The organism is Xanthobacter agilis (assembly GCF_021730435.1).
Lineage (GTDB): Bacteria > Pseudomonadota > Alphaproteobacteria > Rhizobiales > Xanthobacteraceae > Xanthobacter > Xanthobacter agilis.
The window spans coordinates 1-41,782 of sequence record NZ_JABWGX010000035.1; the positions used below are offsets into that span (position 1 = coordinate 1).

The window sequence follows — 41,782 nt, forward strand, 5'->3', positions numbered from 1 at the left end:
AGAATTTACGGCGTCCGGGGAGATGTAGGACTCAACGTTCGGCGCCGACCAGTCGATGCTACTCGTCACATCCCCACCCCAGGAGGATGTGAAGGTGAGTTCAACGGCGTTGGTGTCGGCGCGGGCTGCCACTTCAAACGCGAGAGAAGGAAATTGGTTGGACGGTGATATACCTGAAACCACAACGTCTTCTGAATAGTTTGCGCTAACGGCTCCTGAAAAGGCATCGCCGCCCATCTCTTGAGCCGCCATCGCGGATAGGAGATTTGGGTAAGCGCCCTGTTCCGCGCGGAGCATTCTGATCGCTTCATCCTCACCGACGTTAAGTGGGCTGGGATTAAGCAAAAGATCAGCAGCAACGGAGCCTGTTCGCGTACCCAAAAAGGCCAGAGCACCTAATCCAAGTGTCGCCAATCCGGAGATGATACCAGACCGACCTGGGGCATAAGATAGAGCCCGAATCGCTTCGTCGGAATATGAATACAATATCCTATTATAATATTTTACTGATACAGACACAAGACCATTATCGGCAACATATTGAAATGATCTTGAAATCATATCAATATTATCAATTGTAAACCACTTTAGCTTTCCAATAGAAACGCCATCGAATGACGTAACATTGTTATTCGCAATGATTGCAGGTGCTTTAACTAAAGCAAACACACGATCCCTTCGGACGGTTGCGGCTGAAGCAATAATATTAATTTATCATGATACAGATTCCGCAAATTCTCTAGACGAAAACCCCCACAGAGATCTGGATATCGACCCATATTCAGATGAAGCAATTTTTTTAGAACCAAATATAATTTTTCTGCAAAATCAAATGCACTAATAGAATCGAGACCATGTGATCTATATATATTGTATGCAGATCATTTTATCTGCATATCCACGTCTTCATTAGCTAAAAACACACCGCGCGCAGTTTTGTCTATGATTCCAACTTCAATTCCTTTCATTTTATAAGAATCATACAATGACAGCGCCAAGTGATGGGCCGACATCCTGTTTACTTTACACGAATATAGTATGGCGCCGGCACCATTTGAATTTGCAGAAAACCGACTTACGATAGACACTATATCTTCCAGAGTATTTGCCGATTTCAATTGCGCCAATTCGAGTGCGTACGTAGCCATGCTGACCCCCACTGAATTTACAAGTTATAACTATATGGTCCTTATCCATCCAGACGAATATCTTATATCTCCATCAAATTTTATATCGTCCAAATTAAATGGGAATATCTTCTCTCTTTCATAGGCAGCTTTAAACAATTTAGATATTATTTTTCTTATGGCATCCTCATCAGATCTGCTTATAACAAATCTCGCATCAATATGATAATTATCTACATTGAATTTATTGTCATACCCAAATGAAATAATATCTATACTAAATGTTCCATTGTTTCTTACAATCGCCTTCCAGCGACCATACATTATAATTTTTCCGTTTAAATTAATTTCTATTACATCTGCTCCTCCACTATCTACTCTAACCGCTCCAATTAAAGTTCCTACACCTTCAGCAGATGTGATTGAACGAGATGGGTCCATGATTCGCTCCAAATCTATAAATAGTTATATTTTGTCGGTCCCATAGGCTTGTTGATTCTAACAAAGTGCCTGTCACCTCTCCCTTCCCCCCTCGTGAGCATATCTGAGGAGGGGTGAGAGGAGGAAGTCGAGGATGCGGCGGCGGCCGGTCTTGATCTCGGCGGTCACGGACATGCCGGCTTCCAGGGGGCGGAAGCCCTGTTCGGTCTCAAGGCCGCTCTCCCGCACCGAGAGCCGCGCCACATAAGTGGGCTGGCGCGCCTGGCGGGCCGTCTCGTCGGCGGCGGCCACGCCCGGGCGTGGCGCCGACCCGCCCGTCACCGCGTCCCGGCTCACGCTCTCCACAACGCGATGCAGAAGCCCGTAGCGGGTGTAGGCGAAAGCCCCCACCTTCATTTCCGCCTCCTGCCCCGCGTGCACAAATCCCACGTCCCGGTTCATCTGCGGAGCGGTCGCCGATTCCGTGAAATGGGGAAATGCCCTATTCTTCGGAAAGGTTATCGTAGAGCTGCGCCAGGGTGGCGTTGAGGCGCGAGATCTGGAGCGGCGTGAGCTGGCGGAAGCTGCGGGCGAACAGCCGCTCGGTGGCCTCCTGGATCTGGACGATCAGCTTTTGTCCCGCCTCGGTGACGCTCACCTCGGTTACCCGACCATCCTCGGCATGGGTGTTCGTTTCCACGAGGCCTTCGGCCTTCATGCGCTGCACAATGCGCGTCAGGGTGGACAGCTTCAGCACCGCGTGGGTGGCGATTTCGCTCATGGTGCTCTTGCCGTGCACCTTGAGAATGAAAAGGACACGCCAGGTAGGTATATCGGTGCCGATGCGTTTGAGTGCCCGCTCCATTTGCTGTTGGTAGAGCCCTTGGACCCGTGCCAGCCAGTAATAGGGGAAGTCCTGGTAATAGAAGTCGCCGCTTGACGGAATGTAGCGGCGAAGCTGCTTGGCAATGACCATGGATCGGAGCCTGGGTCTCGGACGGGAAGCTGGTCGGATGACGGCCTTGGAGGGCGGACCGGCAACCCGATCGCCCTTTCTGCCATACCGGGATGCCCGGTCAAGCGTCCGGCCCGCCGGCCTCTCGGCGAAGTGCGAGGGCGCGGCGGATTTCCGTCACCAGGGGGTGCCGCGCTCGGCCCGCATCTTCCGCACCATGCCTTCGAAGAACTTGTCGGCGAAGCCGTCCTCGCGGTTCAGCATGGCGGTGAGGTCGGCGCATTTCTGGCGGATGGGGTCGGGAATCCGCGTGTCCTCGCCGCGCATGGAATCGGCGAGGCACTGGATTTCGGCCGCGCGCTGCACGGTCCACAGCAGAAAGAAGGTCGCGGCGATGGAGTGCTCGCCGACGGCGATGCCGTGGTTGCGCAGCACCAGGATGTGATGATTACCGAGGCTCTCCAGCATGCGGGCCTTCTCATCGGCGAACAGCGTGATGCCCTCGAACGAGTGGTAGCCCACGCGGCCGAACAGCTGGGCGCCATAGAAGTCGTTGTGGGAGAAGCCGTCTTTCTTTTGGGCGATAGCCGAGACTTGGGTGGTGTGCGTGTGGATGACGCAATGAATGTCCGCGCGCGCACCGTGAATGGCGCTGTGCAGCGCGAAACCGGCCGGGTTCGCATCGAAATTGGAGGGTTCGAGCTTGTTGCCCTCCAGGTCCACCTTCAGCAGGTTGGCGGGGGTGACCTCGGTGTAGAGCAGGCCGAACGGGTTCACCAGGTAATGGTGGGCCGGGCCTGGCAGGCGGGCGGAGATGTGATTGAAGATGGTCTCCGTCCAGCCCATGTAGTCGATGAGGTGATAGCAGGCGGCAAGGTCGCAGCGCAGCGCCCATTCCTCGTCGCTCACATGGGCGGGCTTGAGCATGGCGTGGGCGACGGGACGCTGCGGGTTGGCGGTCATGGTCATGGGGGGAAAGCGCTCCTCTCGGCGGGACAGCAAGGCCTGGGCTTCGCCGTGGATCGGGGGATGGGCGGGGCCGAAGCTCACGCGGCCCGGATGCCGTTGCGGCCGGGAAATTCCGGCGCCAGCGGGCGCGCGTTGGGCATCTTGACCCACAGCCGCAGCAGGCGGCGGCGGCGCTCCATCTCCGGGAAGTCCTCGAACTCGGTGCGGGAGTGCATCACCGCATAATTGTTCGCGAGCTGGATGTCGCCGGGCTCCAGCATCATGTCGAGGCGCAGCCGGGAATCCTGGATCACGCTGTCGAAGATGTCGAGCGCCTCCTTCTCCACCTGCGACAGCGGGATGCCGCGCAGCTCGTGGCCGAGCTCCAGGTATTGGCGCAGGTATCGGCAGCTCAGCTTGCCATTGAAGTAGCTGAAGATGGGCGTCAGCCCCGGCACGTCTTCACCGAGATGGGAGCAGTGCATGGGGCGGTAGTAGAGCCCCATATATTGCGGATAGGTGGCGAGGATCTCGTTGAACACGGTGGCGGCGCTGACGAGGCTCGAGAGCCCTCCCTGCTTCGCCTTGCGCACCGAGAGGAGCCCCACCATGTCGGACAGGTCCGTGTGGTAGGGCAGGTAGCGGTTGGTCTCGTAGACGCGCGTGGTCTTGTCGGACAGATCGCCGACATTCTGCACCACGCCCAGCATCTCGCCCTTGCGGTTCTGGCTGACCGGCAGGCCCAGATGCAGGCCGATGCCGTAGAAGAGGATGCTCAGGTCCTCGTCGGTGTAGCGCGCGACCGGCAGGCCCCGCAGCAGGAAGAATCCCTTTCCGTTCTCCAGCTCGTCGGAGATGGCGGCCAGGTGGGCCTTGAACGCATCGGTGAGCGGGAAATCGGCGGCGGAAAATCCGGGAAATGCGAGGCCGCGGGCCTTCACCCCGTTCAGGCCCCCCTCCAGGGCGTCAATGTCCGCATCGCTGAGGTGGTGGCGCCACGACATGTCGTTGAGCAGGTCGGGTCCCTTCCAGGCCACGGCGCCTTCGATGGGGCGGTTCAGCAGAACACTCATGCAATGACACTCCTGTCTGTGGTTGACGCAAAACGGCACGGTCAGCGATCGTTTGGGGATCGAGGTGGGAACGCTGTCATTCAGGGCTGGGGAAGGGGCGGCGGATTCCCGGCGAGGGCCTGGGCCTTGGCCATCCTGAAGCGGGCCAGGGCGAGGATGTCGCAGGTGTGGGCCATGCCCATTCCCTTGTGCCGGGCGAGCTCCACCACCGCGTCGCCGATGGCGGCAAGCTCCAGCGGGCGGCCCCTCTCATAGTCCTGGAGCATGGAGGTGCGGACATCGCCGAGCTTCACGACCTCGTCGGCATCCATCGAAACGGTGGCGCCGTAGGCTGCCGCGACGGCGCGGGCTTCCTCGATGGTGGCACGGGCGAGCGGCGCCAGCAGCGGGTCCGCGAAGATCTCCCGCAAGGTCGCGCCGGCCACCACGGAAAGCGGATTGGTGGAGAGATTGCGGATGACCTTGGCCCACACCGCTGTGCGGATATCATCCACGAGCTGGGTCGCAATGCCGGCGGACTGGAGCAGCCCCGCCACCCGCGCCGCGCCCGACCGAGCGGCGGGGGTGACAGGTCCCACCGTCATGCGGAGCGGGTTGAAAGTGAGCGCCGCATTGGGGGCGGTGCGCTCGGAGGTGATGTAGGTGGCGGTGCCCACCAGCTGCGCGGCGGGCAACAGGGCCTGTAGCCGCCCGCCGGGATCCACTGCCTCGATGACGCGGCCGTCGTCCGCACCGCCCGTGCCCTCGAAATACCACCAGGGAATACCGTTGACCGCCGGCACCACCATCGTGGCGGGGCCGATGGCCGGGCGCGCCAGCGCCGCGATGGCTGGAAGATCCTGCGCCTTTGCCGCGAGGATCACCACATCCTGCGGCTGCCATTCTGGTTTTGATGCCGCTAGGACAGGCACCAGCCGAGACCCCTCGCGATCACCCAGCACGATGCCTTCCGCCCTTAGAGCCGCGAGCGTGGAGCCGCGGGCAACGACGGTGACGGCGTTGCCAGCCATGGCGAGGCGCGCGGCCAGCACCAGGCCAATGGCGCCGGCGCCCGCCACGCAGATGCGGGCGGGCGAGGGGTCGCGTTGCGCTACGCCCGTCATATGGCCAGCCGCTCTTGGTGCTTGCTGTTGATGCCGAGATAGGCGGCGATCACGCGCGGATCGTGGGCCAGCTCGGCCGCCGGCCCCTCCGCCGCGACCCGCCCGAGTTCCAGCACGTAAGCGTAGTCCGCCACCTTGAGGGCGGCCCGCGCATTCTGCTCCACCAGCAGGATCGACACGCCGCGGTTGCGCAGATCGGCGATGATGCGGAAGACGTCGCGCACGATGAGGGGGGCGAGGCCGAGGCTCGGCTCGTCCAGCATCAGCAGGCGGGGCCGGCCCATCAGCGCACGGGCCAAGGCGAGCATCTGCCGTTCCCCACCCGACAGCGTGCCGGCGAGCTGGGCGCGCCGCTCCTTGAGCCGGGGGAAGAGCGCGAACATCTCCTCCATGGCCGCCGCGCGCTCGCGCGCGGGCCGCGCCCGGAAGCGGAAGGCGCCGAGCTCCAGATTGTTCTCCACCGTCATGGTCGAGAACAGAGCGCGGGTCTCCGGCACCAAGGCGAGGCCGCGATCGATGCGGCTCTTGATGGAGGTTCCGGCAGTGTCCTCGCCGTCGAAGCGCACGGTGCCGCGCGCCGGCAGCAGGCCCATGAGGGCCGACAGGAGCGTGGTCTTGCCGGCCCCGTTGGGGCCGATGACGGTGACGATCTTGCCCTCGCCCACGGTCATGTCCACACCGCTCACGGCCTCAATCTTGCCGTAGGACACATGCAGGCCGCTCACCTGGAGCAGGGCGATAACCTCGGACGCGGAAGGAGTGCGGGCGGTCATTCGGCGCCTCCAAGATAGGCTTCGAGAACCAGCGGGTTGGCTTGCACCTGCTCGGGCAGGCCCTCGGCGATCTTCTCGCCGAAATCCATCACCATGACCCGGTCGGCGAGGCCCATGACGAAGTCCATGTCATGCTCCACCAGGACCACGGCGATCCCCTCCGCGCGGAGCTTCGAGAGCAGGTCGGCGAGGTTCTCCTTCTCCTTCAGCCGAAGCCCGGCGGCGGGCTCGTCGAGAAGCAGAAGGCAGGGGTCCGCGCAGAGGGCGCGGGCGATCTCGAGCACCCGCTGCTGGCCGAGCGCTAGGCTGCCCGCTTCCGCGTGCAGGTGCGCGCCGAGGCCGACCCGCACCAGCTGGGTCTCGGCCTCCTTCAGCAGTTGCGCCTCCTCCCGGCGGTCGAGGCGCAGGATGGAGGAGAACACCCCCTTGCCACCGCGCAGGTGCGCGCCGATGGCGGCATTCTCCAGCACGCTCATGGTGGGCAGCAGCTTGACATGCTGGAAGGTGCGGGCGAGCCCGGCCGCCGCCATGTCGCGGGCGCTGCGGCCGTTGACGGTCCGACCGCGAAAGAAGATCTGCCCGGCGGTGGGCGTGTCCACGCAAGAGAGCTGGTTGAAGAGCGTGCTCTTGCCGGCGCCATTGGGGCCGATCACGGCGAGGATCTGGCCGGCCTGCACCGAAAAGGACAGGTCGTGATTGGCCACCAGCCCACCGAACCGGCGGGTGAGCCCGCGCACCTCCAGGATGGATTCCGCCGGGGCCGGGCGCGGCCGGCGCGGTAGGGGCGGCGCCGCGGTGATCCAGGGGGCCGCGCCGGACGGCGCGGGGCGGCGCGCGTGGAGCAGAGGCTTGAGGCGGCGGGCAGCGGTGTCGGTGATGCCGAGCGGCATCTTCTGCATAAGCACGATCACCAGGAGGCCGAACACCATGGTCTCGTAATTGCCGCCCTTGCCGAGAAGGAGCGGCAGCACGTCCTGGAGCAGCTCTTTCAGATACACCACCGCGCCGGCGCCGATGATGGCGCCCCAGACGAAGCCGGCGCCGCCGATGAGCGCCATGAACATGTATTCGATGCCCGCCTGGAGGCTGAACGGGGTCGGTGCGACAAAGCGCTGGGTATAGGCATAGAGCCAGCCGGCGAAGGCGGCGAGGCCGGCGGCCAGAAGGAAGGTCACCATCTTGGTGCGGAAGGTGTCGATCCCCATGGACTCGGCCATGATCTGCCCGCCATTCAGGGTGCGGATGGCGCGGCCGGCGCGGGAATCGAGCAGGTTCAAGGTGGCGAGGAGACTCACCAGCACCACCACCCAGATCAGAACGAACAAGGATTCGCTGCTCTCGAAGCCGATGCCGAACAGGCGCAGCGGCGGCACCCCTGTGATGCCGGCAAAGCCGCCAAGGATATCCAGTGTACCAAACAGGTAATAGAGCGAGATGCCCCACGCGATGGTGCCGAGCGGCAGGTAATGCCCCGACAAACGCAGGGTTACGCCGCCCAGGATGGCAGCCACCAGAAGAGTGAGAGCAAGGCCGGCGGCGAGCGCGCCCCAGGGCGAGCCCCCGAGCCAGGCCAGCCAGGGTGGCAGATCGGCCATGGTGGCGAGGCAGGCCGTGGCATAGGCGCTGATGCCGACGAACGCCGCCTGCCCGAAGCTGGTCAGCCCGCCGATGCCGGTGAGAAGGACGATGCCGAGCGTCACCAGGGCGAAGATGCCGACATTGTTGAGAACGACCACCTGATAGGGGGCGAGCAGATGCGGCGCCACCAGCACCACGACGATAGCGGCCAGAGCCAGGAGGGCGGTTCGGAAACGCAGGATGGGGCTCATTGCTCGTCCTTCACACCTTTCTGGGCCACGGAGCGCCACAGCAGCACGGGAAGGAGCAGCGTGAAGACGATCACTTCCTTGTAGCTGCTGGCGTAAAAGGTGGAGAAGGCTTCCACGAGGCCGAGCGCCACAGCGCCGGCGGCGGCCACCGGGTAACTCGCGAGGCCACCGATGATGGCGCCCACGAAGCCCTTGAGGCTGATGACGAAGCCGGAATCGAAATAGATGGTGGTGATGGGCGCGATCAGCACTCCCGACAGGCCGGAGATGAACGCGGCCAGGGCGAAGCTGGCCTTGCCCGCGAGCGCCGGCGAGATGCCCACCAGTTGGGCCCCCAGTCGGTCCACCGCCGTCGCCCGGAGCGCCTTGCCATAAAGGTTCTTCTCGAAGAATGCGTACAGCAGCGCGATGAGAATGAAGGACAGTGCGATCACCCACAGGGTTTGGCTGTTGATGATGGCATCGCCGATGGTGAAGGTGGCGTCGGAGAAGGGTTCCGTGCGCGAGCCCTCGGGGCCGAAGATGAGCAGGCCGGCGCTGGTGAGCGCCACATGGGCGGCGATGGCGACGATGAGCAGTACCAGCCCGTTCGCCGACGCGATCGGCAGGAACAGCACCCGGTAGAGCAGCGGGCCCAGCGGCACCACCAGCGCCACGGTGAGTGCCCCCTGAAAGGCCATTCCGATATGCTCCAGAGGCAGGGTCACGCTGAGGCCGGTGACGGCGGCGACATAGGCGGGCATGAGCAGCTTGCTGGCGCGAAAGCGCAGTCGCCGGCCCGCGCGGAGGGCGTCGCGCGCGTCCATGAGGAGGCCGATGAGGCACAGGGCGACGAGCATGGCGCCGAGCATGACCGGCTTGCCGGCCTGCATGCTGGCCATGGTGAGGGCCGCGTAGGAGACGAACTCCCCGAGCGGGATCAGCAGGATTCGCGTGACGGAGAAGACCAGGAGGATGGACAGGGCCAGCAGCGCGTATATGGCGCCGTTGATGAAGCCATCCTGTCCCAGGAGAAGCGCGATCTGGGCGTTCATGCCGAAGCTGCCTCCCCGCGCCACGGCTTGGCGGGGCCATCCCGCTCGAAATCAATCATGTTGCCTGCTCCTTCGGGGCCTGGGCCGGGTCCGCTTGCGACCGGCGCTGACAGGCCTGCCATGCCACTCATCCTGCGTGCGGGGCGCTGGAGGCGGGGCCGCGCGGCCCCGCCTCGTCGGGCTTATTTCAGGGGAGCCCACTGCCCGTTCTTGACCGTCACCAATTCGATGCCGCGCTCATCGAAACCGCTGTGGTCGGTGGGCGAGAGGTTGTAGATGCCCTGGGCGCCGGGCAGTTCTTTCACCTGCTCCAGGGCATCGCGCAACGCGCTGCGGAAGGCCGGAGTGCCGGGGGCGCCGGCCTTCAGGGCAACGGGAATGGCCTGTTCCAGCAGCAGGCCGGCGTCATAGACATTGGCGCCGAAGGTGGCGGGCTTGACGCCATACTTCTTCTGGTAGGCGTCCATGTAAGCGGCGGCGACCTGCTTGGAGGGGTTGGAATCCTGGGCCTGATCCAGCACCAGCATGATGGAGCCGGCCACGGTCGTGCCTTCGACCTTCTTGCCGCCGAGCTGCAGATAGCCGGACAGCGCGGCGCCGTGGGACTGATAGTATTTGCCACGATAGCCGAGGTCATAAAGCGTGGTCTGGGGCATGACTGCGGAGCTGCCAGGCGCGGCGATCATGACCGCGTCGGGCTTGGCGGAGATGATCTTCAGACCCTGTGCGGTGAACGATGTGTCCTGCCGCTGGAAGCGCTCCGTATCCACCAGCTTGATGCCCGCTTTCTGGGCGTCGGCGGAGAACACCTTCAGCCAGTTGTCGCCATAGGGGTCGGTGGGGCTGACGAAGGCGACGGTCTTCACACCGTCCTTCACCATCTGCTTCGCCAGTGCAGTCGAGACGATCTCGTCATTCTGGGTGGTCTTGAACACCCACTTCTTCTTGTCGTCCATGGGCAGGATCACGGCGGTGCTGCCGACCGGCGCCAGCATGGGCACGCCCGCCTCCGCCGCGAAGCCGAGCGCGGCCACCGCCGAGGCCGTGCCCGAGGGGCCGATGATGGCATCCACCTTCTCTTCGTTGATCAGCTTGCGGAAAGCGGAAACCGCCGCGCTAGGATCACTTCCATCATCGAGCGCTATATATTCGATCGTCTGATCGCCGGCCTTGGCGGGTAGGAATGGAACCGTGTTCTTCTGTGGGATGCCGACCAGCGCCACAGGGCCCGAGGAGGATGTGACGACGCCAACCTTCACCTGGGCGTAGGCCGGGGAAAGGTAGAGCGCGCCGAATATCATCGACACCATCAACCGCTTCGCAGACAATTTCATTCTCCTTGACCGAGGACTGTGAGGACGGAGACCAAAGGGAAGAACACCGGCGCCAACGCCCCTCTCGCGTTCGCGGGAACGGGCAACCTTGGACACGGATCCACGGCGGACTCGCTCGCCCGCCTCGAAGTTGGCGCCCCTGGAAGATCTGAGAGAGCTCATTCCGGCCGGAAGGCGGATGCGTATTCCGATCTTGCGGCCCGCGCCCCGCTCATCTGCGCGGCGCGTGTCGGTGAACCGAATGCGGACGTCCGTCTTTCCAACTCTGTACTTAAGCCAGATCATTAACACCCATTCGGCGCATGGCGGCAACGGCTTCGCCACATTTCGCGTGCGCATTTTATAGATATGAGGCGCCTCCAATTTGATCGTCAGCTTGTGTTTTAGCCGCGCGCCCCGCACTCTCCGCGCGGCCGGTGGGCGATGTCGAAATCTTATAAACTATTATAAAATTTACACAAAAATTGGATCGAGGAGGCGCTGCAGCGCCCCATCGCGGATTTGATTTTGATCAAATCCTGCCGAGAATTGATGCAGAATGGCCCTCAAATAACTTCCGTAATCATTTGACTCTAAAAATATCTATGCCTAGCTTTGGGGCGTGAACAGGGTGGTTCGACGCGAGCGATCGCGTCGCTGCCGCCCGTCGGAACATCCCAAAGGCATGCTTTCGGAAGTGCTACGGACGCGAATTGCGCGAACCCTTGCGCATACGTGGTCGTCTGTACTGCCGATGGAGGCGCGCCCGAAGCACGGGACGATCCGAAACGGGCCGGTTGGCGGGGCCGGATCGCGCCAAGCCTCCCGCGGTGGGCAAGCGGTGGAGTTCTCTGCATGGTGACCAAGTTCATGCTTCAGAAAACGGTGTCGGATGAGGCTGCAACTCCGGATTGGCCGGGGTTCCTGGCGGATATTCGTGCGCGCCGGAAGGAATTTGAACAGCAGAAATTCATCTCCCAGGATGTCATAGAGGGCTTTCGCCAGCGGGGAATCTACCGTGCCCTGGTGGCACGCCGGTTCGGCGGGGACGAATTGTCTCCTGCTGCGTTCTGCGAGCAGATCGAGATGATTGCGCGCGCGGATGGTTCGGCCGCGTGGGTGGCGAGCTTCGGCATTGGCGGGGTATATCTGTCCGCGCTGCCGCTGGCGACGCTCCAGGCGCTTTATGGCCGCGGCCCGGATTTGGTTTTTGCCGGCGGCATCTTCCCGCCCCGCCCCGCCGCCCGTGTGGCGGGTGGCCTCGCCGTTTCGGGCCGGTGGAGCTTCGCCAGCGGCTGCATGGGCGCAGACGTGCTCGGCGTCGGCATTCTCCCGAGCTCGGGCGACAGCCGGGAACTGCCACGCATGGCTGTGATGGACCGCTCCAAGGCCCGCATCGAGCCCAATTGGGATGTGGCTGGCCTCGCCGGCACGGGCAGTCATGATGTCATCGTCGAGAATGTCGTCGTGCCCGAGGCCTGGACTTTCGTTCGTGGCGGAAAGTCTTCCCTGGACGAGAAGTTGTATCGCTATCCTGCGCTGTCGTTCGCGGCGCAGGTGCTCTCGGTGGTCGGGCTTGGCGTGGCGCGCGCGAGCCTCGACGAGGTGGTCGCGCTCGCCCAAGGGCGCGCCTCCGTCACCGGTGCGCCGAGCCTCGGCGAGCGCGCTTATGTGCAGCTTGAGATGGCGAAGGCTGAAGCGGACCTGCGCGCTGCCCGCTGTTGGTTCTATGAGGCCATTGAAGAGGCGTGGGACGCGCTGGACCATGCGGAGGAGGCAAGTGGCGAGCAGATCAGCATGTTGCGTCTGTCTTCCACCCACGCCACCCGCGTTGCTGCTGACGTGGCGCGCCGCGCACAGATGGTGGCGGGCATGAGCGGTATGTATGAGAGCAGCCCGATCGCCATGCACGTGCGCGATGCGCAAATGGTCACCCAGCATGCCTTCATGGGCGAGATTACCTATCAAAGTGCCGGGGCCATGCTGTTCGGCCACGCCCCGTTGCCGGGCTACCGTTGATTCCAAGGGCTCGCGCAGGTGACGTACGGCGCTGTGGCCGCGCGCGGGGTCTGGGCGAACGGCGCCGGTCGAAGACCGGGGTCGATGGCGTGATTTTCATCCATGGAGACTGTGATGAGTGAGAAGAAGCCCCTGCGAACTATGTTCTGCTTTGGGATCTCCCAGAATTTCTTCGATGCGGATACCGAAGAGGCGAAGCAGGTGTGGCGCGCCTTCAGCGAGATGTGGAACGGCATCGCCGCCATTCCGGGCGCCGCGATGCTGGCCAATCTCGATGATGACCAGACCATGGTCGGCCCCTCCGAATCCTGGCCCTGGACCACGTATCTGATGGCCGACATGCCGGATTACGAAGCGGTGGTGGCGGCCTGCAACCTCGTACGCACAACGCCCGTTGGAGATGGCACGCATAAGTTGTGGAAGTATTGCCGCGTGCAGGCCCGCATCGGGCGTGCACTGGTGGTGCCGGCCTGATCCAGGCGGCCTGCCTGCCCACCAGCCGCCGTAGGCCGGGCTGGTTGGGTCAGAGGCGGGCCGCGCGCGCCGATATCAATGCGCAGAATTTATAGTTGGAATGAAATCAATGAATTTGCCTCATTCACATGAATCCTGCTTTGATCCATCTCAAGCGCGAGCGGCAACCTCTAATGCAAGTCGGGAAGAATAAGAAGCAAATTTCATTTCATGACGTGTATTCGGTCTTTCTTTCGGTGCCGATGCATGTGTTTTCTCGAGGAGCGGATGATGAGGCAGGTTGCGTTGGTCACGGGTGCCGCGCAGGGGCTCGGTCGGGTCATCGCGGAAAAGCTGCACGCGGCGGGATATGCGGTGGCGGTGACCGACGTGGTGGAGGACGAGGTGCGCGCTCTGGCGGCGGGCCTCGACCCGTCCGGTGAAACCGCCCTTGGCCTCGCCCTCGATGTCACGCGCAAGGCGGATTTCGAGGCGGCGCTGGAGGCGGCGCGCGCCAAGTGGGGCGTGGTCCATGTGGCTGTGAACAACGCCGCAGTCACGCCCACCACGCCCGTCATGCAGATCTCACCGGAAGAATTCGACAAGGTCATTACGGTCAATCTTAGGGGCACCTTCCTCGGATGCCAGGTTTTCGGCGCGTATTTCGCCGCGAGCGGCTATGGCCGCATCATCAATCTCGCCTCGCTGGCGGGGCAGAATGGGGGCACGGCCTCCGGTGCCCACTATGCCTCGTCCAAAGCCGGCATCCTGACCCTCACCAAGATCTTCGCCCGTGAGCTGGGCGCGGCGAACGTCACCGTGAATGCGGTGGCGCCGGGGCCGATGGACCTGCCGTCGGTCCACGCGTCGGTGCCGGCTGAGCGGCTCGCCCGGATCGTCGACACCATTCCGGTGAAGCGGCTGGGGGATCCCGCCTTCGTTGCCGACATTGTCGTGAAGCTCGCCGCGCCGGAGGCCGCGTTCGTCACCGGTGCGGCGTGGGACATTAACGGCGGCATCTTCATGCGCTGAGCGGCCAGGAGGCGCGCCATGGTTGAAGTTCAGGATTATCGTGACGGGATGGCGCTGCTGGGGAGCGCGGTGAGCGTCATTACCACCGATGGCCCGGCAGGCCGGGCCGGCTTTACCGCCACGGCGGTGTCGAGCGTGACGGATCAGCCCCCCACGCTGCTCGTGTGCCAGAACAAATCATCCTACGCCCACCGCTTATTCCTGGAGAATAAGGTGTTGTGCGTCAATGTTCTCAGCCAGAATCATGAAAGTCTGTCCGCGGCTTTCGCCGATCGCGCGCTCGAGGTGGAAGCGCGCTTTGCGCGGGCCCAATGGTCGCAGCTCGCCACGCGCAGCCCGGTGCTGTCCCATGCGCTCGTGGCCTTCGATTGCGCCATTGTGGACAGCCATGAAGTGGGCAGCCACGTGGTGTTTTTCGCGCAGGTGCACGGCATCCAACTCGGCGGCGGGAGCGGCGGCCTCGTCTATTTCGACCGTGCCTATCACGCCCTCGCCCATCGCGCCCCGGCGCCCGCTTGAGCGGGCGCGTCAGGTGCTGCGATCCCATCCGCGAACTTTCCCGTTTCGAACCGGCGCAAACCCATGAACACGCTGTCTCAGGCGGCATCGCACGCCGCATCGCCTTTTCCGTCCATTGACCCGGTCGCCAGCCATATCCTGGTGACGCCCCTCGACCTCGGGGGGCGCGGGCTGCGCGTCGCGGTAAAGGACACCATCGACATTGCCGGGCTGCCGACCCGCGCTGGCAGCCCGGTCTATGCAGATGCCGCGCCCGCATCGGCTCATGCCCAGGTGGTCGAGCGCCTGCTGGCCCAGGGATGCCGCATCGTCGGCAAGGCCAACCTGCACGAAATGGCGTTCGGGGTCACCGGGGTCAATCCTCATACCGGCACGGCGCTGAACCCCTATTTTCCCCATCACGTTCCCGGTGGGTCATCCAGCGGCTCGGCTGCGGCGGTGGCGGCCGGCATCGCCGACTTCGCCCTGGGCACCGATACCGGAGGGTCGGTGCGCACGCCTGCCTGTTGCTGCGGCGTGTTCGGGCTGAAGACCACATTCGGCCGAGTGAGCCGGGCCGGGGTGGCGCCCGCCGGCTCGTCGCTGGATTGCGTGGGTCCGTTTGCCGTCGATGCGGCGATGCTCACGCGCGCCATGGCCATCATCGACCCCAGTTTCACGCCGCTCTCGCTGGCGCGCATCCCGGTTCTGGGCCTGCTCTCGGTGAGCGCCTCCCGGGCCGTCTCCGCAGCCTTTGCCGAAGCCCTCGCGGCGGCCGCGGTGGAGCTGCGCCCGGCCAGGGTGGAAGGGCTGGACGACGCCTATGAAGCCGGCCTCACCATCATCAATTTCGAGAATTGGGCCGCCTTTGGGCCGCTGACAGCGTCGCCGGCCATGGGCGCCGATGTGCGCCTGCGGCTCCTGGGCGCCGCGCGCACCACGCCGGAGATGGTGGCCGCGGCCAATGGCGTTCGCGCGCGGGTTTCCGCCGCGGTGGATGCCGCGCTCGACGCCGTTGACGCCCTGGTGCTGCCGACGATGCCCGATGTGCCCCCGCGCCTGGAGGAGGCCGGTGATGCCAGGGCGGCCATCGGCATCACCCGCTTTGTCCGCGCCTTCAACCTTACAGGCCACCCCGCTCTCACGGTTCCGGTGCTCACCACCGAGGGCCTGCCCGCCGGCATCCAGCTGGTGGGCCGCAAGGGCGACGATGCGGGCCTGTGCGCCATCGCGGAGTGGCTGTCCTCGCGTCTGCCCGCCAACCGCATCCCTGGCCGCGCTCGCGCCAAGGCGGCATTCGCCGCCGCGCGCGCGGACCATCCACGTTCCGAGGAGGAGTGATCTATGACTGCGCCGAGGCTCGCCTCAGGCCGCCCCATGTCCGATCTGGTTCTGCCCGATCGCATTGAAACGGCCATGTATACCGATCCTGATATCTTCACGGCGGAGATGGAGCGGATCTTCTCCAAGACGTGGGTGTGGGTGGCGCATGCTAGCGAAGTGCCGAACCCGGGCGATTTCGTCAGCTCCTTCGTGGGATTGCAGCCGGTAATCGTCACGCGCGATCGCAAGGGGCGGCTGCATGTGCTGGTGAACCGGTGCCGCCACCGCGGCGCCACCGTCTGCGAGCGCCGCCAGGGCAACGCCACAAGCCTTGTGTGCCCCTACCATGGCTGGGGTTATGCCCAGGACGGTTCACTGCGCGGCGTGCCCTATGTGGAAGGCTATACGGGCGATTTCGACAAGTCGAGCCTGGGCCTGAAAGCGCTCAGGGTTGAGGAGTACCAGGGATTGGTGTTCGCCAGCCTCAATCCGGAGGTTGAGACGCTCTCCGATTACCTCGGGCATACCAAGCTTTGGATCGACCTATTCATGAAGCAGGGCGCCGGATACCCGGTGAAGACCAGCGGCGAGCACCGTTTCCGCTTTCCCGGAAACTGGAAGATCCAGCTGGAAAACACCACCGACGCTTATCACTTCCCCATCGTCCACCGCCCCTTCATCGAATCCCTCGACAAGCAGGCGGAGGAGACCTTCACCTTCCTTGGCCGTGAGGGATTCGTGGAGGATCTGGGCAACGGCCACTCGGTGATGGTGATGATCCCCGAGCTGATCGACCTTGAGGCCAATCTGGACGCGCCCATTCCCGATCGCTTCCTCCCGCTGGCCAATGAGCTGGCGAAGACCCATCCCCCGCAGGAGGTGCGCCGCATCGTGCGCGCGGTGGGGGGCACCGGCTTCAACGTCAACATCTTCCCGAACGCGGCCTGCTCCATGGCCTTCTTCCGCATCCTGCGCCCGATCTCCGTGCGCGAAACCGAGGTGCGCCACATCGCCATCGGCATGGAAGGCGGACCTGCGGCCGCGAACCGGGCGCGCCTGCGCCTGCACGAGCATTTCCAGGGCCCCATGGGTTTCGGCAGCCCTGACGATGTCGAGGCCTGGCAGCGGGTGCAGCGCGGTGTCCAGGGCGGGCCGGACCTGCCGCTCATGGTCAATCGCGGGCTCGGGCTGGAAAGCTCTTCGGTGAACCACCTGCCCAAAGGGGGCGTCAGCGCCGAGACCGGCATGCGGGCCGCCTACCAGATGTGGAAGAGGATGATGTCGGCATGACTGCGATGACCGTTTCCATCAGCAACAGCGCCATCTCGCTGGACGAGGCGATCACGCTCATCTGGACCGAAGCGGACCTTCTGGATCGCCGCGATTACGAGTCGTGGCTGGCCCTGTGGACCCGCGAGGGCCATTACGTGATCCCGGTCGATCCCGATGCTCGCGACCATGTGGACACGCTGAACTACGCTTATGACGATGCGGACATGCGCCGCATGCGCGTGGACCGCCTCGTGGGCGGGCATGCGATTTCCTCCACGCCAGCGGCGCGATCGGTGCGTATCCTGAGCCGCTTCCGCCTCATGGAGGCGGGACCGGCTCACTGCGTGGTGCACTGTGCCCAGCACCTGGTGGAATACAAGTTCGAGCGCCAACGCCTGTATGCCGCCGATGTGACCTATCGGCTCACGCGCTCCGACGCCGACTTGAAGCTCGACGAAAAGGTTGTGCGGCTCATCAATGCCGGGGACGCTCTCGGCAGCCTCAGCTACCTGCTGTGAACGGCGGGCCCCGGTCCGCAAGGGCCGGGGCCCGCTCGCATTTCCACGCCGGCCGCCCTGTGGCGCGGATGGAAGACCGTTTGAACCATCAGTTGGTGCGCGCGTGCCGTGAGCGGATGCAAACGGGTACGCTCTCGCCCTGGATCCTGCCCCCATGCCCCAAATGACCGAACGCCCGCCCGTCATTTCCTCCGCGTCCGATGTCGAGATCCTGCCGCTGGTGGTGCAGCGGCGTGTGGATGATCGCGGCGGCATCATGGTGATCGATCTTGCCGCGCCCGATGGCGCCGCGCTGCCGGCCTTCACTGCCGGTGCCCATGTGGACCTCCATGTGGAGGATCCGGCGACGGGCCTGCACCTGGTTCGCCAATACTCGCTGTGCGGCGATCCGGCGGATCGCTCGCGCTATCGCCTCGGCATCCTCGATGCCCCGCAATCCCGCGGCGGATCGCGCGCGCTGCATCGGCTGGCCCGGCCCGGCGCGGTGCTGCGGGTGGGGAAGCCGCGAAACCTGTTTCCCTTGTACGCGGGGGCGAGGCGCTCGGTGCTCGTGGGCGGCGGCATCGGCGTGACGCCCCTGCTGGCCATGGCGCATGTGCTGCAGGCACAGGGTGGTGAGTTCGCGCTTCATTACTGCGCGCGCGCGCAGGACCGCACCGCATTTCTGGAGGAGATCGCCGAGGCGCCGTATCGCGACCGTGTTCACCTGCATTTCGACGATGCGCAACCGTTCCTGGCGACGCGAGACCTGCCGCCGGCCGCGCCCGACACGCATCTCTACACCTGCGGGCCGTCGGGCTTTATGGATTGGGTCACGGCGCAGGCGGCCGCGTGCCGCTATGGGGCGGCGCAGCTCCATCGCGAGGATTTCAATGCGGAGGTGGACACAACCGGCGCCGCGTTCGAGGTGGTGGCGGCGCGCTCGGGCGTCACGGTTGGCGTGCCGGCCGGGGTGACCATCGCCGCAGCCCTGCGCGAGGCCGGGGTTGCGGTGAATTTGTCTTGCGAATCAGGTGTTTGTGGAACCTGCTTAGTGGATGTCCTGGAGGGCGTCCCCGACCATCGGGACAGCTTCCTCACCCCCGAGGAGCGCAGCGCTGGCGATCAGATCCTGATCTGCTGCTCGCGGGCGCGCAGCGCGACCCTCGTTCTGGATATTTGAGCGCCCGGTGGCGCCGTTCGACAGCTCGTGCCGATCTCAATCGTCCGGTTGCAACGCCATCGCGGCTCAGGTCCGCGGCCTCAGACGAGGTCGCGGACTTTTTTCGCGCGGCGGCATAAGAGGACGGTGATGCGCGGTGTTGCAGGCGGGAGTTGCGGGCTGGGCATCAAAAAGCTTTCGCGAGAAATAAAATCAGATCTATTACTTTCACGAATTATCCGTATTCGCGGAGTTTATTTGCAATTTCTGCCGATTCTGCGTCTATCCGGTGCCCGAAATGTATGCAAATCGCCAAAAATCGCGGCCATAATCCGTTCATTGTCGCCATATCTGGTTTTATATTGGACATTGTCCATTTTTTTATTGACGTGAATTGTGTTCGAAAAATAGTGTTTCATTGTCAAAGCCTTGGTCGAGCAGAGGTGCGCGGGGAATTCTGTCCTCCCCGCCGACGTCCTGCGTTTGAAGCGATCGGGCCTTCCCTCACATGCATTCGGAGATTGATGTGAAAGCGCTCCTGAAAACGGCCGTCATGCAGCTTCTTCTTGGGGGCGTGGCGGGCCTGACCACCGTATCCGCCGCGACGGCAGCGGATCTTCCGGTTAAGGCGAAGGCAGTGGAGTATGTAAAGGTCTGCTCTGCCTATGGTGCTGGCTATTTCTACATTCCGGGAACAGATACCTGTCTGAAGCTCGGTGGATTCGTACGGTTCGACACTTACGTGAACGCGGTCGGCACCTTTTCGCCCGCCATCAACTCGGTGGCTGCGGCGGCCTTCAACGGGCCGGGCGCGGCCACGCTCGGCTATCCGTTTCGTGACGCGGATGATCCCCAATACTTGACCCGCACCCGCGCCGTGTTTGAGACGGATGCCCGCACCAACACCGATTACGGCACGCTGCGCTCCTATCTGCGGTTCGGCAGCAACTGGGATTCCGAGCAGAGCCCCGGCAGCACGGCCGGCGCCAACCTGTTCTTCGATCGGGCCTTCATCCAGTTCGCGGGCTTCACATTCGGCTATACCAGCTCGATGTTCGATCCCTACAAGGACTTCATGATGACCATCCCGATGGCAACGTCGATGGCCAAGACCACCCTGCTGGCCTACACCGCCGAGTTCGGGAACGGTTTCTCCGCCAGCCTGTCGCTTGAGGATGCCGCAAACCGCGCCACCGGCGTGCAGATGAGCGGGTCCACCGCGCAGCCCGTCAACAATGTGAGCTCCACCACCACCGGCCTGTCCTACACCAACTTCATGGCTGGGCAGGACGCGCCAGACATCATCGCCAACCTGCGCGTGGAACAGGCGTGGGGTTCGGCGCAAGTTTCCGGTGCCCTGCATCAGGTGGGAGTGATGGACCCGCTCTATGTCTCGGGCCTGACGGGGGTCGATTCGAGTAGCACGTGGGGTTATGCCCTCGGCGCCTTCCTGGAAGTGAACCTGCCCGTGCTGGCCAAGGGCGACAGCATCTTCTTTCAGGCGAACTATGCCAAAGGTGGTGCCTATTATCTCGGCCTGTCGAGCAGTGACCAGGTGCGCGCGGTCAGCGTCGGCCGCATCAACCTCAGCCAGCTGCCGAACGGGGCGCTTGCCGCCAATGGCGCCTTCTACACGGTGGCCGACGCAGTCGCCACCAGTGCCTATGGTGATTATGAGCTGACTTCGGGCTGGGCGGTCCAGGGCCAGTTCCGTCACTTCTGGACCCCGAGCGTGCGCAGCGCCCTGCTGGTGGACTATGTGGCTTATGAGGTGCCGCAGAACACGGTCGCGGCGTACAACTTCAACATGTGGCAGCTGGGCGTCAATACCATCTGGTCGCCAGTCAAGAATCTCGATATCGGCGCGGAACTCCTCTACACCAAGCTCGATGGCTCAGTTCCTCTCGGCAATTACAGTTCTGTCAGCAATACCGCCAATGGCGCCGCGCAGGCGTCTCTTGTCGGTGGCTCCACCGATGTGTGGTCGGGCGGCGTGCGGGTGCAGCGCAACTTTTGACCGGTGGCTCCAAGGCCGGTCAATGGTGGGGGGCTTCGGCATCGCCGAAGCCCCCTTTTTTGGACCAGAGCCGCAGGGAGGGGAACTGGGCGCGCGCAGACGGGTGTGAGTTGAGAACGGCGTTGGAAAGCTGAACATGGTGGACTTGTCGAAAATCACCTGCATCGAGGATTTCCGCGCGCTCGCGCGGCGGCGCGTACCGCGCATGTTCTACGATTATGTCGATGCGGGCTCGTGGTCGCAGGCGACCTATTTGGCGAATGAGCGAGATTTCGCGCTGATGGAGCTGCGTCAGCGCGTATGCGTCAACATCGCTGGCCGCTCCACGCGCACCACCATGATCGGTGAGGCGGTTGCCATGCCGGTGGCGATCGCGCCCACTGGCATCGCCGGCATGCAGCATGCCGATGGGGAGATTTTGGGCGCCCGCGCGGCGAAAGCCTTCGGCGTCCCCTTCACGCTCTCGACCATGAGCGTCTGCGCGCTAGAGGACATTGCCGCGCACACCGGCCGCCATCCCTTCTGGTTCCAGCTTTACGTCATGAAGGATCGCGGCTTCGTCGCTGAGCTGATCGAGCGCGCGCGGGCGGCAAACGTGTCCGCCTTGCAGCTGACCTTGGACCTTCAGCTTCCCGGACTGCGCCACAAGGACATCAAGAACGGCCTGAGCACGCCGCCCAAGCCGACCTTGCGCAACCTTCTGAACCTCGCCTTGCGGCCGCGCTGGTGCCTGGGCATGGCGCGCACCAGGCGCCATGGCTTCGGCAACATCATGGGGCATGTCACCGGCGTCACCGACATGTCGTCCCTGGCGTCCTGGACCGCCGACCAGTTCGACCCCACCCTGAGCTGGGCCGATGTGGAGTGGATCAAGGGCCGGTGGGGCGGCAAGCTCATCTTGAAGGGCATCATGGACCCCGAAGATGCGCGCCTCGCGGTCGCGACCGGAGTCGATGCTCTGGTGGTCTCGAACCATGGCGGGCGCCAGCTCGACGGCACCTGCTCCTCCATCCGCGCGCTGCCGGCCATTGTCAATGCGGTGGGCGCCCACATGGAGGTGTGGATGGATGGCGGCGTGCGCAGCGGGCAGGACGTGCTGAAGGCGCGGGCGCTGGGGGCGCGCGGCGTTCAGATCGGTCGCGCGTTCAACTATGCCCTCGGCGCCTGCGGGGAGGCCGGCGTGCGGCGCGCGCTCGAAATCATCCAGAACGATCTCAGCGTGTCGATGGCACTGTGCGGGCGCACCGCCATCGACGATGTGGACGGGTCGATTCTGCTGCCGTCTCGTTGAGGGGCGGTCCGGGGGCGCTGGGGTGGAGCTATCGCCTGCCTCTCATTTTGGCGCATCCTGGCGAGAAAGTCGGCAGCCGATGATCCAGGAAGCACTTTGGCCCGCTTTTGAATCCTTACGCGCCGTGTTTTTCATCATGCTTTATGAATAAAATTCATCCGAATAATTATAATAATACATTGGACGAATTGTAATCGTTTCTGCTTTGATCTCGATCAAATGCGGAGTGCGTATGGATGACCCAACTCGCCTGTCCTGAAGCGGCCCCTGCCATGGCCGCGCCCCCTCCCGCCGTGGATCCCTCGACCCTCACGGCGCAGCCGGAGTTCGTGCGCCTAGTGGATGTGATCCGGGCGCGGCGGGACGAGTTCCAACGCTTGCGGCATATTCCGCGGGACGTTATCGCGCTGATGAAGGCGGCGCGGATCTTCCGCTCCTCGACACCGCGCCGTTTCGGCGGCGACGTGCTGGCCCCCCATCACTTCCTGCCCATGGTCGAGGCGATCGGGGAGGTTGACGGCTCCGCCGCCTGGGTCGCGGCCTTTGGTTCTGCCAATACCTATATCGCCGCCCTGCCGGAGGCCGCGCAGGCCGTGATCTATGCGGACGGTCCGGATCAGGTCTATGCCGGTGGGCTTTATCCTTTGCAGCAGGCGACGCGCGCGCCGGGGGGCTGGCGCGTGAGCGGGCAGTGGAAGTTTGCGTCCGGCTGCATGGGGGCGGACTGGATCGGCGTCGGCATCACCGGTGGCGAAGCGTCCCCCACGGGGCGCCCGCCGGTGGTGAAAATGGCCGTGTGCCCGGCCAGCGAGGTGGAAATCATCGAGACCTGGGACGTGATGGGCATGCAGGCCACTGGCAGCCACGACACCCGCGTCCGGGACAAGTTCTTCGCTGACATGTGGACCTGCGAGCGTGGCACGCAAGGCATCTTCGACGACACCCTCTTCCGTTATCCCGCTCTCGCCTATCAGGCGCAGGTGCATGCGGCGGTCAATCTGGGCCTCGCCCGCGGGGCGCTCGATCTCGCGGGCGAGATGGCGGGCGGCCGCACCCTCATGCCCGGTACGGCAAGCCTTGCGAGCCGCGCCTATTTCCGCACCGCGCTGGCCGAGGGCGAGGCGCGGCTGCGGGCGGCTCGTGCCTTTTATTACGAGACCGCCGAACAGGCGTGGCATGTGCTGACCAGTGGCGGCGAGATCAGCATGCACCTCCACAACCTGCTGCGGCTCAGCGCCACCCACGCCGCCCGCTCTGCCACCGAGACCATCGAGCAGTGCTTCCGCGTCGTCGGCATGGGCGCCATCGGCAGCCAGCACCGCATGCAGCGCATTCTGCGCGATTGCCTCGTGGTCACGCACCACGCCGCCCTGAACGATCTTACGCTCGAAAACGCAGGCGCGGTCCTGGCGGGGCTGCCTGCCCCCGCAGGCTATCCTTGAGGTGCGTGGTGGATCTTGCCCTTCCCTTCCATGCCCGCCTCACGCGCGACCCCGCTCAGGGCGAGATGCGTGACGGCTCCATCCGCTACCTGATGATGCGCCCGGACGCCCTGATGGGCCTGTTCGCGCGCCTCGATGCGCAGGCGCGGAAGGCCGCGCTGGCGGCGCTCTCCGCCTCGGTGGCCGAGTTTGGCGGGCGTTCGGTGGCCGCCTATCGCGCCTCGGGCGCCGCCGCGCCGGAACCGCTGATGCGCACCATCGCCGAAACCTCGGCGGCGCTGGGCTGGGGATGCTGGAGCTTCGCGCCCCAGCCCCGCGGGGCGGTGGAGGTGCGGGTGGAAAACAGCCCGTTCGCCAGCGCGCTCGCGGCTTCGGGCGGCTCGGACTGCCCCTGCTGCGCGCCCATTGTCGGCATCCTGAGCGCCCTCGCGCCCGTGCTTGCCGGCGACGGCGCTGTCGCCCGTGAGGTCGAATGCGGGGCGGTTACGGCGGGACCCTCCTGCCGCTTCCTGGTCGAGCCCAAGAGGGTCAGCGCCTGAGGCACCACGACGACTTTACCGAATACAATAAAGATACAACCTTCCAGCGGGATAACGACACATGAAAGACCTTCATCTTTCACGCCGCGGATTTCTGGTGGCATCCGCCGGTGCGGCCGCGACAGGCCTCCTGGGTCAGGCCGCGTTCGCGGCCGCGCCGATCCGCATTGGCGTCGGCTCCGATCCGGTGTTCGTCGCCTTCTATCTGGCGGCGCACGAGAAGCTGTTTGCCGCCGAGGGCGTGGATGCGGTGCTCCAGCTCTATGCTGATGGAGGCGAGGCCATGAATGCGCTGGTGGCGCAGCAGGTGGATCTGGCGGCCGCCGCCGAACCCACCAACCTGGTGCGGCTTGGCCGGGCCGACCTGCGCCCGCTTGCCGTGGTCTACCAGTCCGGCCGCTACGTCAAGCTGGTGCTGGGCCCAAAGGTGAAGAGTCCCAAGGACATCAAGCGCTTCGGCATTGTGCCGGGCTCGATCTCCGAATATTGCGCGGGCCTGACGCTGGCGGCCGAGGGGCTCGATCCGACGACGGTGACCATGGTGCCCTCCGGTCCGCCGGAATTGCCGGCGCTTCTCGCCCGGGGCGACATCGACGCTTTCTTCGCGTGGGAGCCATGGCCCGCAAACGCGGTCGCCCAAGGCGGCCGGGTGGCGCTCACCAGCAAGGATGTGGGCTATACCGATACCATCTGGCTGACCGCGAGCGCCGCTATCCTGAAGAGCGACCCGGCGGGGCTACAGGGCATTCTGCGCGCCCTCGCCAAGGCCTCGGAAATCGCCCGCACGGAGCCTGAGCGGGCCGCTGCGGCGGTGAAGGCGGTCACGCGCATTCCTGTCGAAACGAGCCTCAAGGCCTTCAAGGATATGACGCCGCTGGTGCGTGATTTCACCCCGGAAGACCTCAAGAGCTATGATGGTATCGCCAAATTCCTCGCCGATCATAAGGTGACAAAGGAAGTCGTCCATTATCGCGAGGCGCTCCAAATCGGCTTCTACAAGGGTTGATGCGAGATGCAGGGCGCCTCAATCTCCCTTGATCACGTCGGGATCTCATTCGGCGACGCGCAAATCGTGTCGAATGTGAATCTCGAGATCCGTCCGGGCGAATTCATCTGCCTGCTCGGGCCGAGCGGCTGCGGCAAGTCCACCTTGCTCAACGCCATTGCCGGGTTCCTGCCGGTCCAGGGCAGGATCGAGGTCAATGAGAGCCCCGTCACCGGCCCGGGGCTCGACCGCGGGGTCGTGTTCCAGTCGGCCGAGGTGCTGTTTCCGTGGCTGACGATCCGCGAAAACGTCGAATACGGATTGCGCCTGCGCGGCACGCCCGCGTTGGCGCGGCGCGAGAAGGCCGATCATTTTCTCGGCCTGGTCGGCCTCACCCATGCGGCGGAGAAGTTCCCCGCCCAGCTTTCGGGCGGCATGCGCCAGCGCGCCCAGATTGCCCGTGTGCTCATTAACGAGCCGCACGTGGTGCTGATGGACGAACCCTTCGGCGCGCTTGATGCCCAGACCCGCGAAGTGCTCCAGGTCGAGCTTGATCGCATCTGGCGCGAGAGCGGGTGCACCATCGTCTTCGTCACCCATGACATCTGGGAGGCGCTGCTCCTGGCCGACCGGGTGGTGGTGATGACGGCCGGCCCGCGCGCCGGAATCAAAACAATTGAGACCATCGACCTGCCCCATCCCCGGGACCAGGGCAGCAGTGAGTGCCTCGCCCTGTTTCGCCGCCTGCGCGACGACATCGGCGCCGAAGTCAAGCAAGCCCTGCGTCAGCAGGGGCTGAACCGGGAGCCCGTGTGACCATGAGCGATACCACGCAAAGCCCGGGGGTGCGCCTGCCCTTGAGCACGCTGCGCTTCAAGGCGATGGCGACCAAAGTGTCGGTGGGGCCGCTGTCGGTGCTCGCGGGGCTGCTGCTCTGGCATGTCGCCTCGCTTTACACCTCGCCTCTCTTCCTTCCCTCGCCGCTGACGGTGTGGCGTACCGCCCTTGAGATGCTGGCGGACGGATCGCTGCTGGAATCGGTCGCGGCATCCGCTTGGCGCATCGCCGCCGGCTGGGCGGCGGGTGTCGCGGTCGGGGTGCCGCTCGGGGTCTTCATGGGCCGCTTCCCGGTGATCCGGCTCATGGTTGATCCCTATATCGAGTTCTTCCGCTTCATCCCGCCGATCGCGTTCGTGACGCTGGCCGTCATCTGGCTTGGTCCGGGCGAGATCACGAAGATCGCGCTGATCTTCTACACGACTGTGTTCATCGTGACCTTGAACACCATCGCCGGGGTGAAGGCGGTGAACCCGCTGCGCCTTCAGGCCGCGCGCAGCCTCGGCGCCAATGCAATCTCCGAGATGACCACGGTGATCCTGCCCTCCACCGTTCCGTTCATGGTCACCGGCGCGCGGATCGCCATGGGTAATTCGTTCCTCACGGTGGTTTCGGCGGAGATCGTGTCGGCTCAGACGGGCCTTGGTGCCATGATCTGGACCGCGCGCAACTTCGCACGGACCGACTGGGTGTTCGTCGGCATCATCGCGCTCGGCATCCTCGGCTACGTGTTCGACCGGGTGCTGCGCCTGGCGAGCAACAAGCTGCTGAACCGCTATCAGTGACCGGCCGTAACACTGCGCAGCTTGCCGCGCCGCCTTTCGCGTCGCCCCCGGCCACCGCCGGCCGGGTGCGGCCAAGCCAGAGATTGGATCTGCCCCATGACTGAAACCGTGCATTCCGCGCCTGGCCGCTTCGATGCGATGCTCAAGGAAGACCGCGCCCTGACCCGCCTCTATACCGATGCGGCGCTGTTCGAGGAAGAACTGGAAAAGATCTTCACCAAGACCTGGGTCTGGGTTGCCCATGCCTCCGAGATCGCGGAGCCCGGCGACTTCAAGACGGCCAAGGTGGGCCGCGAGCCGGTGATTGTGACCCGCGACCGGAAGAAGAACGTCCACGTGCTCGTCAATCGGTGCCGTCATCGCGCCGCGACCGTGTGCGAGGTGGCAAAGGGCAAGAGCAACAGCTTCGTCTGCCCGTATCACGGCTGGGCCTATGCGCTGGATGGCAGCCTGCGCGGCGTGCCCTATGAGGAGAGCTATGCCGGCAAGCTCGAACGCGGCGCGCTCGGCCTGCGCGCGCTGAGGACCGAGGAATATAATGGCCTGATCTTCGCCACCTTCGACGACACTATTGAGCCATTGGTGGATTTTCTCGGTCCGGCACGCAAATGGATCGACCTCTTCATGAAGCAGAGCGCCGGATACCCGATGATGACACAGGGGGAGCACCGCTTCACATTTCCCGGAAACTGGAAGATCCAGCTCGAGAATACGACCGACGCTTATCACTTCCCCCTGGTGCACCGCACGTTCCTCAATCTCACCGACGGCGAGACCGAGGACATGTTCGACCTCATGAACAAGGGCGGCTGGGTGGAGGACTTGGGCCATGGCCACAGCGTCATGATCATGATGCCGGAACTGGTGGACCTGGAAGATGGGCTCGATGCGCCGTTTCCGGAGAAGTTCTCGGCTCTTGCGGAAGAGTTGCGATCCGAGGGACATGATGAAGCGAAGATTCGGCGCATCGTGCGGGCCGTGGGCGGGGCCGGCTTCAACCTCAACCTGTTCCCCAATCTCGGCTGCTCGGCCGCCTTCTTTCGTGTGCTCCAGCCCATCAGCGTCGACCAGACGGAGGTGCGGCACGTGGCGCTAGGCATGAAGGGGGGGCCGGTGGCGGCCAATGTGGCGCGGTTGCGCATCCACGAATTCTTCCAGGGTCCCATGGGCTTCGGCAGTCCCGATGATGCCGAGGTCTGGGATCGGGTGCAACAGGGCGCTCAGGGTGGCGCCGACCTGTGGCTGATGTTGAACCGCAGCCTGGAGAATGAGGAGGCCACGCCGGAGGGCACGCGGCGCGGCGATGTCAGTTCGGAGATCGGGATGCGGGCGGCCTACCGCCAGTGGAAGACGATGATGGAGGCCTGACGTGAGCATGCCGTTTCTGGTGAAAGACACCGCCCTTCTGGAAGCCATGGCCTTCGTCTGGCTGGAGGCCGATCGCCTCGACCACGCCGAGTTCGAGGACTGGCTCGCCATGTGGACGCCGGATGCGCACTATATCGTTCCGGTGGAGCCCGGCACGGGCGAGTTCGAGACCCATCTGAACTACGCTTATGACGACCATGCCATGCGGTGCAAGCGGATCGAGCGCATGCAGAGCGGTGTGTCGGTCTCCGCCTCGCCGGTGGCACGCACCATCCGCTCGCTGTCGCGCTTTCGCCTGCTCGCCGACGAGGGGCAATGGGTGGACCTGCGCTGCATGCAGCGCCTGACCGAGTTCCGCCGCGCCCGCGAGCGCACCTATGTCGCGGACATGGAATATCGCCTGGAGCGGGGCGCGGAGGGGTTCAAGATCGGGCGCAAGGTGGTTCGCCTGATCAATGCCGACCATGCGCTGGGCGGCATCAGCTACATCCTGTGAGCGGGGGCGGGCCGGGGGCTCGGCGCGCCCCTGGGATCCGCACCCGTTCCGTATCTTGAATTTCTTGATCACGAGGGACCGGAGAATGGAAGATCTCGAGAAGAAGTTGGCCGCCCTTTCCCAGCGTATCGACATATTGGAGGCGGAAGCGGAGATCCGCCGCATCCAGGCGCGCTACATGTTCCTCTGCGACACGCCCATGCCCGAATATGGCGTGACATCCGACACGCAGCGCATCGACCTGATCCTCGCCCTCTATACCGATGACGCCGTCTGGGAAGGCGTGGGCGAATACTATAACGGCCAGTTCGGCCGGGCCGAGGGGGTGGCCGCCATTCGCCAGCATTTCGAAGCCTTCTGGGGGCAGAAGCAGGATCCGGCCCTGCTCCTGAACTGCCACTATCTCACCTCGGAGCAGATTCATGTGACGGGTGACACCGCCACCGGGCAGTGGGTTCACATGCAGCCCTGGATCTTTTCGGATGGCAAGGCGCTCCTGCGTTCGTCCCGGCTCAACAATGCCTTTCGCAGGGAGCGGAATGGCGCCTGGAAGATCACCCGCACACGCACCGAGAATGTCTTCGTTGCGCCCCTTCCCGCCGGCTGGGCCTCCGATTTCCCCGCCGCCTCGGTGCTCATGAAGCCGTAAAACTGCACCGCAGGGGGGCTCATGCCGTATAGGACGAGGATGTGGCAGGTCTACCGCCTGCGCGGATACTTGGTCACGGTCATTCAGCAATGGCATGATCCACATGGCCAACCCATGGTGCGCGTCGCCACGGCGGGCGAGGGGGATCGGCTGGCGGCCGGCATGGCGGAGCGCACCTTTCTCGCCGCAGCCGCCTTCGTCGCCGAGGACGGGGTGGAGATTGTGGAGGGCGCGCGCTGAACGCGGCGTCTCAGGGCCACTTCCCGCTTGCAATTCGGCAAATGGATTAGGTTAATTCCCACCATGAGCCAAATGAATGTGAATGTCTTCGACCTCAATCTCGTCCGGGTGTTCCTGGCGATCTGGGAGCTGCGGAGCGTGACCTCGGCGGCTGACCGGCTGGGTCTTACCCAGCCGGCGGTCAGTCACTCCCTTCGGCGACTGCGGGAACAGTTTTCTGACCCGCTGTTCGTGCGGGTTGGCCAGCGCATGGAGCCGACGGAGGCGGCATGGCGCCTTTATGATCCGTTCAATCGCGCTTTGCGGGTGATCCAGCAGACCATCCTCAACCACGACGCGTTCGTGCCGGAGCTCTCCGAGCGGACCTTCACCATCGCCATGTCCGACATTTCCGAATTCTACCTGCTGCCGCAGCTGATCGCGCACCTGGAGGTGGTCGCGCCATCAGTGCGGGTGCGCTCGGTGCAGCTTGATGCCTCCACCATCGCCGGATCGTTGCGGACTGGGCAGGTAGACTTGGCGCTCGGCTACCTGCCGGCGCTGAGCGACGCCGAGATCTCCAGCAGCTTTCTCCTTGATGACAGTTTTGTATGCTTGGTGAGCAACCGCCATGGCGCGGCCGGTTTGCCCCTTGGACCGGAGGGGTTCGCGCAGCTCAATTTCGTGGATGTCTCGGTTCATGCCACCGGTTACAAGCGTGTGCAGGAGCTTCTTGGCGAGCTTGGCGCGCGCTGGACCACCACGACGCGCATTGAACATTTCACAGTCGTGCCGGAACTTGTGCGCAATACGAATCTGGCCGCCATTTTCCCGCTTTCCGCGGCCTCGCGCATCGCCTCTCCAGGGGATTTCAGCTTCCTGGAATTGCCGTTCGATCTGCCCAGCATCGATGTGCGGGTGCATCTCCACGCCAATTTTCAGAATGATCCGGGGCTTTTGTGGATGCGCGACGCGATGTCCGAGATCTTCCGTGTCTCGGCCGACCACATGATCCGCGACATGCGGTTGGTGCCGGCGCAGGGCAGTTGAGCTGGCCCTGCCGCGCGTCGAGCGCCGACATCCGCCACCCTTGGCCACGCTGCTGCCCGCCAATTTGAACTTCGCCCGAAAAAGTGGACGGGGTTAAGCCGCTCCGCATTCCATCTCGGTTGGGCTGATGTAGCCGAGAGCCGAGTGCGGGCGACGGGGATTGTAGAAGCTCTCGATGTGCCCGAACAGGTCTCGTCGCGCCTCAGTCCTCGTGGCATCGAGTCGATGGTGGACCCTCTCGGTTTTCAGGATGTGACCCGTCCTGGATTCACTGAAGGCGTCTTGAGGGACGGGGTGTCGATCGCCCGCATCAGGGCGAGGGTCTCAGCGGTTTGGGTCCGCAGGCCGCCGTAGAAAGCCGACCGGCTGATGCCGACCGGCGCGCGCGCACGCGTGATCGGCAGCTGAGGGTGATCCGATCAACAGCCGCCCGTTCGTTTGAACGCCTCCGGAAACGCCCGGCGCCGTGCGCCCATCGAACACTCCTCTCAAGCTCGCAAAAGCTAACAGGGGTGTCCACCAAAACGGGGGGAGGATCATGGCGCTGAGCGGACTCAACGACCCCAAGATGACCGCGGACTCGGAAGTCCTCCCATGGCATCAGGCTGGAGCGGCTTCCCACGAGGGGAAGGGGTCGGGCAGGTGCTTGAGCTTGTCGGGGTCGAAGCGCTTGGGGTCGGCCGGGCCCACGAGGCAGGCGTCGAGGGTGGCGCGCATGGCGCTCTCATCGAGGTTCATGCCGATGAAGACCAGTTCCTGCTTGCGGTCGCCATAGCCGGGCACCCAGTTCGAGCGGAGCCAGGAGCGCCAATCGGGTTGGGTTGGCCAGTATTCCTTGGGCACGCTCGCCCACCAGCGGCCGATGGTGCCGGTCTGGCAGATGGCGCCGGCCAAGCTCATCTCGCCCACCCGTCCCGGCCGGGTGGCCAGCCAGAACAGTCCCTTGGCGCGCACCAGGCCGGGCCAGGTCTCGCACAGGAAGTCATGGAACCGTTCGGGATGGAACGGCCGGCGGGCCCGGTAGACGAAGCTCGAGACGCCATATTCCTCGGTTTCCGGCACATGATCCTTGAAGCCGTTGAGCTCCTTGAACCAGACCGGATGGGTGCTCGCCTTCTCGAAATCGAACCGCCCGGTGCCCAGGACGTCCGAAAGCGCCACCTTTGAATAGTCGGTCTCGATGAGGCAAGCATCGGGATTGAGGGATTTCACCACGCCGCGCACGGCGGCGAGCTTCTCCCCATCGACCGCGGACATCTTGTTGAGCACAACCACGTCGGCAAATTCGATCTGGTCGGTGAGGAGGTCGACCAGGGTGCGGTTGTCCTCGTCGCCGGCGGTCTCGCCCCGGTCGCGCAGGAAGTCGCGGGAGCCGAAGTCCTTGAGCAGGTTGGCGGCATCCACCACGGTCACCATGGTGTCGAGCCGGGCGATGTCGGAGAGGGATTGGCCGGCCTCGTCGCGAAAGTCGAAGGTGGCGGCGACCGGCAGCGGCTCGGCGATGCCGGTGGATTCGATCAGCAGGTAGTCGAAGCGCCCCTCGTCGGCCAGGCGGCGCACCTCGGTGAGCAGATCGTCGCGCAGGGTGCAGCAGATGCAGCCGTTGGTCATCTCCACCAGCTTTTCCTGCGTGTGGGAGAGGTTGGCATTGCCCGAGCGCACCAGTTCGGCGTCGATGTTCACCTCGCTCATGTCATTGACGATCACCGCGACCTTGAGCCCCTCGCGGTTGGACAGGATGTGATTGAGAAGCGTCGTTTTTCCCGATCCGAGAAAGCCGGACAATACCGTCACCGGCAGGCGATTATCCTGCATCTGTCTGCTCCAGAATGAAATGCCATGCGCGACCGTGGCCCAGGCTCGGGTCGAGTTGCGCGTTAAAGATATAATATATCATTTACAGCCGAGGCAGAAGTCCCGCTTCGGGGCGATCTCGCCCTATTGGCCCGTTGCCCATTGCGCCGTGTGCACGATGCACAGTTTGTTGCCTTCCGGATCGCGGACATAGGCGCCGTAATAGTCGGGGCCGTAGTGTGGCCGCAGCCCCGGAGCGCCCTTGTTCGTCCCGCGATGCTGGAGCGCGGCCCTCCAGGCCGCGTCGACAGCCTCGGGTGAGGGGGCCGCGAGGCTGACCTGCATGCCGTTGCCCCAGGTGGCTGGCAAACCGTTGTATGGGTATTGCACCCACAATTGCGGCCAGGCCCGTCCCGGCGGGTGCCAGCACACCCCGTCGGGGCCGCCGTCCGGCTCCGGCGCGGCCCGCTCCAAGCCCAGCGGCGCGAGCAGCGCGTCATAGAAGCCGGCGAGGCGATCGAGATCGCGCGCGCCGATGATGATGTGACTGAACAGCATCCAGAATCCTCCCAATGCGGCAGGCCGCCCCTTCGTCATGCCGCGGGGCGGAAGGTGCAGCCGGTCGCCGGCGGGCGGGCTTCGGCCGCCAGCAGGCCGAGTACCTCGCGCAACGGCATCGTGGTGCTGTCCTGCGCTTTCAGGCGGCGCAGGGAGATGGTCTTCTCCATGGCCTCGCGCTTGCCCACCACCAGCAGCACGGGCACCTTGGCCAAGCTGTGCTCGCGCACCTTGTAGGGGATCTTCTCGTTGCGCAGATCGCTCTCCACCCTGAGCCCGTAGGCCTTGAGCCGGGCGACCACGGCGCGCGCATAATCGTCGGCGTCCGAGGTGATGGTCGCGACCACCGCCTGCACCGGCGCCAGCCACAAGGGCAATCGCCCGGCGTGATGCTCGATGAGGATGCCCGTGAACCGCTCCAGCGAGCCGAACATGGCCCGGTGCAGCATCACCGGCGTCACCTTCTGTCCGGCGGCATCGATGTAGAAGGCGCCGAAGCGCGAGGGCAGATTGAAATCCACCTGCAACGTGCCGCACTGCCAATCGCGGCCGATGGCATCGCGCAACACATATTCGAGCTTGGGACCATAGAAGGCCCCTTCCCCCGCGTTGATGGTGTAGGGGCGGCCCAGGGCGTCGAGGGCCTGGCGCAAGGCGCCCTCCGCCAGATCCCAGGAGGCATCCGAGCCGATCCGGTGGGCGGGACGCGTCGAAAGCTTGATGCGGACGTCGGTGAAGTCAAAATCCGCATAGATGGAGAGGATCAGGTCGTTGACCTTGATGCACTCGGCCGTGAGCTGCTCCTCGGTCGAGAAGATGTGCGCATCGTCCTGGGTGAAGGAGCGCACCCGCAGGAGCCCATGCAGCGCGCCGGACGGCTCGTAGCGGTGCACCTTGCCGAACTCGGCGATCTTCAGCGGCATGTCGCGATAGCTTTTCAGGCCCTGCTTGTAGATCAGCATGTGACCTGGGCAGTTCATGGGTTTCAGGGCGAAGTCGCGTTCGTCCTCGGTCCGGGTGGTGAACATGTGGTCGCGGTAGTTCTGCCAATGGCCGGAGGTTTCCCACAGCGCGCGATCCATGATGTCCGGCGTGTTCACCTCCTGGTAGCCGGCCTCGGCCTGACGCGCGCGCATGTAGCCGATGAGGGTTTGGAACAAGGTCCAGCCCTTGGGATGCCAGAAGACCGAGCCGGGCGCCTCCTCCTGGAAGTGGAACAGGTCCATCTCCCGGCCGAGGCGGCGATGGTCGCGCTTTTCGGCCTCCTCCAGCATGGCGAGGTGGGCGTCGAGTTCGTCCCGGGTGGCGAAGGCGGTGCCATAGATCCGCGTCAGCATGGGCTTGGTGGCATCCCCCCGCCAATAGGCGCCCGCCACCTTCGTCAGCTTGAAGGCCGAGCCGATGCGAGCGGTGGAGGGCAGGTGTGGGCCGCGGCACAGATCAAGCCACTCTCCCTGGCGGTAGATCGTGATCGGCTCGTCGCCGGGGATTGCATCCACGAGCTCCACCTTGAAGCTCTCGCCGCGCGCCGCAAAGAAGGCCTGGGCGTCATCCCGGCTCCAGACCTCCTTCGTGATGGCGCGGTCGCGGGCGATGATGTCGCGCATGCGCTGCTCGATGGCGGGCAGGTCTTCCGGCGTGAAGGGCGTGTCGCGGGCGAAATCATAGAAGAAGCCGTTCTCGATCACCGGGCCGATGGTCACCTGCGTGCCGGGAAACAGCTCCTGCACTGCCTCGGCGAGCACATGCGCCGCATCGTGACGGATCAGTTCCAGGGCGGCGGGATCGTCGCGGGTCACGATTTCCACATGGGCGTTCGCGGTGATCGCATCGGCGAGGTCGCGCAGGTGCCCGTCCACCCGCATGGCCACCGCCTTGCGGGCCAGCGACGGCGAGATCGCGGCGGCGATCGCGGTGCCCGTGACGGGAGCCGGGAACACGCGCTCGGCGCCATTGGGAAGGGTGATGCAAACCATGGGAGAGACCTCGTGACAGAATGGAGCCGCAGGCCCGTCCCGTTCACGAGCCTGGATCGAGATGCGATTGGGGGCGGGTCAGCCGGCGGATGTGGGATCGGGCGTTGAGGCGCAGGTGGCGCAGGTGCCCTGGAGTTCCACCACGCGCCGCTCAATGCGAAAGCCGAGCGCGGCGGCCTGATGCGCAAAAAGCGCCTCCACCTTCGGGTCCTCGATCTCCGCCGAGGTGCCGCAGCACGCGCAGATGAAGAACACGCAGGTGTGGTCGTGATCGGGATGGGCGCAGGGCACGAACGCGTTGCGGCTCTCGATGCGGGCGACGAATTTCTGCTCCATCAGGAAATCCAGGGCGCGATAGACGGTCGGCGGCGCGAGCCGGCGTTGGAGACGCCGCTGCAATTGCCCGATCAGGTCATAGGCGCCCAGCGGCTGTTCCGAGCGCCACAGGGCCTCCAGGACCAGCCGTCGCATCGGCGTGAAGCGCAGGCCGCGCGATGCGCAGACGTGTTCCGCCGCCGCCAGCGCGGCCGTGATGGTGTCCGGACTGCGATCGACCGGAATGTGCATGTCCAACTCCCGGAGCCGGCTGAGCCTTCTGCGACACTCTAATTGATATGTTATATCATTACGTGCTAGGCCGCAATCTTAGCCGAACACGATGGGGAGGGATGGAAGGATGGGTTCTGGAGCGACCGGGATGGCACAGCCGCGGTCCCCCGTGGCACGGCGGCGACCGTCGCGTGCCGATGCGGAGGCCGCCGTGCGCGTGCTCATCGAATGGGCTGGCGATGATCCCGGCCGCGAAGGTCTCCGCGACACGCCCGCCCGCGTGGCCCGCGCCTATGAGGAGTTCTTCGCGGGTTACACCTTCGATCCGGTGGACCTGCTGACCCGCACCTTTGAGGATACGCACGACTATGACGACATGATCATGCTGCGCGACATGCGCTTCGAATCCCACTGCGAGCACCACATGGTGCCCATCATCGGCAAGGCCCATGTGGCCTATTTGCCGGCCGAGCGGGTGGTCGGCATCAGCAAGCTCGCGCGAGTGGTGGAAGCCTATGCCAAGCGCCTCCAGATTCAGGAAACGCTCACCGCCCAGGTGGCCGACGCGATCCAGACGGCGCTGCGACCGCGCGGGGTCGCGGTGGTCATCGAGGCGGCGCACATGTGCATGACGACCCGGGGCATCCGCAAACCCGGGGTCACCATGGTGACCCGACGCCTGACCGGCGCGTTCCGCACGGATGAAGTGCTGCGCGGCGAGTTCCTCGCCGCCCTCGCCGGACCCAGGGCGCACTTTGGCTGAGGCGCGCCCGCGCCGTCAGCCGCAGACGAGGATCTCGCCTTTGCCCAGGGCGGCCTGATCGCCCACGAAACGGAACGGATCATCGGGAAGCATCTTGGCGAGGTCCAGATGGTGCTTCCCGACCGCACGCCGCAGCAACCGCATGAAGATGAGGTCGCCCGCCCCGGACGGCATGAAGGTGGGCACGAGCGTTCCGTGGGTGCCGACCGCGATGGTGCCCCGGCGCATGCCCAGCCCCGGTTCGGCGCCGACGCTGCGGGCAATCAGCGTGCCGGCGATCATGCGCGATCCGGCGTGATCACCGGTGGCGCCGCCCACCAGCATCAGGCCGCGACGCATGCGGTCGCCGGCCCGCGGGCCGGCATCCCCGCGGATGACGAGGGTCGCGCCCGCAAGGCCGTAGCGCCCGCCATGGACGGCGCCGCCCGCCTTCTCGGCCGCATTGCCGTGGACGACGAGGGTGCCGCCGGTGGCGCCGGCGCCGATGAAGGGGCCGGCATCCCCCCTGACCTCGATGTCGCCGCCCGCCATGTCGAGCCCGCAGCGCTGACCCACGTCGCCGTCCACCAGGATGCGGCCGTCGGCGAGGTGCGCCCCCACCTGATCGAACCGCTCCGAGCCGCCTTCGAAGCGCAGCTCGACAGGATCCGCGCCGGAGACGGCAAACAGGTCGGCCAGCTTGAGGGCGCGCCGGCTCGTGCCCACGGGCAGGCGCTCGATTTCGGCGCGGCTCAGGCGCTGGAGCCGCGCCGGTACCAGGGACGACAGGTCGAGCCGTTCAGGTGGCGGGGCCTTGAGTGTGAATGTCAAAGCGGTCATGGGGTGTCCCGGTGTCAGACGCGGCAGGGCTGCGGGGCGAACACGTCCCGCGCGAACGCCGCCTCGGGCACGCGGAAGCTGTCGAGCCCGCGCCCGAACCGGTCCTGCAAATAGGTTTCGGTGCGCCGCGTCATGGCGGCATCGGCCTGCGGCGCGAGGGTGAGCGTGCGGCCCCTGTGCACGGCGGCGACGGCGCCCTCGCGGACGATGGTCTCGCCATCCTTCAGCACCAGCGCGGCGATGGAGAACATGGCGGTGCGGTCCGCCTGATCGCGATAGATGGCGATGTCCGCTTTGGCGCCGGGGGCGAGGTGCCCGCGATCGGCGAGGCCCAGCAGGCGCGCCGGCGCCGCCCGCGTCATGATCGCCACCTCGGCGAGCGTGAATTCGCGCGCGATGGCCGACAGGCCGCAGCGGGCGACCGCCTTGCTCGGCAGGTTCGCCAGTTCCCGCGTCCGCTCTTCCTTGTCCATGAGCAGATGGATGAGGCGGGGATAGGCGGTGAAGGGGCCGCCGTTGGGATGGTCAGTTGTGAGCAGCACGCGCCAGGGATCGGGGCTGAGCAGGAACAGCTCCAGCCCGATCATGAATTGCAGGGCGTTGAAGACGCTGCCCCGCTTGTAATTGAACGGAACCAGCCCGCCGCCTTCGGCATCGCCGTCCACGATGATCCATTTCTTCGGGTCCGCCGCGCCCCGCGCCGAGAACTGGCGCAGGATGTCGAGCGAGATGGTGCAGGTCTGGCCAAACACCACCTGGCCCACGTCCAGCGTCACGTTGGGATGGGCGGCGAGCGCCGCGCACAGGGTTTCCGCGGCGGAGGAGATGCCGCCGGCCGTATGCGCCGCATAGGCGTAGAATTGCGCATGAGCGAAGTGGATGGGCCGGCCTTCCGCCGTCCGCATGGTTTCGATCATGGTCTCGAACGCGCCGGGCGCGCCGAGGTTGTTGCAATGGACATGGAGCGGATGCGGCACGCCCACCGCCTCGTGCGCATCGAGCAGCGCGGTGAGGATGCGCCGGGAGGTGAGGCCATAGCTCGGCACCTCGTCGTCGAGGTCGAAGGTCCGGACATTCTCCTTGAAGGCCGCCGCTCCGCCGGCATTGATGACCTTGAGCCCCAGCCCGCGCGAGAGGGCGAGGGTCTGCGCGGTGAGGTCGCGGACCGCGGTGCGGCTCTCGCCGGCCCGCAGCAGCGCCAGCAGCTGGTCGTCATTGCCCATGACGGTGAGGGCGCCCCGGTCGATGAAGGGCACATCCTCCAGTTCCAGATGGGTGGCCAGCGCCGCCGAGGGGGGCAGGGCCGGCTCGATCACGGTGGTGTAGCCCATGCGGGCATAAAGCCGCCCGGTCTGTGCCGCCGAGCCGCACGCCGAACCGAAGGGCCGGTTGGGATCGCCCAGCTCGTTCACATGCAGTTCCGGCAGCAGCAGCCGGGAGAGGATGACGTTGCCGCCGGCGATGTGCGAATGCACGTCGATGGCGCCCGCCATCACCACCATTCCGGTGGCGTCGATGACGTGGTCGGGCGTGCGGGATTCGGGCGCCGCGATGATGCGATCCCCCTCGACCCAGACCTCGCCGATGCCGTCGCGACCATGGGCGGGATCGATGACGCGACCGCCGCGAATGAGAGTCAGCATGGGTGGCCCCTTTCCATGGTGACCCGTTCGGTGAGGGCATCGAGAATGACGGCGGCGGCGGGGCGGTCCGTGCGCGGCGCGGTCGCGGGGCGGAAGGTCATGGTGGCGCGTTCGGCGTCCCACAGGGTGCCGGCGCTGTCCCGCCCGGGAGCGGCGACTGCGACCACGATATCCGCTTCATCCCCCCTCGGGTCGGCGAGGAGCGCGAGCGCGGGCAATGATCGCGTCCATGCGGGCGGGGGCACGGACGGGTGGACCCAGACCAGCGTGTCCGCTTCGCCGGAGCAGACCTGCCGTTCCGCGTTGAACCGCCAGGGGTCGTGCTCGGGAACGCCGCGCCCGAGGCCACTGCGTGGCGCCTGGCCCAGCGTCCAGGCGCTGACCGCGACGACAAGCCGTGCGGCCGGTTCGACCAGGGCGCAGCTCGAAAACCGCGTGGTGGCATTGAGATCGCGCATGAGGCCGAGGACCATGTCCACGCCCATTTCGCCAAGCTCGGCGGGATCGTACAGAACGACGCCGAACCGTGCCCCTTTCAGGGCGCGGGCCACGTCCGCATGCTCCGGTCGTGCCGAGGGGCGCGACGCCAGCGCCGCGCGCAGCAGGCCCAGGGTGGGCACGAGCCCCGCTGGCGCCGGCATCGCTTCGGCGCCGGCGCGGATGCCGCCAAGCGCGATCACGCGGCGTTCGGTGCCCGCGGCTTGGCGGGGGGGCGTGCCGGCACAGGTGAAATCCGTCACCGCATGGTCTGTCGCGCGGCCGACAAGCAGCAGGAGATCGGCACGGGCGCGCGCTTCAGCCGGCGTGGTCGCCATGGCCCCCGAAGCCGCCAGCACCGAGAGTTCGGAATACGCACCGTCCAAGTCCGAGCCGTCGAGCGCGGCACCGCTCGCCTGGGCCAGGCGAAAGGCCGCGCGCAGCGCCTCCACATCTCCGCCAAGGCCGGCAACAACCGGCGTATGCGCCCGCGCCAATCGCGCCCCGGCGCGGGCGACGGCCTCATCTATGGATATGGGACGCCCCGCCGCCCAAGCGGGGGGAGCGCGACCTTCGAGGGTGGAAGGGGGAGATGACACGTCGAGAACCACGGGACGCAGCTTTCCTGATGGAAAATTCAGGGTGGGCCGTCCAACGGTGGCGTAGGCCTTGCCGTCCCGGCCAGAAGTCCCTGTCCGCGCGTCCAAGGCGCAATGCAGGCCCAGACGCTTCGAACAGATTCGACTTTATGATATAAGATATCATCTGACAACGGGTGCTGGCGGCCGACCTGACACAGGGGGCGATGCGGTGTCGGGCTGCATCGGCACCTGCGGCTGATACCGGCGTCGGCCACGCGTGCTTGAAGCAGTGTGCGCCTCGGCGATCTTGGGGGCGTCCCGATCCGGTCGCGCGGCCGGGTGGCGCTGCTGGGTGATGCTGCGCACTGGCTGACGCTGATCACCGGACAGGGCGCGGGCATGGCCCTCACCTCCGCCGCCATTCGTGCGGATGCGCTCTCACGCATCGGCACCGCGCGCCCTCGGCATCCCGATCATCGCGCTTGCGAAAGGCGGCGATCCTTCATGGTAGGGCTTTTCGCCACGGCCTGGAGTAATTTTTCCACCGCCTGGGATCAGGGTAGTCAACGGCACAGCCTTCGTTTATGTTGCCGCGCTTTTTCCAGCCTGAATGTCTCTTCGTGACCCCCGCCGCCCGTCTGCAAGCTACTCTTGATCTGATGTATGAAGTCGATGGTGTCGCGCGCCCCGCCGATGCTGTCGTAGCGGCATGGTTTCGGGCCCGCCGCTATATCGGCGACAGGGATCGTGTCCATATTGCCGATCTGCTCTATGCGCTACTGCGTCATCACGCACGAATAGCGTGGTGGTTGGCGAAGCATGGACGCCCGGACGTGCCGCGCAACCGGCTGCTGGCGTGGCTTGCGCTCGATGGGCGCACGACGCCGGATCAGGTCCATGTCCTGTTCAACGGTGGCAAGTTCGCGCCGGCGGTCTTGAGGGATCACGAGCGCGCGCTGGTGGCCAAGTTGCAGGGCTGCGCGATCGACCATCCGGCCATGCCGGACGAGGTGCGCTTTGAATGTCCGTCCTGGGCGGCCGAGCCATTGCGGCGCCGCTTCCGCGACTCTTTTGGGCGCGAGATGGCCGCGCTTCTGACGGCCGCCCCGCTCGATCTGCGCGTCAATCCTCTCAAGTCCACGCGCGAGGCCATGCTGCGCGCGCTGCGCGATTTCGGCCTTAAGGCCGAGGCGGCGCGCATGGCGCCTTACGGCATTCGCGTGAAAGAGCGTCCCTCATTGGCCAGCCTGCCCATGTTGAGAAGCGGCGAGGTCGAGATCCAGGACGAGGGCTCGCAGCTTGTCGCCATGCTGGTCGACGCGCGACCGGGCGAGCGCGTGGTCGATTTTTGCGCCGGAGCGGGCGGCAAGACGCTGGCCATTGCCGCGCAGATGGCGAACAAGGGCCATGTCATGGCCTGCGACGTCCTCGCCAACCGTTTGAAGCGCGCGGCCGAGCGTTTTCGGCGCGCCGGGCTCCATAATATCGAGACCAAGCCCTTGGCCAGCGAAACGGATCGCTGGGTGAAGCGTCACAAGGGCGGTTTCGATCGCGTGCTGGTCGATGCGCCATGCAGCGGCACCGGCACATGGCGGCGCAATCCCGATGCGCGCTGGCGCCCGCTGGGAGCTGGGCTGGATCATCTTCTGCCGCTGCAAGCCAGTATTCTTGCGAGCGCGGCGCGGCTTGTGAAGCCCGGCGGACGGCTCGTCTACGCCACATGTTCCATGCTGCCCGAGGAAAACGAGGAGCAGGTGGCCGCCTTCCTTGCGGCGCATCCCGCCTTTCAGGTGGTGCCGCTGCGCGCGGCCGCGCCGCAATTGACCGGTTCGGCGCATCCAGACCACCTGTCGCTGACGCCCGCGCGCCACGATACCGACGGCTTTTTCGCGGCCGTCATGCAGCGCAACGCCGAGGCCTTGTCCGAGGAGCCATCGGCGGAATAAGCGCTGGTGCGGCGCACGGAGGGGAACCTAGAGCATTTCCGGTGAACTCCCGTTCACCGGAAATGCTCTAGGCCGTAGTGACGATTTAACTATCTGAGCCAGATGGCGATTGCGGCGAGTTTGACGAAGCCCATGAAGTTGGCGAGGAGCTTGTCGTATCGTGTGGC

Annotated in this window: 42 protein-coding genes and 1 pseudogene; 23 read left to right on the forward strand and 20 right to left on the reverse strand. The window is 65.0% G+C overall.

Annotation, left to right across the window (positions count from 1 at the left end):
- The 12 genes from HUW53_RS19475 to HUW53_RS19530 all read right to left on the reverse strand — a co-directional run.
- On the reverse strand, positions 1 to 669 hold a 669-nt coding region (locus tag HUW53_RS19475; protein WP_237347423.1), incomplete at its 3' end, for a hypothetical protein.
- Between the two features lie 212 nt (positions 670 to 881).
- Positions 882 to 1,148 (reverse strand): hypothetical protein, encoded by a 267-nt coding sequence (locus HUW53_RS19480; protein ID WP_237347424.1) that lies wholly within the window; start codon positions 1,146 to 1,148, stop codon positions 882 to 884.
- 30 nt (positions 1,149 to 1,178) lie between these two features.
- Complete coding sequence (locus HUW53_RS19485; RefSeq protein WP_237347425.1) at positions 1,179 to 1,568, reverse strand: hypothetical protein; 390 nt, start codon at positions 1,566 to 1,568, stop codon at positions 1,179 to 1,181.
- Between the two features lie 72 nt (positions 1,569 to 1,640).
- On the reverse strand, positions 1,641 to 2,009 hold the full coding sequence (locus HUW53_RS19490) for a beta-barrel domain-containing protein (protein ID WP_474001520.1): 369 nt from the start codon (positions 2,007 to 2,009) through the stop codon (positions 1,641 to 1,643).
- A gap of 40 nt (positions 2,010 to 2,049) precedes the next feature.
- Entirely contained in the window at positions 2,050 to 2,523 is a 474-nt protein-coding gene (locus HUW53_RS19495; protein WP_237347427.1) for a MarR family winged helix-turn-helix transcriptional regulator, read from the reverse strand.
- Positions 2,524 to 2,679: 156 nt separating this feature from the next.
- Positions 2,680 to 3,471, reverse strand: a complete 792-nt coding sequence (locus HUW53_RS19500; protein WP_237347428.1) for a class II aldolase/adducin family protein — start codon at positions 3,469 to 3,471, stop codon at positions 2,680 to 2,682.
- Positions 3,472 to 3,548: 77 nt separating this feature from the next.
- Complete coding sequence (locus HUW53_RS19505) at positions 3,549 to 4,523, reverse strand: TauD/TfdA family dioxygenase (protein ID WP_237347429.1); 975 nt, start codon at positions 4,521 to 4,523, stop codon at positions 3,549 to 3,551.
- 80 nt (positions 4,524 to 4,603) lie between these two features.
- A complete protein-coding gene (locus tag HUW53_RS19510) occupies positions 4,604 to 5,626 on the reverse strand; it encodes a ketopantoate reductase family protein (protein ID WP_237347430.1) in 1,023 nt (340 codons plus the stop codon).
- Positions 5,623 to 6,399: an ABC transporter ATP-binding protein gene (locus HUW53_RS19515; RefSeq protein ID WP_237347431.1), complete on the reverse strand. Its 777-nt coding sequence runs from the start codon at positions 6,397 to 6,399 to the stop codon at positions 5,623 to 5,625. The genes HUW53_RS19510 and HUW53_RS19515 overlap by 4 nt, the downstream gene beginning before the upstream one ends.
- Positions 6,396 to 8,228, reverse strand: coding sequence for a branched-chain amino acid ABC transporter ATP-binding protein/permease (locus HUW53_RS19520; protein ID WP_237347432.1), 1,833 nt, complete (start codon positions 8,226 to 8,228; stop codon positions 6,396 to 6,398). The genes HUW53_RS19515 and HUW53_RS19520 overlap by 4 nt, the downstream gene beginning before the upstream one ends.
- Entirely contained in the window at positions 8,225 to 9,262 is a 1,038-nt protein-coding gene (locus tag HUW53_RS19525) for a branched-chain amino acid ABC transporter permease (protein WP_237347433.1), read from the reverse strand. The genes HUW53_RS19520 and HUW53_RS19525 overlap by 4 nt, the downstream gene beginning before the upstream one ends.
- A 182-nt stretch (positions 9,263 to 9,444) precedes the next feature.
- Positions 9,445 to 10,572 carry an ABC transporter substrate-binding protein gene (locus HUW53_RS19530; protein ID WP_237347434.1) on the reverse strand — a complete coding sequence of 376 codons (1,128 nt, stop codon included), beginning with the start codon at positions 10,570 to 10,572 and terminating at the stop codon, positions 9,445 to 9,447.
- An 858-nt stretch (positions 10,573 to 11,430) separates the two neighbouring features.
- Between HUW53_RS19530 and HUW53_RS19535 the strand changes: the two genes are divergently transcribed.
- The 20 genes from HUW53_RS19535 (at position 11,431) to HUW53_RS19630 (ending at position 30,509) form a co-directional block, all read left to right on the forward strand.
- A complete protein-coding gene (locus HUW53_RS19535) occupies positions 11,431 to 12,594 on the forward strand; it encodes an acyl-CoA dehydrogenase family protein (protein WP_237347435.1) in 1,164 nt (387 codons plus the stop codon).
- 114 nt (positions 12,595 to 12,708) lie between these two features.
- The gene (locus HUW53_RS19540) at positions 12,709 to 13,068 is read left to right on the forward strand and encodes a hypothetical protein (RefSeq protein WP_237347436.1); all 360 of its coding nucleotides are present in this window, start codon (positions 12,709 to 12,711) and stop codon (positions 13,066 to 13,068) included.
- A 267-nt stretch (positions 13,069 to 13,335) separates the two neighbouring features.
- Positions 13,336 to 14,079 (forward strand): SDR family NAD(P)-dependent oxidoreductase, encoded by a 744-nt coding sequence (locus tag HUW53_RS19545; RefSeq protein WP_237347437.1) that lies wholly within the window; start codon positions 13,336 to 13,338, stop codon positions 14,077 to 14,079.
- A gap of 18 nt (positions 14,080 to 14,097) precedes the next feature.
- Complete coding sequence (locus HUW53_RS19550; protein WP_237347438.1) at positions 14,098 to 14,598, forward strand: flavin reductase; 501 nt, start codon at positions 14,098 to 14,100, stop codon at positions 14,596 to 14,598.
- A gap of 63 nt (positions 14,599 to 14,661) precedes the next feature.
- Complete coding sequence (locus HUW53_RS19555; protein WP_237347439.1) at positions 14,662 to 15,918, forward strand: amidase; 1,257 nt, start codon at positions 14,662 to 14,664, stop codon at positions 15,916 to 15,918.
- A gap of 3 nt (positions 15,919 to 15,921) precedes the next feature.
- Positions 15,922 to 17,190 carry an aromatic ring-hydroxylating oxygenase subunit alpha gene (locus HUW53_RS19560; RefSeq protein WP_237347440.1) on the forward strand — a complete coding sequence of 423 codons (1,269 nt, stop codon included), beginning with the start codon at positions 15,922 to 15,924 and terminating at the stop codon, positions 17,188 to 17,190.
- The gene (locus tag HUW53_RS19565) at positions 17,187 to 17,690 is read left to right on the forward strand and encodes an aromatic-ring-hydroxylating dioxygenase subunit beta (protein ID WP_237347441.1); all 504 of its coding nucleotides are present in this window, start codon (positions 17,187 to 17,189) and stop codon (positions 17,688 to 17,690) included. Before HUW53_RS19560 ends, HUW53_RS19565 begins: the two co-directional genes overlap by 4 nt.
- 154 nt (positions 17,691 to 17,844) lie before the next feature.
- Positions 17,845 to 18,852, forward strand: coding sequence for a PDR/VanB family oxidoreductase (locus HUW53_RS19570; RefSeq protein WP_237347442.1), 1,008 nt, complete (start codon positions 17,845 to 17,847; stop codon positions 18,850 to 18,852).
- A 532-nt stretch (positions 18,853 to 19,384) separates the two neighbouring features.
- Positions 19,385 to 20,848 (forward strand): porin, encoded by a 1,464-nt coding sequence (locus HUW53_RS19575; RefSeq protein ID WP_237347443.1) that lies wholly within the window; start codon positions 19,385 to 19,387, stop codon positions 20,846 to 20,848.
- A gap of 136 nt (positions 20,849 to 20,984) precedes the next feature.
- Positions 20,985 to 22,139 carry an alpha-hydroxy acid oxidase gene (locus tag HUW53_RS19580; RefSeq protein WP_272904329.1) on the forward strand — a complete coding sequence of 385 codons (1,155 nt, stop codon included), beginning with the start codon at positions 20,985 to 20,987 and terminating at the stop codon, positions 22,137 to 22,139.
- Between the two features lie 272 nt (positions 22,140 to 22,411).
- A complete protein-coding gene (locus tag HUW53_RS19585; RefSeq protein ID WP_237347444.1) occupies positions 22,412 to 23,581 on the forward strand; it encodes an acyl-CoA dehydrogenase family protein in 1,170 nt (389 codons plus the stop codon).
- An 8-nt stretch (positions 23,582 to 23,589) separates the two neighbouring features.
- Complete coding sequence (locus tag HUW53_RS19590) at positions 23,590 to 24,120, forward strand: hypothetical protein (protein ID WP_237347445.1); 531 nt, start codon at positions 23,590 to 23,592, stop codon at positions 24,118 to 24,120.
- A gap of 97 nt (positions 24,121 to 24,217) precedes the next feature.
- Complete coding sequence (locus HUW53_RS19595; RefSeq protein WP_237347446.1) at positions 24,218 to 25,126, forward strand: ABC transporter substrate-binding protein; 909 nt, start codon at positions 24,218 to 24,220, stop codon at positions 25,124 to 25,126.
- Positions 25,127 to 25,192: 66 nt separating this feature from the next.
- A complete protein-coding gene (locus tag HUW53_RS19600; RefSeq protein WP_237347447.1) occupies positions 25,193 to 25,921 on the forward strand; it encodes an ABC transporter ATP-binding protein in 729 nt (242 codons plus the stop codon).
- Between the two features lie 2 nt (positions 25,922 to 25,923).
- On the forward strand, positions 25,924 to 26,727 hold the full coding sequence (locus tag HUW53_RS19605; RefSeq protein ID WP_237347448.1) for an ABC transporter permease: 804 nt from the start codon (positions 25,924 to 25,926) through the stop codon (positions 26,725 to 26,727).
- Positions 26,728 to 26,823: 96 nt separating this feature from the next.
- Positions 26,824 to 28,095 carry an aromatic ring-hydroxylating oxygenase subunit alpha gene (locus HUW53_RS19610; protein WP_237347449.1) on the forward strand — a complete coding sequence of 424 codons (1,272 nt, stop codon included), beginning with the start codon at positions 26,824 to 26,826 and terminating at the stop codon, positions 28,093 to 28,095.
- A gap of 7 nt (positions 28,096 to 28,102) precedes the next feature.
- Positions 28,103 to 28,591 (forward strand): aromatic-ring-hydroxylating dioxygenase subunit beta, encoded by a 489-nt coding sequence (locus HUW53_RS19615; RefSeq protein ID WP_237347463.1) that lies wholly within the window; start codon positions 28,103 to 28,105, stop codon positions 28,589 to 28,591.
- Between the two features lie 85 nt (positions 28,592 to 28,676).
- Positions 28,677 to 29,240: a nuclear transport factor 2 family protein gene (locus tag HUW53_RS19620; protein WP_237347450.1), complete on the forward strand. Its 564-nt coding sequence runs from the start codon at positions 28,677 to 28,679 to the stop codon at positions 29,238 to 29,240.
- Between the two features lie 21 nt (positions 29,241 to 29,261).
- Positions 29,262 to 29,480 (forward strand): hypothetical protein, encoded by a 219-nt coding sequence (locus HUW53_RS19625; RefSeq protein WP_237347451.1) that lies wholly within the window; start codon positions 29,262 to 29,264, stop codon positions 29,478 to 29,480.
- Positions 29,481 to 29,543: 63 nt separating this feature from the next.
- Complete coding sequence (locus HUW53_RS19630; RefSeq protein ID WP_237347452.1) at positions 29,544 to 30,509, forward strand: LysR family transcriptional regulator; 966 nt, start codon at positions 29,544 to 29,546, stop codon at positions 30,507 to 30,509.
- Between the two features lie 93 nt (positions 30,510 to 30,602).
- Here HUW53_RS19630 and HUW53_RS19635 read toward each other — a convergent pair.
- The 5 genes and pseudogenes from HUW53_RS19635 to HUW53_RS19655 form a co-directional block, all read right to left on the reverse strand.
- Positions 30,603 to 30,764, reverse strand: a pseudogene (locus tag HUW53_RS19635) (IS3 family transposase); the annotation flags it as partial.
- A gap of 345 nt (positions 30,765 to 31,109) precedes the next feature.
- On the reverse strand, positions 31,110 to 32,324 hold the full coding sequence (gene zigA / locus HUW53_RS19640; protein ID WP_237347453.1) for a zinc metallochaperone GTPase ZigA: 1,215 nt from the start codon (positions 32,322 to 32,324) through the stop codon (positions 31,110 to 31,112).
- Between the two features lie 123 nt (positions 32,325 to 32,447).
- The gene (locus tag HUW53_RS19645) at positions 32,448 to 32,861 is read right to left on the reverse strand and encodes a VOC family protein (RefSeq protein ID WP_370877860.1); all 414 of its coding nucleotides are present in this window, start codon (positions 32,859 to 32,861) and stop codon (positions 32,448 to 32,450) included.
- Between the two features lie 35 nt (positions 32,862 to 32,896).
- Entirely contained in the window at positions 32,897 to 34,837 is a 1,941-nt protein-coding gene (gene thrS / locus HUW53_RS19650; protein ID WP_237347454.1) for a threonine--tRNA ligase, read from the reverse strand.
- Positions 34,838 to 34,915: 78 nt separating this feature from the next.
- Entirely contained in the window at positions 34,916 to 35,404 is a 489-nt protein-coding gene (locus HUW53_RS19655) for a Fur family transcriptional regulator (RefSeq protein WP_237347455.1), read from the reverse strand.
- A gap of 109 nt (positions 35,405 to 35,513) precedes the next feature.
- Here HUW53_RS19655 and folE point away from each other — a divergent pair, with 109 nt between their 5' ends.
- Positions 35,514 to 36,149, forward strand: coding sequence for a GTP cyclohydrolase I FolE (gene folE / locus HUW53_RS19660; protein WP_237347456.1), 636 nt, complete (start codon positions 35,514 to 35,516; stop codon positions 36,147 to 36,149).
- Positions 36,150 to 36,164: 15 nt separating this feature from the next.
- Here the strand turns inward: folE and HUW53_RS19665 are convergent, their stop codons facing one another.
- From HUW53_RS19665 to HUW53_RS19675, 3 genes are read right to left on the reverse strand one after another with little or no spacing between them, the layout of a single operon-like run.
- Positions 36,165 to 36,968, reverse strand: a complete 804-nt coding sequence (locus HUW53_RS19665; RefSeq protein WP_237347457.1) for a formylmethanofuran dehydrogenase subunit C — start codon at positions 36,966 to 36,968, stop codon at positions 36,165 to 36,167.
- Between the two features lie 14 nt (positions 36,969 to 36,982).
- Complete coding sequence (locus HUW53_RS19670; RefSeq protein ID WP_237347458.1) at positions 36,983 to 38,611, reverse strand: formylmethanofuran dehydrogenase subunit A; 1,629 nt, start codon at positions 38,609 to 38,611, stop codon at positions 36,983 to 36,985.
- Positions 38,605 to 39,585 carry a molybdopterin-binding domain-containing protein gene (locus tag HUW53_RS19675; protein WP_237347459.1) on the reverse strand — a complete coding sequence of 327 codons (981 nt, stop codon included), beginning with the start codon at positions 39,583 to 39,585 and terminating at the stop codon, positions 38,605 to 38,607. The genes HUW53_RS19670 and HUW53_RS19675 overlap by 7 nt, the downstream gene beginning before the upstream one ends.
- A 375-nt stretch (positions 39,586 to 39,960) precedes the next feature.
- Here HUW53_RS19675 and HUW53_RS19680 point away from each other — a divergent pair, with 375 nt between their 5' ends.
- Both HUW53_RS19680 and HUW53_RS19685 read left to right on the forward strand, forming a co-directional pair.
- Positions 39,961 to 40,293, forward strand: a complete 333-nt coding sequence (locus HUW53_RS19680; RefSeq protein WP_237347460.1) for a hypothetical protein — start codon at positions 39,961 to 39,963, stop codon at positions 40,291 to 40,293.
- Positions 40,290 to 41,615, forward strand: coding sequence for an RsmB/NOP family class I SAM-dependent RNA methyltransferase (locus HUW53_RS19685; protein ID WP_237347461.1), 1,326 nt, complete (start codon positions 40,290 to 40,292; stop codon positions 41,613 to 41,615). Before HUW53_RS19680 ends, HUW53_RS19685 begins: the two co-directional genes overlap by 4 nt.
- The last annotated feature ends 167 nt before the right edge of the window (positions 41,616 to 41,782 follow it).

Bases quoted from the DNA above. Each gene is read 5' to 3' on its own strand.
- HUW53_RS19480 (WP_237347424.1), bottom strand. From the start codon at position 1,148: ATGGCTACGTACGCACTCGAATTGGCGCAATTGAAATCGGCAAATACT.
- HUW53_RS19485 (WP_237347425.1), bottom strand. From the start codon at position 1,568: ATGGACCCATCTCGTTCAATCACATCTGCTGAAGGTGTAGGAACTTTA.
- HUW53_RS19490 (WP_474001520.1), bottom strand. From the start codon at position 2,009: ATGAACCGGGACGTGGGATTTGTGCACGCGGGGCAGGAGGCGGAAATG.
- HUW53_RS19495 (WP_237347427.1), bottom strand. From the start codon at position 2,523: ATGGTCATTGCCAAGCAGCTTCGCCGCTACATTCCGTCAAGCGGCGAC.
- HUW53_RS19500 (WP_237347428.1), bottom strand. From the start codon at position 3,471: ATGACCATGACCGCCAACCCGCAGCGTCCCGTCGCCCACGCCATGCTC.
- HUW53_RS19505 (WP_237347429.1), bottom strand. From the start codon at position 4,523: ATGAGTGTTCTGCTGAACCGCCCCATCGAAGGCGCCGTGGCCTGGAAG.
- HUW53_RS19510 (WP_237347430.1), bottom strand. From the start codon at position 5,626: ATGACGGGCGTAGCGCAACGCGACCCCTCGCCCGCCCGCATCTGCGTG.
- HUW53_RS19515 (WP_237347431.1), bottom strand. From the start codon at position 6,399: ATGACCGCCCGCACTCCTTCCGCGTCCGAGGTTATCGCCCTGCTCCAG.
- HUW53_RS19520 (WP_237347432.1), bottom strand. From the start codon at position 8,228: ATGAGCCCCATCCTGCGTTTCCGAACCGCCCTCCTGGCTCTGGCCGCT.
- HUW53_RS19525 (WP_237347433.1), bottom strand. From the start codon at position 9,262: ATGAACGCCCAGATCGCGCTTCTCCTGGGACAGGATGGCTTCATCAAC.
- HUW53_RS19530 (WP_237347434.1), bottom strand. From the start codon at position 10,572: ATGGTGTCGATGATATTCGGCGCGCTCTACCTTTCCCCGGCCTACGCC.
- HUW53_RS19535 (WP_237347435.1), top strand. From the start codon at position 11,431: ATGGTGACCAAGTTCATGCTTCAGAAAACGGTGTCGGATGAGGCTGCA.
- HUW53_RS19540 (WP_237347436.1), top strand. From the start codon at position 12,709: ATGAGTGAGAAGAAGCCCCTGCGAACTATGTTCTGCTTTGGGATCTCC.
- HUW53_RS19545 (WP_237347437.1), top strand. From the start codon at position 13,336: ATGATGAGGCAGGTTGCGTTGGTCACGGGTGCCGCGCAGGGGCTCGGT.
- HUW53_RS19550 (WP_237347438.1), top strand. From the start codon at position 14,098: ATGGTTGAAGTTCAGGATTATCGTGACGGGATGGCGCTGCTGGGGAGC.
- HUW53_RS19555 (WP_237347439.1), top strand. From the start codon at position 14,662: ATGAACACGCTGTCTCAGGCGGCATCGCACGCCGCATCGCCTTTTCCG.
- HUW53_RS19560 (WP_237347440.1), top strand. From the start codon at position 15,922: ATGACTGCGCCGAGGCTCGCCTCAGGCCGCCCCATGTCCGATCTGGTT.
- HUW53_RS19565 (WP_237347441.1), top strand. From the start codon at position 17,187: ATGACTGCGATGACCGTTTCCATCAGCAACAGCGCCATCTCGCTGGAC.
- HUW53_RS19570 (WP_237347442.1), top strand. From the start codon at position 17,845: ATGCCCCAAATGACCGAACGCCCGCCCGTCATTTCCTCCGCGTCCGAT.
- HUW53_RS19575 (WP_237347443.1), top strand. From the start codon at position 19,385: ATGCAGCTTCTTCTTGGGGGCGTGGCGGGCCTGACCACCGTATCCGCC.
- HUW53_RS19580 (WP_272904329.1), top strand. From the start codon at position 20,985: ATGGTGGACTTGTCGAAAATCACCTGCATCGAGGATTTCCGCGCGCTC.
- HUW53_RS19585 (WP_237347444.1), top strand. From the start codon at position 22,412: ATGGCCGCGCCCCCTCCCGCCGTGGATCCCTCGACCCTCACGGCGCAG.
- HUW53_RS19605 (WP_237347448.1), top strand. From the start codon at position 25,924: ATGAGCGATACCACGCAAAGCCCGGGGGTGCGCCTGCCCTTGAGCACG.
- HUW53_RS19610 (WP_237347449.1), top strand. From the start codon at position 26,824: ATGACTGAAACCGTGCATTCCGCGCCTGGCCGCTTCGATGCGATGCTC.
- HUW53_RS19615 (WP_237347463.1), top strand. From the start codon at position 28,103: ATGCCGTTTCTGGTGAAAGACACCGCCCTTCTGGAAGCCATGGCCTTC.
- HUW53_RS19620 (WP_237347450.1), top strand. From the start codon at position 28,677: ATGGAAGATCTCGAGAAGAAGTTGGCCGCCCTTTCCCAGCGTATCGAC.
- HUW53_RS19625 (WP_237347451.1), top strand. From the start codon at position 29,262: ATGCCGTATAGGACGAGGATGTGGCAGGTCTACCGCCTGCGCGGATAC.
- HUW53_RS19630 (WP_237347452.1), top strand. From the start codon at position 29,544: ATGAGCCAAATGAATGTGAATGTCTTCGACCTCAATCTCGTCCGGGTG.
- zigA (WP_237347453.1), bottom strand. From the start codon at position 32,324: ATGCAGGATAATCGCCTGCCGGTGACGGTATTGTCCGGCTTTCTCGGA.
- HUW53_RS19645 (WP_370877860.1), bottom strand. From the start codon at position 32,861: ATGCTGTTCAGTCACATCATCATCGGCGCGCGCGATCTCGATCGCCTC.
- thrS (WP_237347454.1), bottom strand. From the start codon at position 34,837: ATGGTTTGCATCACCCTTCCCAATGGCGCCGAGCGCGTGTTCCCGGCT.
- HUW53_RS19655 (WP_237347455.1), bottom strand. From the start codon at position 35,404: ATGCACATTCCGGTCGATCGCAGTCCGGACACCATCACGGCCGCGCTG.
- folE (WP_237347456.1), top strand. From the start codon at position 35,514: ATGGGTTCTGGAGCGACCGGGATGGCACAGCCGCGGTCCCCCGTGGCA.
- HUW53_RS19665 (WP_237347457.1), bottom strand. From the start codon at position 36,968: ATGACCGCTTTGACATTCACACTCAAGGCCCCGCCACCTGAACGGCTC.
- HUW53_RS19670 (WP_237347458.1), bottom strand. From the start codon at position 38,611: ATGCTGACTCTCATTCGCGGCGGTCGCGTCATCGATCCCGCCCATGGT.